The sequence below is a fragment of the Pseudocitrobacter sp. RIT415 genome, assembly GCF_003057695.2.
GTDB lineage: Bacteria > Pseudomonadota > Gammaproteobacteria > Enterobacterales > Enterobacteriaceae > Pseudocitrobacter > Pseudocitrobacter faecalis.
On the sequence record NZ_QBJC02000005.1, the window covers coordinates 115,343 to 173,013 of the forward strand.

General features: G+C 56.0%; 25 protein-coding genes (2 of these 25 running past the window's edge). 13 read left to right on the forward strand and 12 right to left on the reverse strand.

The features are described 5' to 3' along the window. From tauA to DBY68_RS07485, 10 genes are all read right to left on the reverse strand, one after another. Positions 1 to 218, reverse strand: partial view of a taurine ABC transporter substrate-binding protein gene (gene tauA / locus DBY68_RS07435; RefSeq protein WP_108474770.1) — the beginning only. It extends 745 nt beyond the left edge of the window; only the first 218 of its 963 coding nucleotides appear in the window; the start codon lies at positions 216 to 218; the stop codon falls past the left edge of the window. Between the two features lie 236 nt (positions 219 to 454). Next, entirely contained in the window at positions 455 to 1,393 is a 939-nt protein-coding gene (gene mmuM / locus DBY68_RS07440) for a homocysteine S-methyltransferase (RefSeq protein ID WP_108474769.1), read from the reverse strand. Beyond that, positions 1,380 to 2,786 carry an S-methylmethionine permease gene (gene mmuP / locus DBY68_RS07445; RefSeq protein WP_108474768.1) on the reverse strand — a complete coding sequence of 469 codons (1,407 nt, stop codon included), beginning with the start codon at positions 2,784 to 2,786 and terminating at the stop codon, positions 1,380 to 1,382. Before mmuP ends, mmuM begins: the two co-directional genes overlap by 14 nt. 406 nt (positions 2,787 to 3,192) lie before the next feature. Beyond that, positions 3,193 to 4,314 carry a cupin domain-containing protein gene (locus DBY68_RS07455; RefSeq protein ID WP_108474766.1) on the reverse strand — a complete coding sequence of 374 codons (1,122 nt, stop codon included), beginning with the start codon at positions 4,312 to 4,314 and terminating at the stop codon, positions 3,193 to 3,195. Positions 4,315 to 4,445: 131 nt separating this feature from the next. Then, positions 4,446 to 5,660: a serine hydrolase domain-containing protein gene (locus DBY68_RS07460; protein ID WP_233503881.1), complete on the reverse strand. Its 1,215-nt coding sequence runs from the start codon at positions 5,658 to 5,660 to the stop codon at positions 4,446 to 4,448. Between the two features lie 183 nt (positions 5,661 to 5,843). Further along, complete coding sequence (gene ompC, locus DBY68_RS07465; protein WP_108474765.1) at positions 5,844 to 6,935, reverse strand: porin OmpC; 1,092 nt, start codon at positions 6,933 to 6,935, stop codon at positions 5,844 to 5,846. Between the two features lie 447 nt (positions 6,936 to 7,382). After that, complete coding sequence (locus tag DBY68_RS07470) at positions 7,383 to 8,558, reverse strand: HlyD family efflux transporter periplasmic adaptor subunit (RefSeq protein ID WP_108474764.1); 1,176 nt, start codon at positions 8,556 to 8,558, stop codon at positions 7,383 to 7,385. Continuing rightward, a complete protein-coding gene (locus tag DBY68_RS07475; protein WP_108474763.1) occupies positions 8,555 to 10,747 on the reverse strand; it encodes a type I secretion system permease/ATPase in 2,193 nt (730 codons plus the stop codon). Before DBY68_RS07475 ends, DBY68_RS07470 begins: the two co-directional genes overlap by 4 nt. Positions 10,748 to 10,921: 174 nt before the next feature. Then, positions 10,922 to 36,199 (reverse strand): Ig-like domain-containing protein, encoded by a 25,278-nt coding sequence (locus DBY68_RS07480; protein ID WP_158529107.1) that lies wholly within the window; start codon positions 36,197 to 36,199, stop codon positions 10,922 to 10,924. Positions 36,200 to 36,315: 116 nt separating this feature from the next. Beyond that, the gene (locus tag DBY68_RS07485) at positions 36,316 to 37,608 is read right to left on the reverse strand and encodes a TolC family outer membrane protein (RefSeq protein ID WP_229837730.1); all 1,293 of its coding nucleotides are present in this window, start codon (positions 37,606 to 37,608) and stop codon (positions 36,316 to 36,318) included. Positions 37,609 to 38,455: 847 nt separating this feature from the next. Between DBY68_RS07485 and DBY68_RS07490 the strand changes: the two genes are divergently transcribed. Next, complete coding sequence (locus DBY68_RS07490) at positions 38,456 to 39,331, forward strand: LysR family transcriptional regulator (RefSeq protein WP_108474760.1); 876 nt, start codon at positions 38,456 to 38,458, stop codon at positions 39,329 to 39,331. Here the strand turns inward: DBY68_RS07490 and DBY68_RS07495 are convergent. Together DBY68_RS07495 and DBY68_RS07500 are read right to left on the reverse strand one after the other, a co-directional pair. Beyond that, positions 39,325 to 40,686 (reverse strand): MFS transporter, encoded by a 1,362-nt coding sequence (locus tag DBY68_RS07495; RefSeq protein ID WP_108474759.1) that lies wholly within the window; start codon positions 40,684 to 40,686, stop codon positions 39,325 to 39,327. The genes DBY68_RS07490 and DBY68_RS07495 overlap by 7 nt on opposite strands. Before the next feature lie 135 nt (positions 40,687 to 40,821). After that, positions 40,822 to 41,517 carry a PilZ domain-containing protein gene (locus DBY68_RS07500; RefSeq protein WP_108474758.1) on the reverse strand — a complete coding sequence of 232 codons (696 nt, stop codon included), beginning with the start codon at positions 41,515 to 41,517 and terminating at the stop codon, positions 40,822 to 40,824. A 653-nt stretch (positions 41,518 to 42,170) separates the two neighbouring features. On the opposite strand from DBY68_RS07500, the gene DBY68_RS07505 reads away from it, so the two are divergent. The 12 genes from DBY68_RS07505 to DBY68_RS07570 all read left to right on the forward strand — a co-directional run. Next, positions 42,171 to 42,698, forward strand: coding sequence for a fimbrial protein (locus tag DBY68_RS07505; RefSeq protein ID WP_108474757.1), 528 nt, complete (start codon positions 42,171 to 42,173; stop codon positions 42,696 to 42,698). Positions 42,699 to 42,755: 57 nt separating this feature from the next. Next, entirely contained in the window at positions 42,756 to 43,442 is a 687-nt protein-coding gene (locus DBY68_RS07510; protein WP_053275383.1) for a molecular chaperone, read from the forward strand. Positions 43,443 to 43,529: 87 nt separating this feature from the next. Next, the gene (locus DBY68_RS07515) at positions 43,530 to 46,061 is read left to right on the forward strand and encodes a fimbria/pilus outer membrane usher protein (RefSeq protein ID WP_108474756.1); all 2,532 of its coding nucleotides are present in this window, start codon (positions 43,530 to 43,532) and stop codon (positions 46,059 to 46,061) included. 12 nt (positions 46,062 to 46,073) lie between these two features. Continuing rightward, a complete protein-coding gene (locus tag DBY68_RS07520; RefSeq protein WP_108474755.1) occupies positions 46,074 to 47,114 on the forward strand; it encodes a fimbrial protein in 1,041 nt (346 codons plus the stop codon). 20 nt (positions 47,115 to 47,134) lie between these two features. Beyond that, on the forward strand, positions 47,135 to 47,869 hold the full coding sequence (locus DBY68_RS07525) for an EAL domain-containing protein (RefSeq protein WP_108474754.1): 735 nt from the start codon (positions 47,135 to 47,137) through the stop codon (positions 47,867 to 47,869). Positions 47,870 to 48,354: 485 nt separating this feature from the next. After that, entirely contained in the window at positions 48,355 to 49,782 is a 1,428-nt protein-coding gene (locus DBY68_RS07535; RefSeq protein ID WP_108474752.1) for a glucose/sorbosone family PQQ-dependent dehydrogenase, read from the forward strand. A 109-nt stretch (positions 49,783 to 49,891) separates the two neighbouring features. Further along, the gene (gene pqqU / locus DBY68_RS07540; protein WP_349254579.1) at positions 49,892 to 51,994 is read left to right on the forward strand and encodes a TonB-dependent receptor PqqU; all 2,103 of its coding nucleotides are present in this window, start codon (positions 49,892 to 49,894) and stop codon (positions 51,992 to 51,994) included. Positions 51,995 to 52,887: 893 nt separating this feature from the next. After that, positions 52,888 to 53,067, forward strand: coding sequence for a hemin uptake protein HemP (hemP, locus tag DBY68_RS07550; protein ID WP_108474749.1), 180 nt, complete (start codon positions 52,888 to 52,890; stop codon positions 53,065 to 53,067). Positions 53,068 to 53,142: 75 nt separating this feature from the next. Then, positions 53,143 to 55,125, forward strand: coding sequence for a TonB-dependent hemoglobin/transferrin/lactoferrin family receptor (locus tag DBY68_RS07555; RefSeq protein ID WP_108474748.1), 1,983 nt, complete (start codon positions 53,143 to 53,145; stop codon positions 55,123 to 55,125). A 45-nt stretch (positions 55,126 to 55,170) separates the two neighbouring features. Continuing rightward, positions 55,171 to 56,199 carry a hematinate-forming heme oxygenase ChuS gene (gene chuS / locus DBY68_RS07560; RefSeq protein WP_108474747.1) on the forward strand — a complete coding sequence of 343 codons (1,029 nt, stop codon included), beginning with the start codon at positions 55,171 to 55,173 and terminating at the stop codon, positions 56,197 to 56,199. After that, positions 56,196 to 57,017, forward strand: coding sequence for a hemin ABC transporter substrate-binding protein (locus DBY68_RS07565; RefSeq protein WP_108474746.1), 822 nt, complete (start codon positions 56,196 to 56,198; stop codon positions 57,015 to 57,017). Before chuS ends, DBY68_RS07565 begins: the two co-directional genes overlap by 4 nt. Continuing rightward, positions 57,017 to 57,671, forward strand: the 5' portion of a protein-coding gene (locus tag DBY68_RS07570; RefSeq protein ID WP_108474745.1) for an iron ABC transporter permease. It continues 338 nt past the right edge of the window; 655 of the gene's 993 nt are visible here — the first part of the coding sequence; its start codon is at positions 57,017 to 57,019; the stop codon falls past the right edge of the window. The genes DBY68_RS07565 and DBY68_RS07570 overlap by 1 nt, the downstream gene beginning before the upstream one ends.

Here is a 57,671-nt window from a genome sequence, read left to right on the forward strand (position 1 = left end):
ACGTCGCCCGAGGCCAGTGCCCGAACGATACTCGCGCCACTGTCGAACTTGCGCCAGTCCGGCTTTGCACCGCTCAGTTTGCTGAAAGTGTCATCCGCCTGCGCGACTTTCGCCGGTTCGGCGGAAGTCTGGTATGCGATAGTAACGTCCACGGCCTGTGCCTGAAATGCGATCAGTGCGGCGGCGGCGAATAGTGAAATACGCGATGAAATAGCCATTGTCTGCTCCCTCTGTGTCTTGTTATGGGTGCAGTATTTCCGGGCGTTGAATTTTGATAAAGGAATTAAAAGGTCTTGTTAATGCCTTTTCGTTTTTAGAAAAAAAGTGGGATTAGATAGATGGAAAATGGGGAAAGCGGTGGATTATCCCCTCACCCCAGCCCTCTCCCACAGGGAGAGGGAGAAAATCAGCGGGCACCATCGGCCCCTCTCCCTTGAGGGTGAGGGGGAATGCATCAGTGCCCACGAACTGCCGCTAATGCCGCAATATCCGCAGGCGTCGTCCGACAGCAACCGCCAATCAGCCTCGCCCCCGCCTCCAGCCATTGCGGTAAATGGTGCGCTAAGGTATCGCACGCTTCACCGTGATGGTGCCAGGTTTTACTTACCGCATCGTAGTGCTCGCCGGAATTGGGATACACCACCAGCGGAAGCGGTGTCAGGCTATGCAGATGGCCGAGTGCGTCGTTGGTGTTTTCCAGCGCGATACAGTTAATGCCTAGCGCAATAATTTGCGGATAGCGGGAAAGCGCCGCCACCACATCCTGCAATGGCGTGCCATCGCTCAGATGCTGCGCATCGCGCAGCGTGAAAGAGAACCAGGCACGGGCTTCGGGATATTCCGCCAGCAATGCCGCCAGCGCCGAGATTTCCGCAAACGACGGCAGCGTTTCGCAGGCCAGCAGATCGGCCCCAGCCTCCAGCAAGGCGTCTACGCGAGGGCGATGAAATGCCTGAAATTCTTCCGCGCTACGTTGATAATCACCGCGATACTCCGAACCATCGGCCAGATACGCGCCATATGGCCCAACCGAGCCAGCAATCAACAACGTTCCCGCCTGCGGATTTTCCGTTAGATACCGCTCTCGCGCTTCTTGCGCCAGTGCAACGCTACGGGCAATTAATGCGCGAGACTGTGCTTCATCCAGCCCACGCGCTGCAAAACCCGCGGGTGTCGCCTGATAGCTGGCGGTTATCGCCACCCGCGCCCCGGCACGGAAATAGTCGAGATGCACATCGCGAATCAGCGTCGGATTTTCCATCAACACTTTCGCCGACCACAGGCTATCGCCCAGGTTACAACCGCGCCCTTCCAGTTCGGTGGCCATTGCGCCATCCAGCAATACGAACGGTTCAGCGTCGAGAATGGCGGTTAACGGATTACTCTGCGGCATGTTGGATCTCCTGAACAGGCTGACGGGAACGCGTCAGATAATAAGCGCCATAGCACAGCGCGACAAACGGCAACCCACAATAAAGCGCGATGCGCTGGCTCGGGTCAAACGCCAGGCCCACACAGGCGACCAGACAAAGGATAAAGCCCAACACCGGCACCAGCGGGTACCACGGCGCGCGGTACTGCAATTCGCTCAGCGCCCGGCCCTGTTGCAAATGGCGACGACGGAAGACCAAGTGCGAGGCGCAAATGCTAAGCCACACCGCGACAACGGCAAACCCGGAAATGGCCGACAGCGCAACAAACACCGTATCCGGCGCAATGATGCTGGAAAAGAGCGCCAGCACGCCACCCAGCATACTCACCGATAACGCCACCAGCGGCACGCCGTTTTTCGTCACGCGAGAAAAACAGTGCGGTAACGTGCGTTCATTAGAAAGCGACCACAGCATGCGCCCGGAGGCATAAAGCCCCGAGTTCGCGGCCGACAGAATCGCCGTCAGAATGACAAAGTTAAAGATATCCGCCGCATACGGAATCCCGACTTTTTCGAAGACCAGCACAAACGGACTTTTCTCTACGCCAGCCTGCTGCATGGGGATCAGCGCCGCCAGCACAAAAACGGTGCCAATAAAGAAGATAATCAAACGGGCAATGGTGGTGCGAATGGCAACAGGAATAACCTTGTGCGGATTTTCCGTTTCCCCGGCGGCAATGCCAATGAGTTCAGTACCTGAGAAGGCGAAGTTCACCGCCACCATGGTCATCAGGATTGGCAAGCCACCGTGGGGGAACCAGCCTTCAGCGGTAATGTTATGCAACCCTGGCGCCGGTGAACCGTCCTGCATCGGGATAAAACCAAAGATGGCTGCACCGCCGAGAATAATGAAAGCAATAATGGTGATCACTTTGATCAGCGAGAACCAGAATTCACCTTCGGCAAAGAAGCGCGTAGAGATAACGTTTAATCCGAAGATCAGCACGCAGAACAGTAAACACCACACCCAAATGGGAACCTGCGGAAACCAGTATTGCATACAGAAGCCAGCGGCGGTAAAGCTGGAACCGAGCGCGACTGTCCAGGTAAGCCAGTAAAGCCAGGCGACAGCATACCCGGTTGCCGGGCCGAGATAGCGGGAGGCGTAAACATGAAATGCCCCGGTTTCCGGCATTGCAACGGAGAGTTCGCCGAGGCACTGCATCACCAGCCAGACGACCAGCGCACCAATCAGATAGGCCAGTAATGTTCCCGCCGCGCCGGTGGTCGAGATGATATAGCCGGTGTTGAAAAATAGCCCTGTGCCAATGACGCCACCCAGCGACAGCATTATCAGGTGACGCGTTTTCATGGTGCGCTTGAGTTGCCCACCTTGTTGTTGTGTTGTTTGCATTATGACCTTCTAAACGTATGGACATCTAAACATCCAGATGAAGGTGTTGTTATACCGCGTATGGTGGGGAAATGCAAAATGGGGGGAGTGTGCGCGCTGATGCCCTCACCCCGGCCCTCTCCCACAGGGAGAGGGAGAAAACCGGCGCAGCACTTAGCAATGTGCACAATCGGTCCCCTCTCCCACAGAGAGAGGGAGAAAACCGGCGCAGGACTCAACACCGTGCACAATCAATCCCCTCTCCCTTGAGGGAGAGGGTTAGGGTGAGGGGAAATGTGCGCACCGATGCCCTCACCCCGGCCCTCTCCCGCAGGGAGAGGGAGGAAACCGGCGCAGGACTCAACACCGTGCACAATCAATCCCCTCTCCCTTGAGGGAGAGGGTTAGGGTGAGGGGGAAAAGCGCACTACTCGTCGAAGAACCAATATCCCTGATTAATCAACGCCGTCAGCTCATCAGCGAACACCGGGTTAGTTAACGCCTCGCCCAGCTCAGCTTTACCAAGCGTCGTATAACGGGAGAGCGCATCAGCCGCCGCCGCGTCACTGACATCCAGCGGCTCACTGTTAACGAAAACGCTGCCGTTCACGCTCAGCACACGCAGTCCGTTCAAACGCACCAGCGTTTCTCCGTCCATCAGCGCGTCTACCACTTCCTGTGGCGCGTAAGGCGGCTCTGCCGGGGCGATATCCAGCTCATGGCGCGGCGTGGTGACAAAGCTTCCGAACCACTGCTTAAAATCGTCCGGCTTGCTGATCATCTCGATCATCATTCCGCGCAGGCGCTCAAGTTCATACTCTTCAATGCGCCCTGCGTGATCGCGCACGGTCAGATCCGGATCGCTGTAGTGTTCGCTGCCGAGATCGTTTTCCAGCGCGTAATCAGCAAAGCTGCTGATCAGATCGCGTCCGTTAGGCCCACGGAAGCCAACGGAATAGTTCAGCGCCGTTTCGTGGGTGAAACCGTCGTGCGGGAATCCCGGCGGAATATAAAGGATATCGCCCGGCTCCAGATCTTCATCGATGATCGGTTCAAACGGATCGACATGCAGCAAAGCCGGATGCGGACAGAACTGGCGCATCGGCAGTTTGTCACCCACGCGCCAGCGGCGGCTGCCCATGCCCTGAATAATAAACACATCATACTGATCGATATGCGGGCCCACGCCGCCGCCCGGCACGGAGAAGGAGATCATTAAATCATCCAGACGCCAGTCCGGCAGGACACGGAACGGGCGCACCAGCTCCGCCGACGGTTCGTGCCAGTGGTTTACCGCCTGCGCCAGCAGCGACCAGCCCGTCTCACCTAAGCCATCGAAATGCTCAAACGGGCCATTGCTCGCCTGCCATTTTCCGTTGGCATGGCTTACCAGTCGACTGTCGACTTCGGGTTCCATCGCCAGGCCAGCCAGTTCATCCGGGGTGATCGGATCAACAAAGTCAGCGAACGCTTTCTTCAGTACAACAGGTTTTTTCTGCCAGTATTTCTCAAGAAACTCCGGCCAGTTAAGGTTAAGTTGATAAGCCATTTTTCATACCATCAGTGAGCAAACAGGCCTGATTATACGGAGCAGAGGAACAGCGCCGCCTTGTCATGGGTCAATCGCGCGCGATATGACCATTTCGCGACACACGTAGCGGCAACAAGCGGGCTCGCGGGTTACTGCGCCGCGCAGATCCGGGGATGATCGCTGGCGACCGCCATGCGCAACAACAGGCGATGACCAATATCGTTCTGCCAGTTAAAACTGTTTTGCAGTACCACGATGGCGTTGCCGTGGCGTTTATCCAGGCCGATATAACTGCTGTACCCCCCAATAAAACCGGATTGGTAAAGCAGCGTTTGACCATAGGCGGAATAGCCGAGCCAGCCCAGGGCCGCGGCATTGTCATCACTCTGGAAGCGGCGAAGTGTCATGGCATCGGCAAATGCGTGATCCAGTTGGGTGTCACCGGAGCCGGAGAGATGCGCCTGCAAATAACCCAGCAGATCGTTTCCTGTTGACCATAGCGACGCGGCGCCGACCATATCATGGCTGAAGCGCCACTCCGGTACCACTTCACCACGGGCAATAAACTTAGGCTGGTCGCCCGCCTGACCACGCGCACGCAGAATATAACCGGGGAGTGTTTCCGGCACGTAGCCCGTGTGCAACATTTTTAGCGGGGTGAATATATCCTGCTGTGCCATTTCGGGAATCGTTCGCGAGGCACTTTGCTCAAGCGCACTGTCTAAAATGGCGTAACCCAGATTGGAATAATTCACCTGAACGTTATCCGGCGCGCGGAAGGTGCTGAGATAATCCTGATACTCACCGCGATCCAGGTCATCGTAAAACTGTTCACCGGTAAAAACATAGCGCACCAGTTTACCCAGCATCGGTAAATCAAAAGCCTGTCTTGGCAAACCCGCCGTATGGCTGGCAAGTTGCTCGACGGTAATCTTTTGCGCGTCCGGACTCAGCTCTTTCGCAGAAGGAAATAATTCGTGGAGCGTCGAATGCCACGTCAGCTTATTTCTCTGCACCTGTAGGGCGGCAATTTCGGCGGTCACGCCTTTAGTCACCGACCCTAAAGCGAAAAGCGTATCGCCGGTAACCGGCACGCGTCTATCGGAATCCGTAAAACCATAGCTGAAGAGTTGTGGCGGCTGATTATGTGAAATCACGCCGATCACCAGCGCGGTGGAACGCTGGCGAGCAAAATGATTGCGGGAAAGTTGCGCTATTTGGCGGTCGAGGGGGGCGTCGCAGAGCGTGTGTAGTGAAGTATTGGTATCCAGCGTGTCAACGGGATTGCTGGAAAGCGAGGAGTGACAGCCTGTCAGGAACATGCCCATCAGAAGGGTTAACGGTAATGGGATGGTCTTCAGCAAAATCTCACTCTTTCCTGCGCTGCGCACTTTTTCGACGCGCAATAATAAAGGAATGACAGAGATAAGGACAGCAGGAAAAAGGCTAAAAATTATTTGCCGAATAACATAATGTCATCCGGCAAATAACAGGCATTGAGGGTTGTAAAGCTTACGCCAGCGTCAATGCTGGCGTATTCAGGCTAATCAGAACTGGTAAACAGCGCCGATACCGACCTGGTTATCTGTATTCAGACCCTGACGCTGAACATTGGCATTATCGCTGTCGAGCAGGTTGATTTTATAATCTGCATAGACGGCCATGTTTTTATTGAAGTAGTAGTTCGCGCCAACTTCGATATATTTCACGATATCCATATCGCCGGAGCCATTATGGTCGCCGCGAGACTGCAAATAGGCGATGGATGGACGTAGACCGAAATCAAACTGATACTGGGCTACCAGTTCGATGTTTTTGGTTTTATCGAACGCGATGGTATTGGAATCATACGAACCACCGGTCATGTTACGGGTTTCCGCGTAGGTTGCCGCCAGGTACAGGTTGTTCGCGTCATATTTCAGACCACCCGCCCAGGCTTCTGCGTTTTCTGCGGTGTTTTGAGTACGTGTCTGCTGCTGGTCGGTACGCTTAGAACCGGAGTACGCCGCGGAAGCCGCGAAGCCTTCAGCAAATTCGTAGGATACGGAACCGCCCCAACCTTCGCCGTTCTGCTTCAGCACGTTATCGCGACCATTGTTGGTTTCACCGCTGCCACCGTTCTTGCCCTGGTACTGGATAGCAAAGTTCAGGCCATCAACCAGGCCGAAGAAGCCGGTGTTACGGTAGGTCGCGAGGCCGTTCGCACGACCGGTCATGAAGCCGTCGGTCTGGGTGTAGGAGTCCCCGCCGAACACCGGCAGCATATCGGTCCAGGCTTCTACGTCGTAGATAACGCCGTAGTTACGACCATAGTCGAAGCTGCCGTATTCGCCTGCGTTCAGGCCGGCAAACGCCAGACGGGTTGCGGTGTCCGCACCGTCTTCGGTTTTGTTACCCTGAATGTTGTATTCCCACTGGCCGTAACCGGTCAGTTGGTCATTGATCTGCGTTTCCCCTTTGAAACCGAAACGAACATAGGTGTTATCGCCATCGGCACCTTTGTCGTCAGAGAAAATATGGCGAGCATCAACCTTGCCATATAAATCGAGTTTATTTCCGTCTTTGTTATAGATTTCTGCTGCGTGTGCTGCGCCTGCGGCCAGAATGGCAGGAATAACGACTGCGAGAATTTTTTTCATATTAAGCCACCATCATTATATTTAGTTTTAAGAGTATGAACGGTGCAAATTGACTATTCATACGTGCTTCTTTGTGAAGCGATTCATACGTTATTGAAATATTCAGAAATGGACAGCGGGTACATGTAACAAAATGTAAAAACAGGATCAAGTTGGCTTATTTGATGTATGAATTCGAAATTAGACAATCCTGATAAAACATTTTATTAACGTAAAATGATCATGCACTAAAATAGTACACAAACGGTAAACATGAATATTTATAGAATATAATTTCGGGTGGTATTATCAGGTGGAAAATAAAAAACAGGGGAATTAGTGGGAAATTGGGAGGGGAGTGGGTTTGTGAGCTTTCCCCCCTCACCCCGGCCCTCTCCCTCAGGGAGAGGGAGAAAACCGCGCTAATTTAACCATTGGCACACGCTCAGGGAGAGGGTTAGGGTACCATCACCGCTCGCGTAACGCTTCCTGCACTTTATTAAACGGTTTAATCAAATAATCGAGTACCGTTTTACTGCCGGTGCGGATATCCACCGTCGCAATCATGCCCGGAAAAATGGGGGATTTATGGCCATTTTTATTCTCAACAAAGTTGTGGTCAGTGCGAATATAAACGCGGTAATAGTAAACATCGCGCTTCACATCATCCTGAATCGTATCGGGCGATATCATGACAACTTCACCACTCAGCCCTCCATAAATGGAATAATCATAAGCGGTAATTTTTACCAACGCTTCCTGGCCGGGATGGATAAATGCGACATCTCGCGGTGAAATATGCGCTTCAATCAGCATCTGATCGTCAAGCGGTACCATACTCATTAATTTGCCATTCGGTGGGATGACGCCGCCCACGGTGGTCACTTCGATATCTTTTACAATACCAGTGACCGGCGCAGTAAATTCCAGACGATCGAGAGAATCGGTACGTCCACGAATGACGGATCGCTGAGCCGCAATTTCCTCCTCCGTTTTCGATAATTCCTCACGCGCCCGAACATAATATTGCGTGTTCATTTCGGTGATACGGCTGTTAAGATCGTTTTTTTGCCGTTGCAGACGCAGCACTTCCACATCACTGGCCGCCCCTTTGCGCACTAACGGTTGGGTCATCGCCAGTTCGCGATCGACCAGCACGATGCCCTCACGCAGCCCCTTAATGCCTTCCGTTAAACTGCTGCGACGTGATTCATACAGACGCGTTTCCTGCGCGATCAACGAAGAATAATGCTGCAACTCTTCCGGGAAGGTCAGAGGGGTATCGTTGACTTCCGCATTCAACCGCGCGGCGCGCGCCAGCGCAGCGTTGTAGCGAGAAATACTCTCCTGCACGCCGGACTCCGTTTTGGTACGGTCGAGCTGTGCCAGCACCTGCCCACGTTCAACGATATCGCCCTCTTTCACACTCAGGCGCGTTAAAATGCCGCCTTCCAGCGACTGAATAATCTGTTCGCGGGAGGAAGGCACCACGGTTCCGCTACCGGTCGTCACCTCGTCGAGTTCAAAAAACCAGGCCCAGACCACAAAAAGCGCCAGCAGCAGGGCCAGCGCCCAGGCGACAATCGTCGCGCGCGGCAAGGGAGGCTCATTGAAGTGTCCATCATAGAGATCTTCGCGTCTCATACCGTCTCCTCCTTGCTGCTGTCCGCCGCCGAGCGATTCAATGTGGCACGCCGAACGGTCTGTGCCGGTTTTGCCGCCTCAGCGGGACGTTGCTGCTTAAGAATGATATCGCGCGGGCCATCCATAACCACTTTGCCCTTATCCAGCACGATAATGCGATCGACCAGATGGAGGATCGCCAGGCGATGGGTGGCAATCACCAGCGTGCGACGGCCAATCCATTGCTCAAGATGCCCAATCAAACGCTGTTCGCTAATTTCATCCAGCCAGGCCGTTGGCTCATCCATCAGCACAATATTCGGTTGCGTAATCAGCATGCGCGCCAGCAGCAGCGCCTGACGTTGTCCACCCGAGAGGCCAAATCCCCCTTCCAGAATTTGATAGTTGAGGCCATTTTTCTGCTGACGTACAAACTCCAGCGCCCCGCTCATGGCCAGCGCGCGTTGGATATCGTCATCAGAGGCCAGCGGCCTGCCCATGGTGATGTTTTCGCGCACCGAGCCGAAAAAGAGACGCGCATTCTGGCTGAGAAACGCCATGTCACGCCGCACATCGGCAACATCCAGCAACGGCAGGCTGATATCATCAAGTTGAACCGTGCCTGTCTGCGGATCCTGCATCCCGGCTAAGAGTTGCAGCAGCGTACTTTTACCCGAGCCGTTGCGCCCAAGAATCGCCACTTTCTCACCGGCTTTAATCTCGAGCTTCGGTATCGTCAGGACGTTAACTTTTTCCTCTTCATCGTAGTAAAAACCCACATTTTCAAGCAGGTAGTTACCGTTCAGATTGGTACGATGCACGCGCTCGCGCGGCTCCGGCTGATCCACCGGGCGCTTCATCAGTTCATCAAGGCTTTTGCGCGCCACTTTCGCTGCCTGCCAGCGCGATAAGACACCAGAGATCTGCGCCAGCGGCGCGATAGTGCGCGAGGCCAGAATCGACGTTCCCACCAGCGCACCGGTGGTCATATCGCCGTTCATCACCAGATAGCAGCCCACCAGCAGCACCACTGCATAAACAATCGACTGCACCTCCTGCGTCCAGGTCATCAATAACCCCGTGAGCCAGCGCTGCTTCATGCTGATAGACGCGGCAACATCGTTACTGTTGTTCCACTGATTCTGGAAGCGGCGTTCGGCGCGCAGCAGTTTAATATCTTCAATGCCCTGCACCGCCTCCACCAGCGTGGCGTTGCGGATTGCGCTTTCTCGCATGCCGTCATTAGCCAGCTTCGACAGGGGTTTTTGAATCAGCATGCCGGGGATTAACAGCAGCGGGATTGCCAGCAGCACCACGAAGACCAGCGGGCCGCCAATCATCCACAAAATGAAGACAAACAACAGGAAGAATGGGATATCACTGACCGTACTGATGGTGGTAGAGGTGATCAGTTCTCGCACCGATTCCAGTTCACGCAACTGGGAAATAAACGTCCCGGTCGATTTGGAACGGGCGTTATTTTTCAGGCGCAAAGCGCGCGCAAAGACGCGATCCGAGATGCGCAAGTCAGCTCTTTTCCCAACGATATCGGAAATATGAACTCGAATCATACGCATGGTGAATTCAAAGGTAATCGCCAGCATCACGCCGCCAAACAGTACCCACAAGGTTGCTTCTGACTGAGAGGGCACCACGCGGTCATACACCTGCATCGAAAAAATCATGCCGCTCAGCGCCAGTACGTTAGCCACCAGCGCAGCCAGCATAATATCGCTATAACGACGCCAGTCTTTCAGCGCCAGCTGCCAGAACCAGTTTTTCTTATAGGGTTTGATGTACTCATCGACGCGCACGTCAGGAATGGTATCCTGCGGCCTCGCCACGGCCAGCGACGTCAGGCGGGAAGCCAGCTCGTCGCGGTTGACCACCGTTTGCTGCTCGCCGTCGCCGCTCATCAGCAGGATAAAATTGCCTTCGCCGTCCATGCGCGAGATCACCGCAACGGCGTCATTGTCGAGCACGGCAATCAGCGGCAGTCGCCAGGGGTCGATAAGCGTCAGGTCGGGCGGCGTGTAACGTAGCCCCAGCCCCAACTGGCGCGCGATATCTTCCTGTATTTCGCGCGCTGAATGATTGTGGCCCTGATTCACCGCAACGCGAACGTTCTCTTCGGAAAAATCGAGGCGATAGTGGCGGGCGACGCTGAGCAGCGCCAACAGCCAGGGTTCATGTTGTGTTCGTGTTCTCATTATTATCACTTCCTGTGGCAGCCTGGCAGGATAAGCCAGTGGTTTGTCCGGTTAAACCGTTCACCATTATCCCGGCCACGCGGTAAAGATTTGAAAACGGCTGACAGGATTTCTCCATTGCCGCTAAAGAACTGCAAAGACCCGCCGCACACGGCGGACGGGTCTGTTAAGGGTTTAGCCTACGATTAACTGATGGTTTGCCAGTAATGTCGCGAGGTCGGTTTGAACACCGTTCAGCGTCACCAGGGTGGTGAAATCGCCGCCCTGCCCGCTCAGGTCAACCTGAATCAACGTGTTGCTGCCTTCCGTGGTGACCTTCAGGTAGCTCAACAATTCGCTGTTCGGATCGTCCATCTGCGCAATGCCGTTGATGTAGTGCGCGCTTTCATTGGCGGTGTAGCCGCTGCCCTGAAGCAGATCGCTGAGATCGATACGATCCGAGTCTGCCGTCCCTTCCCAGGTGCCGAGGGTGAAGCCTTTCACCACATCGCTGCCGTTGCCGCCGGTCGCATCAGCCCCGTTGAGCAGTTTGTAGAGCAGCGTATCCTGACCGCCATTGCCGATGTTAAAGGTGTCGTTACCGCCGCGGCCTTCGAAGATGTTGTCGCCGGTGCTACCGGTAAACACATCGTTGCCGCCGCCGCCCGCCACGCCTTCAATATTGACGAAGGTCGCTTTGCCAAAGCCCGTTTCCTGCGCGTTGGCATTACTCAGATCAATCTTCAGCGCCGTATCGCCCGCCAGTTTGTAGTCCACGATGTCCATGCCGCCCGTCGAACTCCAGACGTTTTCATCGGAGACCACCACACTGCCGCCCGCACCGTTGTATACGTGCGTGCCCGCCGTGGCATACAGGGTGTCGTTATAGCCCGTCCCCATAATGCCCGTGGTGTTACTGCCATCACTGGCAGCCAGCGCGCTATCGGCGGCTTTATCTCCGCTTTCAGCCGTCAGGACGTAAGCGTGGTTTTTCTCCACCGCTTTCAGGCCAGACCACGTACTGTTGACATTTGCAACCGTTGTCAGCGCGCCGGAGTCATCAAAGGCAAAATTCTCGACACCGCCGTAGTGCTGGCCGTTCGCCAACAACACCGCGCTGTACGACTTGCTGGCATCCAGCCCGTAGAAGTAGACCAGCGCCGTCGAGTCGTTCATGTTGACGCCACCCTGCGGGTTGATGATTTGCGAGCTGACCACTTTGCCTGTGGCTTCATCAATCAACAGCACCGTGTTGCCGTAGAAGATGTTGATGCCGTTGGCGTCGGTGAGACGCAGAATCATGCTGGTGCCGTCTTTGATGACGCTCTTGTTTTCGACGTAGGCGGTTGCGCCACCCTGCGCCCTGAATACCACCAGGTCGCGGTCGCCGTCATAGTCGAGGTCAATCGCCAGGCCGCCGGTGCTCACGTAGGTTCCGCTCAGGTTGGCGTTCTGCAGCAGCGTCTGCGGCATACTCCAGTTTACCTGTCCGGTGTTCACGTTCGTTCCCTGGTTAGTCCATAGCGCAACGATGTTGTTCGCATTCCCCAGACTGGTATTGCCCCTTTCTCCGGCAATTTCGATGACATCCATCTTGCCGTCGCCGTTCCAGTCCACGGCGATAGAGGTCATGCTGCTGATCTCATCGCCGAAGTTTTGCACGCTGTAACCCGCCCCAACACCATTGGAGGCAAGGGTTAAGTTTCCTTTACCATCGTTGTAGTAGATTGCGCTGTTGGCACCATAGCTTCCACCTTGTCCACCCAGTCCGCCAATGAACAGATCCATAAAACCATCACCGTTCAAATCTGCCCACATCATGGTGGTAAAGCGGTTAGCCGTCGTGCCGGTATTACCATAGAACACATCGGTAACGACCTGCGTATTCGTCAGCGTCATATTGCCGGCATCATTCACGCCGTTGCTGACAATCACCAAACGTTTGTCCGACGAGCTCGAACCACCTTTCGATGTAACGTTGCTGCCGCCCGTACCGTGATATGCCAGATCCACATACCCATCGTTGTTCAGGTCAACACCCGACAGTTCACGGCTAGGCTGAGCGTTGTTGTTGTTGGTCGAGGCGACGCCGTCCTGGGTCGTCGGTGAGTAAACATAAGCCCCCGTCTTATCGAACCCAAGAATGGTTCCGTCGGTGTTCATGACCAACTGAGAGTCATAACCCCCCCGAGCTTCGGAGTCATTAGGCGTTCCATCACCATAGGCAACATCAACGAAGCCATCGCCATCAAAGTCGATACCCACAATGCCTGCCCACCATGAGTAGGTGTTGGCGTTACCGTCGTTGGTTTGTCCGTTAACCCCGTAAGATCCCACCTGGAACGTGGTGTACGTGCCGTCGCTGTTGTACTTAAACGACTGTTGCCCGTTAGCGTATTCCGTATCCGATCCTAACAAGTCCATCAGGCCGTCGCGGTCAAAGTCGATAAACGACGACGATTGCTGGCGGTCGGTTCCGTTGAGCGACACGGAGTTAAACGATCCCAGCGTCGAAGACGTGGTGCCATTCTGCGTAAAGATGGTGGAGTTGCTCAGAATGCGCCAGGTTCCGTCCTCACCAATGGTCATCGCTGTACCGCTGTCACTGCTGGTGGCCGCCGTAGAACTAAAGCTGATCACCGGTGCCGCCGAAACGGTCAGTTCACTGCCGGTTTTATCCCGGCTGATCTCCTGACCATCTTTGTTGAACAGCACGGCGGTGACGTCATAGGTGTCGACATTCAGCGCATGCGAATCCTGCAACTGCACATACCAACTGTTTTTGTTCGGTTCAATAACCACATCGCCCGTGCGTGAGCTATAGGTTGTACCGGCAATCGTCACTTCCAGATACTCATCCGCATAGCGGTTAAAGTTCAACGTACCGCTGATAATCGGCGTCGAATCCAGCGTATCCTGGGTGTTGATGGTGATTGGCAGCTCAACCGTAAAGTTCATCACGTCAGAGAGCGTGCCCTCGTTACCTGCGGCGTCAACAACCGCTGCCTGATAACCGTAGGTCTGACCATCGCGCAGCGGTTCCGTCAGCGCAAACATCCACTCCGTACCGGTCACGCTGGCGCGGCCCAGATAGTCGCCGTTGCTGTCATAAACCCGGACAAACTCGCCCGTTTTCAGCGCTTCAAGTAGCGTGCCGCGCAGTACCGGTAAGCGTTCATCGGTGACGGTATTGGCGCCGAAGTTTCCGGTATCCGACCCGGTATTATCGGTGTAGCCCACCACTTTGGTGACGCCGCCCGGTGCATTGGTATCCACCGTGACAATCTGCTGTGTCGTCTGCCCAACGTTTCCGGCGTTATCGACAACGCGCAGCTGATACAGGTTTTCACCGTCATCCAGCAAGCGTGTGTCGATATAGCGCCAGTTCGTGCCGTTGACCACCACATCAATCCAGGTTTTGCCACCGTCGAGGCTTATCTGGGCGCGTTCATCTGCGCTCAGTTCCGCCCCCAGCGTACCGTACAGGGTGATAGAGGTGTCATTGGTCAGGAAGTCACTATCGCTGTACCCGGTATCATCCGAAATGCTGTCCACCGTAATGGTTTTCGCATCGTCCGGCTTGACCGTGTCGATGGTGACCGTCGCGCTGTCCGTCGCCCCGACGTTGCCCGCCGCATCGACCACGCGCACCCAATACTCGTGGTTGCCATCGTCCAGAACCTGGGTGTCGTTGTAGTACCAGGAGGTGCCGATAGTGACGGTATTCACCCAGGTCACGCCGCCGTCCATGCTGATCTGTACGTATTCACCCGGCTGGAGCGTGCTCACCAGCGAACCGTGGATCGTCAGCGTTTTATCGTTAGTGATAAAGTCGCTGTCGCTCAGACCGCTGTCTTCCGAGATATGCGTGATGGTGACCAGGTTCGTCATATCCGGGCGTACCGTGTCGACCGTGACGGTTTTGCTGGCGGTCTGGCCGACGTTGCCCGCATCGTCAATCACACGGAGCTGGTAGGCGTACGTACCATCATTCAGCTTCGCGTCGTTGGCGTAGATCCAGTCGGTGCCATTCACTTCAAGCTCGATCCACGCGCCGCCGTTGACACGAATTTGCAGATGTTCGCCCGCCTTCAGCCCTGCGCCCAGTCGTCCTTCCAGCGAGTAGGTCTGGCTGGACGTAATAAAGTCATCGTCAGCAATCCCTGTATCGCTTGAAATGCGGTCGATAATGATGCTCTGGCTGGCGTCAGGCGCGACGCGATCAAGTACCACGTTCTGGCTGTCGGTAGCACCGACGTTGCCCGCCTGATCGACAACGCGCACCTGATAGTTATGCGTACCGTCTTCAAGCGTGCGGCCATCGGCATAACTCCACTGGGTGCCATTGACGACCAGATCAATCCAGCTTACGCCGCCATCAAGGCTGATTTGCGCTTTATCACCGAGGCCCAGTGCCGCGCCGAGTTTACCGTTCAGCACCACATTGCCAACGTTGGTAATAAAGTCGTTGCCGACTAACCCGCTGTCGCTGGTCAGGCTATCAATCGAGATAGCCATCTGCGGTGGCGTCAGATCAACGCTGATGCCGTGGACGCTTTCCCCGCTGTTGCCAATGGTGTTAGTGACGCTGGCTTTGATCTCATAGGCATTGCCGTCGGTCAGCGCCATCAGTGCCACTGTACCCACCAGCACCGACCAGATCCCGCCCGCCTGCACGGTGGTTTCATAGGTGACGTTATTGAGCGTCACTACCACCTTCTGTCCTTGTGGTGCCGTGGTGGTGCCGGAAATGGTCAGGCTCTGCCCTCTTTCGGCGGCGTTGATCACGTCATCCTTCGCGACGGTATTGATGGCGATAACCGGTTTCTCGCCGCTCAGGGTCACTTCATGGGTGCCACTTCCGGTGTTGCCTGCGGCATCTTTCACGGTCGCGGTAATGGTGTACTTGCCATCCACCAGGCCGACGAAGTCGAGCGCCGGTACGGTGACTTCCCAGCTTTCATCCGCCGCCACTTTCGCTGTATAGGTGCGTCCAGCGAGTTCCACGGTGATGGTCTGACCGGCAGCGCCTTCCGCTTTACCGCTCACTTTCTGCGCCACGAGCTGTTCCGGCTGGTTCACCAGGTCGTCCCCGGCGACAACGTTAATCGTCACCACGGGCGCCACGGTATCGACAACGAAGGTCTCGCTGTTGCTACCCAGGTTGCCTGACGCGTCGCTGACCATCGCATCCACCTGAATCGTACCGTTGCCCATAAGGGCCACATCCGCTTTCGGGATCGTGGTTTGCCAACTGCCATCGCTGTTTACCGTCGCGGTATAGCTCTTGCCATTGACGGTGAGTGTCAACGTCCGCCCGGCTTCCGCCGTCGTAGAGCCGTTAATCACCAGCGCCTGCCCCTGCTCGAGCGCGTTGAGCAATCCGTCGCCCGATACCGGGGCGATGATGATTTCCGGCGGCGTAGTGTCAACCAGCAGAGATTGCCCCGCCTGGCCGATATTGCCCGCGCTGTCTTCCGCACTCACCGAAATGGTGTAACGCTGGCCGTCCGTCAGCAAGGCCAGATCGGCTTTCGGGATAGTCGTTGTCCAGCGATCGCCCGTTACCGTTGCCGTATAGTTCTTACCGTTCAGGGTGATCGTCACTTCGCTGCCTTCCGCCAGGCCGCTGCTCGACCCGGTCAGCGTCAATGTTTTCCCCTGCTCGCTGGCGTTCAGCACGCCATCGACTGCCGGAGTATCCATCGTCAACAGAATATTGGAGGTGTTCACCGTAACCACTTTGCCCTGGGTGGTGGCGTTGCCCGCACTGTCGGTGACGGTTGCGCTGATATTGACCGTGCCGTTGTTAAGCGCGGAAACAATCTGCGCCGGAACACCAATGCTCCATTTGCCATTGGCATCCACCACCGTGCTGACGGTGTAATCGCCCACGGTGACGGTGACCTGATTGCCGGCGACAGTGCCGCTCGTCGTCCCGCTGACCACCAGAGCCTGACCATGCTCTACCAGGTTAATGATGTCGTCGCCCGCCGTGATATCGAAACTCACCGTTGGCGCCATGATATCGACCGAAACCGTCTGGCTGAGGGTGGCCGGGTTACCCGCCGCATCAGCGATAGTGACCGTGCAGGTATATTGCCCGGTAGCCAGCGTTGCCAGCGCGTCTGGGGACAGATCAACCTGCCAGGTGCCGTCAGCCAGTACGCTGCCGCTGTAGTCCACACCATTCAGCGTCAGGGTAACCGTTGTCCCCACCGGGGCGTTGGTGGTGCCCGTGACCACCACACCGGCTTCGGCTTCAGCGATATTAATCACGTTATCCGCTGTTATCGGGTTCAGCGTGATGTGCGGCGGCGTGGTATCCACCTGATATTCATGGCTGGTGCTCGCCGGGTTACCGACTTTGTTGGTGACCTCAACCGACAGTTGCGCCGTGCCATCACGCAGGGCCGAAAGCGCTGCCGCTGGAATAGTGTGACTCCATGCGCCATCAGCACCAACCGTGGTGGTGTAGACCTTGCCGCCAAAGGTCAGGGTGACGGTTTGCCCCTGTTCAACGCCGGTGGTGTTGCCACTGAGCGTAAGAGGCTGCTTCATCTCCAGCGCGTTAAGGACGTTGTCATCGGTAACGTCATTCACCGAGACGGAGACAGGCGCGAGATCAACGGTGACTTCATGACTAATCTCAACCTTATTTCCCGCCGCGCTGCTGGCGCTGACGGTCATTTCCAGTTTGCCTTCATTCCACTGCTTCACGTCCGCCGCATCAATACCGACAGACCAGCTACCGTCTGCGGCCACCACGCCGCTGTAGCTTTTCGCGCCGATAACCAGCGTGACTTTCGCGCCAACCGGCAGATCCTCACTGCTGCCTTTCACCACCAGCGACTGGTTATGTTCGCTGAGGTTAATCACATCGTCGCCCGCCACGATATCGAAACGGATCCCCGGTTCGTTGTAGTCCACCATAAAGTCATGCTGGGCAGTGCCGAGGTTGCCGTGGCCGTTGGTGACACTGGCGGTGATCGTCAGTGCGCCATCGCCAATCGCGGAGAGTTCGTTCGCCGGGATTGTCGCTTGCCAGTTCAGGCTGGCGTCAACGGTCGCTTCATAGGTTTTCCCTGCCAGCAGAACGTACACAATGTCGTTTTCTGCCGCGCCGGAGACCTTGCCGCTCACCACGACCTCTTGCGCAGATTCATCCTTGTTAAGAGTGTTATCGTCGGTGATGGCGTTGATGGTAACGGTTGGCGCGCGGGTATCCACAACCAGTTGTGCGGAGCCCGACGCCGGGTTACCCGCTTCGCTGCTGGCGTTTGCCGTTACGGTGTACGTGCCGTCGCTAATCTGCGCCAGATCCGCAGGCGTCACTTCCAGCGACCAGTTACCGCTGGCATCAATTTGCGTGCGGTACGCTTTGCTGTTCAGCGTGACCGTCACCCACGTATCCGCCGCCAGACCATCACTGGTACCGTTAAGGGTCAGGTTAACGCCCTGTTCAACGGCGTTCAGTACGTTATCAACGGCAATCGCTTCAAACTTGAGCCAGGGTTGACCATTATCCACCACGATCGGGCGTGACTCGGTGCCGGTGTTACCCGCACTATCGGTAATCGAGACATTTACGTGCTGCTGACCCGCCCCCAGCGCCTGCATATCGGCAGCCGGAATGCCCACGCTCCAGTGCCCCTGTGCATCCAGTTGAGTGGTGTAATATTTGCCGTCCACCTCCACGCTCACGCGATCGCCCGCCATGCCGCCGACGCTGCTTCCGGTGACGACCAGCGCCTGGTTCTGCTCTGCGGCGTTGATGATGTCATCGCCGGAAATCAGGTCGATGGTCACCGTCGGCGCAACGGTATCAACGGTCAGTTGCTGCGTCGCGGTGCTGCTGTTACCGGCTTTATCGGTCACGCTAACGGTCACGCTGGCGCTACCCTGCGGCAAGCTTGCGAGTGCATTACTGGCAAGTGTCAGGCTCCAGCTGCCATCGCTGTTCACCGTCACCGGGTCGCCATAAGACTGGCCGTTAATAAGCACGATGACGCTCTGCCCTGCTTCAGCGCTGGTGGTGCCGCTGAGGGTGACCGCGCCTTCGACTTCGGCTTTATTCAGGACGTTATCCGCCGTCACCGCCGCAATCGTCAGCGTTGGCGCGGAAGCATCGACGCTGAATGCCCACTCGGCGCTGGCACTGTTGCCATGCTGATTGGTGACGCTGGCGGTGGCATTTGCCGTGCCATCGCGCAGTGCGTTCAGTGAACCTGTCGGCACGGTAAACTGCCAGCTTCCGTCATCCTGCACCTGTGCGGTCCAGGCTTTGCCCGCCAGCATCACGGTGACGGTCTGTCCGCTTTCCACGTTGCGGGTTGAGCCGCTCACCGTCAGCGCTTCGCCGCGCTCAATCGCGTTCAGCACGTTATCGGCGGTAAAGGTATCGATGGTTATTGCCACCGGCGCGATATCTACCGTGATTTGGTGATCCATTGCGGTTGTCGTCCCGGCGCTGTTCTGCGCTGTAGCGCTCAGTTGCACCGCGCCCGCACTCCAGCCTGCGACCACATTTTGTGGCACAGAGACGGCCCAGCTACCGTCAGCGTTGACACTTCCGGTCCAGCTTTCACCCTGACCGTCGGACAGGGTAACGATGGCATTTTCGGCCAGCCCGCTACTGGTTCCCGTCACCGCCAGAGCATGGCCCTGCTCAATGCTGTTAATCACATCATCACCGGCAACCGTATCAAAACGGATCCCCGGCGTACCGGTATTGACCGCGATATCACGGCTGTCCGAACCGGTATTACCGTGCGCATTCTGCACGCTGGCATCGATAGTCAGCGGGCCGTCACCAAAACCGGCAACGTCGGTGCTCTCGACGGTGACCGACCAGAGACCATTCGCCTCAACGGTGGTGTTGTGCGTTTTGCCCGCAACAATTACCTGCACGCTATCGCCTGGCGCAGCGCCACTCACCGAACCGGAGATCGTCAGATTTTGGCCCACTTCGCTCGCGTTAATCACATCATCGCCCGCGACCAGATCGATATGTACCACCGGCAGGCGGGTATCGACCTGCAACTGTGTGCTGCCGGAAACCGGGTTACCGTTGGCACTGCTGGCGCTGGCGCTAACCGTATAGCCCGCATCACCCAGCAAGGCCAGATCGGACGGCGCAACCGACAGTGACCAGTTGCCGCCGTTATCGGTTTGCGCGGTATATTCGCGCCCGCCGAGTTCGACGGTCACTGTTGCCCTCTCTGCCAGACCGCTGCTCTTACCGCTGATAACCAGGTCGCTTCCACGCTCGATGGCGTTAAGCACATTGTCATCGGCAATATCATCAAAAGTCAGCGTCGGCACACCCAGATCGACCTGATAGTCTTTCGTGATAGACGAACTGTTCCCGGCGCTGTCGGTAATGGTGACCGTCAGTTCGCCGCTGCCGTTCGGCAGGGTCGCCATATCTTCTGCGGTGACGCCAATGCGCCATGTGCCGCTGGCATCCACCTGTGTGGTATACGGTTTGTTATTAAACTCAACCACCACCATATCGCCCACTTTCGCATCAACGGTCGTACCACTGATCACCAGCGCCTGGCCTTTTTCCGCCGCGTTGATGATGTTATCGGCGGTCAGATCGTTTACCGCCACTGTCGGAGCCTGGGTATCCACCAGGAAGGTGTGGTTGCCGGATGCCGGGTTACCCGCCTTATCGCTCACGCTGACGTTAACCGTGGTTAACCCCTGCGCCAGATGACTGAGCGCATCGGCGGCAAAGAGCGCAGTCCAGACGCCGCCTGCCGTCACCAGAGCGGTTTGCTCAACGCCGCCAATATTGACCGTGACCGTCTGGCCCACTTCCGCCGTGGTGGTGCCCGACACCGCCACTTCACCGCGCGCTTCCGTACCGTTCAGCACGTTATCTGCGGTAACCGCATCGATGAAGATCGTCGGCGCGGTGGTATCAATAACAAAGTTCAGGCTGTTGCTGGCGCTGTTGCCGCTGGCATTAGACACGCTCACCTGCACGACGGCATCACCGTCGCGAAGCCCGTTCAGCGCCCCCGCATCCAGCGTGACGCTCCAGGCGTTATCCTGCACCGTGCCGGTGAATTGCTTGCCGTTCACGGTCACCATCACGGTACGCCCGTTGTCGATGTTAGTGGTGTCGCCCGTCAGGACGATTTCGCCTGATTTTTCCGCACCGTTCACCACGTTATCTGCCGTCACCGGATTGATAGAAACGGAGGTTTCACGCAGATCCATCGCCACGGATTCGTTAATTTCAGCGCGATTGCCGCTGCCTTTCTCTACGCTCGCCGTAACGGTGATCGACGCCCCGCTCCAGTTTTCCATCTGGTCTGGCGTGAGTTTCAGCAGCCATGAACCATCAGCCAGCGTCGATGCTGTGCCTACCGCTTCACCATTCACGAGGACAGAAACCGTACTGCCGACCGGAATATCCGTGGTCGTGCCGCTGATGAGCAGATCGCTTGCCCTTTCAGCAAGGTTCAGGGTGTTATCTGCGGTGACGCTATCGATACGAATGCCCGGTTCGGTGCTATCAAGCGTGATACCGTGCTGACCGGAGCCGATATTGCCATGCCCATTGGTAACGCTCGCAGTAATGGTCAGCGGCCCGCTGCCCAGTGCAGAGAGTTCGCCTGCACCTAACTCGACCGTCCAGGTGCCGTCACTCTTCACGTTTGTGGTATGCGATTGCCCGGCGATAATCACCGTCACCACATCATTTTCAGCCGCGCCACTTACCGTACCGTTAATCGTCACGACACCGTTCATTTCGGTCATACCGATAATGTCATCGTCGGACACCGGCAGAATGGTGATCGTCGGTGCGCGGGTATCCACCAGCAGCGACGTGGTATCCGTCACGCTGTTTCCGCTGCTGCCTGCGGCACTAGCGGTCAGCGTATAATCCGCCTCCCCCAGTTTCGCCAGCGCTTCCGCCGGAACGGAAACCGACCACCCGCCGCCTGCCTCAGTCTGCGTCTGATAATTCACGCCGTTGAGCGTGACGGTCACCACCGTACCCTCGGCCAGTGAACTGATGCCTGATACCGCCAGAGGCTGCATTTGTTCAATGGCGTTAAGCACCCCGTCGGTGGACAGCGTATCAAAGCGCAGTGTCGGAATGCCGGTATCCACGTCAATGGTGTGTTCCAGCGACTGGCTATTGCCCGCGCTATCGGTCACGGTCACATTGATTTCATAACCGATACTTTCCAGCACGGCCATATCCGCCGCCGGCACGCCAACGCTCCAGTTACCGTTCGCATCCAGTTGCGTGGTGTACGTTTTACCGTTCAGCACCACACTCACTTTATCGCCCGTCGTGCCGTTCGTGGTGCCGCCGCTGATGACCAGCGCCTGGCCCAGTTCAGTGATGTTGATCTTGTCATCACCCGCCACCGTGTTGATGGTTGGCGTTGGCGCAACCGTATCAACCAGCACGGAATGGGTCGTTTCGGTGCGGTTGTTCGCTGCATCTGTAATGACCAGTTTGATGTCGTTCAGCCCGTCGTTCAGGTCGACCAGATCCGCTGCGCTCACATTCAATGACCAGCGACCATCACTCCCCACGACGGCGTCGTGCGTTTTGCCGTTCAGCGTCAGTGAGAGCGTCTGCCCGATAGCATCGCTGGTGCCGGTTAAGGTCAGCGTCTGGCTAAGTTCGGTACTGTTCAGAATGTTGTCAGCCGTCACCGGGTCGATGGCCAGCACCGGTGCGTGCGTGTCAACGTCGAAGGTGTGGCTGTTGGTTGCTTTGTTACCGCTGACTGTGCTGACGCTCAACTGCACAGTCACTTCGCCGTCGCGCAGCGCGGCGAGAGAACCGGCGGGAACGGTCGTGCTCCACGTGTTGTTATTCACCGTGGCGGTAAACTGTTTATTGCCCACGGTGAGGGTCACAACTTGCCCGTCTTCAATGCCGCTGGTTGTGCCGCTCAGCACCACCTCGCCTGCTTTTTCTGCGGCGTTAAGGACGTTATCGGCGGTGATCACATCCATCGCCACCGATACCGGTGCGTTGTCAATCTGCACATCCTGGCGGATGACAGCGACATTACCTGCGCTGTTCTCAACGGACGCCTCAACGGTAATTTCCCCCGTCCAGCCGCCAGCCACACTCTGTGGAACGCTGAATGCCCAACTGCCGTCCGGGTTAACGGTCGTTTGCCTTATATCACTACCGATAGTGACGGTGACCGTCGCCCCCGGCTCCACGCCGTAAGTCATCCCGGTGACCCACACATCCAGCGCCAGTTCCGCGATGTTCAGCACGTTATCGCCGGTCAGGGCATCGATACGGATCCCCGGTACACCCGTGTCGAGGGTGAAATCACGGCTGCCAGAGCCCACGTTGCCGTGGGCGTTGGTGATAGCCACGTCTGCCGTCAACGGCCCGTCGCCCAGCATCGCCATGTCTGCTGGCGTCAGGGAGACACTCCAGTTACCTGCGGCATCCACCGTTGCGGTTTTCGCAGCCAGGCCACTGAGGGTGACCACGACGCGATCGCCTGATACCGCGCCCGTTACGCTACCGCCGATAAGCACAGCCCCCTGCGCTTCCGTACTGTTAATGATGTCGTCGGCGGCGATGATAGAGACGGTCACCACCGGCGCTTGGGTATCGACCAGCAACGGTTCCGTGGTGGTCACGTTGTTACCATCACCCGCCACGGCGCTGGCGCTTACGGTGTAGTTTGCTTCGCCAAGCGTTGCCAGATCGGCTGCGCTCACCTCAACGCTCCATTTACCGGTGGCATCGGTCTTCGCGATGTAGCTCAGCCCTGCCAGCGTCACCAGCACCTCGGTGTCGGCGGGCAGATCGCTGGTTCCGCTAATGGTCAGCGGCTGGCCTTTTTCGGTTGCGTTGAGAACGCCATCTTCGGCAAGAGTATCGATGTCCAGTTGCGGCTTGCCGGTGTTGACGGTGAAGTCATGGATGACGGTCTGTTCGTTCCCGGCCCGGTCAGCAATCACGACCGTGAAGTTGTTGTCGCCTTCGCTAAGTTTGGCCATTTCGCTGGCCGGAATGCCAACGCGCCACTCACCGTTGCTGTCGACGACGGTGTGATATTCCACATTGTTCACGGTCACGATAACCGTGTCGCCCGGTGCGCTGTCTGTGCTGCCGCCGTCAATCACCAGTGCCTGGCCCTTTTCGGTGGCGTTGATGATGTTATCGCCGGTCAGTGGGTTCACGGTGACCTGTGGGATAACGGTGTCGACGTTCACCACGCTGTTCTGCGTCGTGCTGTTTCCGGCGACATCGCTGACGCTGACGGCAAACGATACGCTACCGTTGCTAATGCCGTCGAACACGCTGGCTGGCACATCCACCTGCCAGGTACCCTCGGCGTTGACGTCGGCCAGCAAGGTTTCATTCCCCACTTTCACCGTGACAGTCTGCCCTTCACCCGCGTTGGTATAACCGCTCAGGATCTGTGTCACCTGCGCTTCGCTGGCGTTGACAACGTTATCATCGGTCAATGGGTTTACCGAAAGCGTCGGCGGCGTAGTATCGAGAACGAACGTCCCGCTGGCGCTGGCGCTATTTCCCTGCGAGTTCGTCACGCTGGCTTCAACGGCAACGCTGCCGTCTTTAATGGCGGCAAACATCGCGTCGGTGACCGTCACTTCCCAGGTGCCGTCCGCTTTAATGGTGGTATCCAGTCGCTGGCCACCGACATACACCACCACCGGGTTACCTGCGGCAGTACCCACGCTGGTGCCGGTAAGCACCTGTTCCGTCGCCGCTTCGCTGGCGTTAATAATGTTATCGTTGCTGAACGCGTCAATCGCGATAGCCGGCCCGGCGGTCACTACATCCACATCGTGGCTGACAGAAATGGTGTTGCCCGAAATATTCGCGCCGCTAGCTGTCAGGGTGACCGTGCCGTCATTCATTGAACCGACGTATTCGGCTGGAATTTCGATGATCCACCGTCCGTCATTGCCGATCATGACGTCATCAGACGAGAAAATTTCGATATTGCCATCCATCAACGTCAGCGTGAACTTCGTCCCTTTCGCAATATGCTCACTGGTTCCGCTCACCCACAGAGACTGATTCAGCTCGGCGGCGTTAATGATGTCGTCACCTGCAACCGTGTTGAAACGGATCCCCGGCAGGCTGGCGTCGATAGTCATTTCGCGCTCGGCGCTGCCCTGGTTGTTATATTCATCCGTCGCGGTGACGTTGACCGTCAGTGCGCCATCGCCCAACCCGGAAAGGGTGTCAGCGTCGAGCGCCAACGACCAACGCGTACCGTCGTCCGTCAGCACCACCTGATCGCCTGTGAACGTCTGCCCGCCAATGGTGACGGTCACGCTACTCACCGCCACATCGGTGGAGCCGGTGATGACGATCCCCGCCGCCGCTTCAACATTATTCACCACATCATCAGCAGTGATGGCATCAATGGTCACGCGCGGCAGGCTGGTCTGAATATCCAGCGGACGGCTGGCGCTTCCGGTATTCCCGGCGGCATCCGTCGCGCTCACGCTGACGTCGTATTGATGGTTGTCCACCAGCGCCGGAAGATCTTCTTTCGGCACAATCGCCGACCAGTTACCGTTCGCTTCCGTTACGCCGTAGTAGGTCTTGCCGTTCAGACGAACGGTCACCTGTACGCCTGCGGTCAGAATATCTGACGTACCGGTCACGGTGAGATCCGTACCGCGCTCGTCGCTGCTCAGGAGATCGTTTCCGGCGATCTCGGCGATAGTCAGAACCGGTGCCGTCGTGTCAACGGCAAATGGGAAGGCGTCCGTCCCGACGTTGCCTGCGGCATCGGTGATCGTCACCTCAATCACATGCTCGCCATCATCGAGCGCCGCCAGATCGCTGGCTTTCACCCCGACGCTCCAGCGCCCGCTGCCATCCACGATGGTCGAATAGGTGTGATCCCCCAGCGTTACCACCACTTTGTCTCCGGCGGCCGCCCCTGTGCTGCTGCCGCTGATCACCTGCGCCTGACCCGCTTCGGTCGCGTTCAGCACGTTATCAGCCGTCAGGCTATCGAGAGTGATGGTTGGTACTATCGTGTCGATCAGAACACTGTGCTCCAGCGAGGTGCTGTTCCCGGCTTTATCCGTCACCGCGATGGTCAGATCGTGTGACCCCTGCGCCAGCGTGCTGGCATCAACGACCATGCTCCAGATCCCGCCCGCAAGTACCAGCGCCGTTCCCAGCGTCTGGTTGCCAACGGATACGGTGACCGTCTGGCCAACTTCCGCATTCGTTGTGCCGCTGAGGGTAACCCCTGCAGTGGCTTCCACGCTGTTGATAATATTGTCGCCCGCGACCGTGTTGAGGGTCAGCATCGGGGATTCGGTATCGACCACGAACTGGCGTTCCGCACTGGCGGTATTGCCGTGGGCGTTAGAGACAGAAACCTGAACCGTTGTCTGACCGTCGCGCAGCGCGCCCAGGTCTGAACCACTCAACGTCAGGCTCCAGGCCCCGTTATTCACCGTCGCCGTGTACTGTTTACCGTTCAGGGTGATGATGACATCGCGACCATTTTCGACGCCGCGCGTCTCGCCGGTCAGCGTTTGTTCAGCGCCTTGCTCCGCCGCGTTCAGGCGATCGTCGCCAAACAGAGTATTCACCGACACCGCGACGGCTTGCGTATCGACCTCAACCGTGTGCGCAATGTTTTGCACGTTGCCCGAGGCGTTGGTGCCGCTAACCGCAATCACCAGAGGGCCCTCCGGCCAGGTTTGCATCGTCTGCGGCGAGAAGAGAAGCTGCCAGTTCCCCTGGGTATCCAGCGCGGCATCGTAGTTCACGCCATTGATGACGATCGTCAGCCCTTTCAGGTTATCCAGCCCGGTTGATGTGCCGGAAAGCACCAGAGAATTGCCCAGTTCAATGGCGTTGATCACGTCATCGCCTGCCACCGTATCGACACGAATCGACGGATAGGAGACATCAAGCAGGATCTCACGGCTGGCGTCGCCCCGGTTACCGTTCTGGTTCTCAACCCAGGCTTTCACCGTCAGGTCGCCATAGCCAATACTCTGCAACGCCTCCGCGCTGACGTTCACCGACCAGGTACCATTCGCCTGCACAATGGCTTCAAGCGGCTCGCTGAGCCCGATATCGATATAGACTTTTTGCCCGGCTTCCGCGTTTACCACGCGACCGCTAATGGTCTGCTCGGTTTTGATTTCGTCATCGTTAATGACGTTATCACCGGCAATGGTGTCGATGGTCAGCAGCGGCAGCGTCGTATCCACCAGCACATCGTGGCTGACGGTTTTGTGGTTGCCCAGCGTATCGGTCACGCTGGCGGTCACGGTGTAACTGGCTTCACCCAGTCCCGATAATGCTGACGGCGGCACAGTGACAGACCAGTCGCCATCGACGTTTGCCACAGTGGTGTACAGCACGCCGTTCAGCGTGACGGTAATGGTCTGATTCGGCTGGTTGCTGGTGCCGGTGATCGCCAGATCCTGACCTTTTTCGTTCAGGTTGATGATGTCATCGCTGGCAATCGCGTTGATGGTGATTTCTGGCTGTGCGGTATTCACCGTGAAGGTGCTTTCCAGGCGGCCTGCGTTACCCGCCTTGTCCGAAACCGTCACCACCAGCGGGTTGCTTCCTTCGTTCAATGCGGAAACCGCAGAAGCCGGTAAGCCAATGCTCCATTTATTGTCGCTGTTCAGCGCGGTGGTGTAGTTTTTCCCGCCGATAGAAACCGTAATAATCGCCCCGGCTTCCGCATCACTGCACGTACCGCTAATGATTTGCGCCTGACCGTGCTCGGAAGCATTCAGGATATTGTCGCCGGCAATATTATCCACGGTAATCACCGGCGGCAGGGTATCCACATTGACGTCGGTCGTGATACGGGTTTCATTGCCCGCCAGATCGCTGACTTTCAGATTCAGTTCAAAACTGCCCTGCGGCAGTGCGCTCTGTGCTGCTGGCAGCGTGATGCTCCATGCACCGTTGTCAGCCACCGTGCCGCTAAACCACTCCCCGTTCCATTCAACCTGTACCGTTTGCCCCTGCTCTGCGCCGCTGAAGCCGCTGACCACAAAGCCGCCTTGCGCTTCGGCCAGGTTAATGACGTTATCTCCCGCGACGCTGGAAACGCTTAATGCAGGCGGAGTAACGTCAACCTCATACTGACGCCCCGCATCGGCCTGATTACCGTTAACGCTGCTGACGCTCACCTGCACGCTGGCGGAACCGTCACGTAGCGACGCTAAATCCTCCGTTGAAAGATCGACGTGCCAGCTTCCGTCATCTTCCACCCGAGCCTGATACTCATGCCCGGCAAAAGTCACCGTCACGCTCTGTCCGACTTCAATACCGGAGGTGCTGCCGGTCAACGTAATTCCGTTTGCACGTTCTTCAGCGTTGATCACGTTATCCGTTGTGACAGGATCGATACTCACCGCCACCGCGTTCAAATCAACCTGCGCCAGATGGCCGAAACTGCTGCCTGCGTTACCTGACATGTTCTGTGCGCTGGCGACGATACTCAGTTCGCCGTTTTGCCAGCGGCTGACATCCGTCTCCGGTACGATCACCGACCAGCGACCGTCGCCATTCACCTGCGTGGTATAGGTGGTGGTTTCCACCACGCCATCTCGCATTCCGGTAATGGTGACCGTGACATCATGCCCTTTCGCCACGCCCGTACTGGTGCCGCTGATGGTGATATCGCCCTGGGCTTCCAGGATGTTAATAACGTCATCACCCGCCACGGTATCAATACGCAGACCCGGTACACCAGTATCCACGCTCAATTCATAGACTGCGCTGCCGCTGTTGCCACGACCGTTAGTGACCGTCGCGGTCGCCGTTAACGGGCCGTCGCCAAAGGCGCTGAAGGTATCTTTCGGAATAGTGACCGTCCAGACGCCGCCGGTTTCAACCGTCGTCTCGAAAGTTTGTCCGCCCAACGTCACCACGACGTTACTGCCCACTTCGGCATTTTTCGCGGTACCGCTAATAAACTGATCCTGCCCGCTCTCTTCAAGGTTAATCACATCATCATCCGCCAGCCGCGTAATGGTGACCTGCGGTGAAGCGGTATCCACGGTGATCGGACGGCTGGTACTCTGATGGTTGCCCGTTTCGTCAGTGACGCTGGCGGTGATCGTATAGTTCGCTTCGCCCAGCGCGGCTAAATCCGCCGGAGGAACGGTGACCTGCCAGTTGCCATCGCCATCAGCTTTGACAGTGTAATCGCGCCCGTTCAGGGTCACGAGAATGTCGCGATCCGACTGATTGCTCGTACCCGTGATGGTGATACCTGCGGCTTTCTCTGCATCGTTAACCACATCGTCAGCCGCCACCTGATTAATGGCGATTAACGGCAGATCCAGCACCACTTCCACACTGCTGGTCAGCGTGTCGAAGTTGCCCGCGCTGTCGGTGACCGTAACCTCCAGCGGATATTCACCAGCAATCAGATTGCCTGCTGGCGGCACGCCCAACTGCCAGTTGCCGTTGTCGTCCAGCACCGTGGTGTAGCTTTTGTTATTGAAGGTGACGGTAACGAGGGAGCCCGGTTCCGCATTCAGGCAGGAGCCCGAAATAATCTGCGCCTGTTTCAGTTCAGTGGCGTTCAGTTTGTTGTCGCCGGTTACCGGCGTCAGCGTCAGTTCCGGTACCTGTGTGTCAACATTGACACTGTGCGTCTGGCTGCTGGTGTTGCCCGCCTTATCCTGCACGCTGACAGCCACGGTTTGCATCCCCTGCGCCAGCGTCGTGACGTCCTGCACACCATCGATGTGTACGCGCCAGGTACCGTCACTCGTGACGTCGGCGGTATAGGTGTCATCCAGCCATTTAACAATAACCTTCTGGCCCGCTTCGGCGTTGGTGGTACCGCTAATGTCAAAACCGGCCTCCGCTTCCAGCGCGTTGACCTGGTTATCCGCTTCAACCGTGTTGATGCTGATGGTCGGCGGCGTGGCGTCGATCACAAACTGACGTTCCGCCGATGCGCTATTGCCGTTGATATTGCTGGTGCTGACGCGGATGCTGGCCTCGCCCTCTTTCAGGCTGCCCATATCCACCGCGGCAACCTCAAGCGTCCAGCGACCGCCAGCCACTTCAACATCATAGCGATGGCCCGCGAAGGTAACCGTCACATACTGACCGTCTTCAATGCCCACCACCGCGCCGCCCAGAGTCAACGGCTCGCCGCGCTCGGTCAAATTGAGAACGTCATCCGCGGTGATAGGATCGATGGTGATCGCAGCCGCACTGAGATCCAGTTCAACTTTATGCTCAATGGCGCTTTGGTTGCCGTTGATGTTGGCAACGCTTGCGCCAATCACGACTTCGCTGCCGCTCCAGCCCGCCACTTCCTGCGAACCTATGTTGACAGACCAGCTTCCATCGGCATGCAGCGTGGTGGTGTGCGAAACGCCATTGATCGTCACAATCACATCCGCGCCCGCTTCCGCGCCCTGCGCCGTACCGCTGATCAGTAAATCCTGTTGGTGTTCGAGGATGTTGATAACGTCATCGCCCGACACGGTATCGATACGAATGCCCGGTTTGTCGATATCGATGGTGAACTGATACTGGCTTTGCGTACTGTTGCCATGTTCGTTAGTGACAGAGGCGGTCGCCGTCAGGCGACCATCGCCTAAGGCCTCCAGCATCGCCTTCGGAAGTTCCAGTTCCCAGGTACCGTTAGCCTCAACCCGCGCCTCATAATCCTGACCGCCGATGGTGATGGTCACCGTTTTTCCAGCTTCAACATTCTGGGTAGAACCCGTCAGCGTCTGCGCTGTGGCCAGTTCATCAATGTTGATGACATCATCACTATTGTTTTGCAGGCCGTCGATTTGCAGCACCGGGGATGCGGTATCCACCAGGATGGCCTGGCTTGCGCTGGCGCTGTTGCCCGCGGCATCAGTGACGCTGGCAACCAGCGTATAACCGGCCTCGCCTAACAGCGCCAAATCGGCAGGCGATAACGCGACCTGCCAGACGCCGCTGTCAGCATCGGTGGTGGCCGTGTAATTTTTGCCGTTGAGGGTCAGGGTTACCTCAACACCCTTCTGGTTGCTGGTGCCGGTAAGCGTAATGCCTTCGCCACGCATCTGCGCGTTGATAACACCGTTATTGTCTACCGCATCGATAGCGATTTCCGGCGCGGCCAGGGCGACATTGAAGTCATGGCTGCCCGTGCCAATGTTTCCGGCGCTGTCTTTGACGGTCACCAGAATAGTTTGCTTGCCTTCCTTGAGATCGAGGACGGAATCCGCAGGCATCCCAACGCTCCAGCGCCCGGCGGCGTCCAGCACGGTGGTGATGCTCCAGCTTCCTACCGCAACGGTGACAATATCGCCCGCCGCTGCGTCCGTCACGCTGCCGCTGATAATTTGCGACTGGCGATGTTCGGTGCTGTTCAGCGTGTTGTCGCTGCCGCCGACCTTATCAATGGTGACAACAGGCGCCTGGGTATCCACCAGCAGCGTTTGCGTGGTTGTCGTGCTGTTTCCGGCTTTATCCGTCAGAGTGACCACGACCTGCTGCGGGCCTTGCGGTACCTGCGCCGCATCCGCCGCATCGATCTGCGCGCTCCAGCTACCATCGGCCTGAACAACGACCTCGTACGCTTTTCCATTCCAGGTCACCTGACCTTTCTGGCCCATCTCCGCGTTGCTCTGGCCCTGAATGGTAAACCCGGCCGTGGCTTCTGCCGCGTTAATCACGTTATCACCGGTGACCGCATCGAGCACAATCGTCGGTGCACTGAGATCAACCTCGTAACCCTGTGCGCTGTGCGCCTGATTGCCGTTCTGGTTACTGACGCTTACCTGCACCGTCGCGTCACCTTCGCGCAGCGAAGCCAGGTCAGATGGCGACAGGGTGTAACTCCAGCCGTTATTTTCATCAACGGTGGTGGTGTACTGATGACCCCCAAACAGAATGGTCACAGTCTGGCCCGCTTCCACACCGGAGGTCGTCCCCTTCAGTACCAGCGGCTGCCCCTGCTCGGTGGCGTTAATCACGTTATCTGCGGTGACGTTCTCAATTGAGATAGCCACGGTATCGAGATCCACATCGATCGTATGCTGCCAGGAGCCGGTATTTCCGGCGTGGTCATCGACACTGGCATCAATCTTCAGCGCGTCGTTCGGCCAGCGTGCAACATCGGTCGCCGGAACGGTCACCGACCAGGTACCGTCCGCGTGCAGCGTGGTACTGTAATCCTTGCCATTCACGGAGACCAGGACAGCCGCCCCGGTATTCGCACCGCTTACCGTACCGCTGATCACTACCGGCGCGCCCTGTTCAATCAGGTTAACCACGTCATCACCTGCCACGGTGTCGATGCGGATCCCCGGAAGAGTGGCGTCAATTTCGGACTGATATTCGCCTGTGCCACGGTTGCCGTGGACGTTGGTGACTTCCGCCGTAAAGTTCAGTTCACCATCGCCCAGCGCGGTGAGTTCATCTTTGGTTAATTCGATGTTCCATTCGCCAGCACCGTTCACGATGGCGTCTTTGCTAATGCCGCCCACGGTCACCGTGACAGTGCTGCCCGCTTCCGCGTTGACCACGTAGCCCGTCAGGATCTGCCCGGTGTTGACTTCATCGAGGCTGATGACGCTGTCGTTGCCATCAAGCCCGGTGATCACCACCTGCGGCGCGGCGGTATCCACTACCACGTTATGGCTGGTTGAGGCGCTGTTGCCCGCGCTATCGGTCACGCTTGCGCTGAGGGCGTATTGCGCTTCGCCCAGCGCCGCGAGGTCTGCCGGGGTGATCGTGACAGACCAGTCACCCTGCGCGTCGGCGGTTGTCTGGTATTCACGCCCGTTGAGGGTCAGCGTTATCTGACGGCCCGGCTGGTTGCTGCTACCGCTCACCTCCAGGCTCTGGCCTTTTTCGATGGCGTTGATCACATCGTCGCTTGCCACACCGTGATTAATGGCGATTTCTGGCGCGGCAAGGCTCACGGTAAAGACATTTTCACTCTCACCGGTGTTACCGGCTTTGTCGGTAATGCTGGCGGTAATTTTCGCCTCACCTGCGGCAAGGGCCTGAATCTTGTCAGCCGCGACGCCGATGCTCCAGCGGCCAGCGGCATCCAGTACGGTGGTGAAGGTTTCTGTCTGTGCGTCACTGCCAGTGCCGTAGTACAGCGTGACGGTCACGCTATCACCCGCGATGCCCCCGGTGCTGGAGCCGGAAATCACCTGCGCCAGTTGATGCTCTCCCTGGTTTATCACGTTGTCGGCGGTGAATGTGTCGATAATCACCGTCGGTGCGAGCGTATCGACCAGGATGTCCTGCGATGAGGTGCTACTGTTGCCCGCGCGATCCTGTACGGTCACCGTGACGCTTTGCGCGCCCTGACCCAGCGCGGTTAAATCTGCTTTCGGAACGGTCAGGCGCCAGGTGCCATCATCTGCTACTTCAGCGGGGTAGGATTTACCATTTAGGCGAACGGTAACAGTCTGCCCCGGCTCTGCCGAGGTGATGCCGCTCAGGATTTGCCCGGCGGTGTGCGTCGCTTCTGCCGCGTTAAGAATGTTGTCATCGGTCAGGGAGTCAATGCTGACAGACGGAGGTTGTGTATCGACAGTGACCTGACGACCGCTACTGGCACTATTGCCGCTGGTATTGGTGACGCTGACCTGAATATCCGCCGCGCCATCGGCAAGATTCGACAGCACGCTTGCCGGCACGTCACAGTGCCAGCTACCGTCGGGCTCTACGGTGGCAGTGAGCGTTGCGCCGCCAATGCGGATCACCACGGTCTGACCCGCTTCCACAGTCTGTGTCAGACCTTCCAGCGTGATCCCCGCCCCTTTTTCGGCGGCATTGATCATGTCATCGCCCGTCACCGGGTTGATGGAGACAGCGACCGGGTTGAGATCGACGGTCACACCATGACTGCCGGTTGCCTCGTTGAAGCCGTCATTAGCAGAGACGGTGATGGTCAGGCTGTCCTGCCCCTCAACCAGCGTTTTCAGTTGATCGCTGCTGATGCCCGTCTGCCAGCGCCCGCCAGGGCCAATCTGCGCGGTAAACGCTTGACCATTGATCTCCAGTTGTACGGTCGTGCCCGCCTGAATATGGCTGCTGGTACCGCTGATGGTCAGGGATTGATTCAGTTCGATGGCGTTAATGATGTCATCACCGGAGACGATGTCCACGCCGAGACCCGGCAGGTTAGCGCTGATCACGAATGCCCCGTGAGTCGTGGCGCTGTTGCCGCTGAAGTTGGTCACGGTGGCGGTGATATTCACTTCGGTGTCGCCCAGCGCCTGCAACTGCGCGGAGGTCACTTCCCTCTCCCAGCTCAGATCGCTTTTAACGACAGCGTTGCCCAGCAAAATGCCGTTCAACGAAACAGCGACGGTATCGCCCGGTTTCGCATAGCTGACAGAACCGGTGATGTACTGGCTTTGCGCCACGTCGTCCACGCCCAGCAGGTTATCGCCAGCGACGGTATTCAGCGTCACCACTGGCGATAAAGTATCCACTACCAGCTTGCCGCTGTTTTCAACCGCGTTACCAATCGCGTTGGCCCCCGCGACGGTCACCGAGTAGGTGGTGTTATCCAGTGACACCAGGTCTTCCACCGGGACAATGACTGACCAGCAGTTGCCCCCGCCCTGCGCGCTTTCAACGGTAGACTGATAAACCTGGCCGTTCAGAGTAACGGTTAATTCAGTGCCCACCGCAAGGTTAGTGGTACCGGAAATGGTCAACGGCTGGCTGACACTATCCGCATTCAGCGTGTGCGCACCATTGATCTCATCAATCTGGATTACCGGCGCTTCCGCCGCCATCGTGAAGGTGTGCTCACCGCTGCTGACGTTGCCCGCCGCATCGGTGATGGTAATCTGGGCCGTGTGCTGCCCCTGCTCAAGCTGGCTAATCAGCGCAGGGGTTAACGGCGCGCTCCACTTCCCGTCGCTGGAGATCGCGCCGATTATCGTGGTGCCATTGATGGTCACTTCCACTTTGCTACCCGGCGCGGCATCGGTGGTACCGCTGAGGATCTGCACTTCCGACTGCTCCTGAGCATTCAATACGTTATCAGCAGTCAGGCTATCCACCGTGAGGGCTGGCCCGACGCTGCTTATTGTCACGCTGCCCGTCGTGGTGGTTTCGTTACCCGCCTTGTCGCTGACCGTGACGGTAATGGCATTCGGCCCCTGAGGGAGCGTTGCAAGCGCGTCGGCATCGATGGAAATCTGCCATTTCCCGCCAGCCTGGACGGTGGTCGTCCAGCTCTTGCCGCCAATGTTTACGGTGACCGTCTGCCCTTCTTCGGCGTCGGTTGTGCCACTCAGGCTTTGCGCTGTCGCCAGCTCACCGCTGTTAAGAACGTTGTCATCAGTCAGCTTATTGATTGTCGTATTTGGTGCCTGGGTATCCACCATCAGGGTTTGTTCACCCGTGATGATATTGCCGGTGCTATCCGTACCCGTGACCTTGACCTGATGCGTACCCTGTGCCAGCTTGCCGATATCGGCGGCAGGCACCGAAACCTGCCAGCTTCCGTTTGCGCCCACTTCTGCGGTGTACGTTTTGCCGTTTAGCGTCACAGTGAGCGTGGTGCCCGCCGCGAGCTCTTTTGACTGTCCGCTGACGATAACGGCGCTGGCCGCTTCTGTTGCGTTGACGACGTTATCGCCGCTCACGGTATCAGCGGTAATACTGGCCTTCGCCGTCACCACTTCCAGGGTGATTTTGCCGCCATCGGTAGTTTTGCTACCGTCGATCTGCACCACGCTCCAGGTATGCGAGCCTGCGTTCTGGGTCGGTAACGTCACTTTCCAGGTGCCGTCGCTGCTGACCATCGCGCTGGCGACGGTGTTGCCGCTGGCATCTTTGATTTGAATCGTGCTACCCGGCTGCCCGGTGCCGGAGAACGTTGGGGTGGTGTCATCGGTCAGCGCATTGCTGCTCAATACGCCCTGCTTGTCACCCTGATCGTCAGAGACAACAAACGACGGCTTTGCCGTCTCAACCGGCCTGGTATTATCGATGACAGTGGTATGGCTCCCCCCACCATCATCATTTGCCAGCAGAGCGCCGATGCCGCCGCCCACCAGCACGCCGCCTGCAATCCAGCCCCACGGCAGGTTATCCAGCGCGCTCTGTTCGATAAAAGGTTCAATACTGGCAATCGGCGTCGCCTGCGGCGTCAGCGCAACCTGGCCCATGCCCAGGCTTTCGCCCGTTTCGGCAAAAGTGATATGGGTCAGTTGCTGGTTGTCATCCATAAACACCAATTCTGACTGTTTACCGTCCTCTTCGCCAAAGGCTGAAAAATAGTTGCTGCAGCGGATGACCGAGCCATCTTTCATGTAGATGAGCAGGTCTTTTCCCTGACGAACATATCGCTCGACGTTTGCCGGCGCCCCCTGAATCTGCACTACGCTCGGTTCGGTCAGTAAAATGGAGAGATTCCCCTCACTGTTGAGGACTGTTTTACTGGCGGTTTTACGGGCGATGATATTGATTGTTTTAGACACAGGAGGCTCCTTGTAAGTATCTGCGGAACTGCGTTTTTCCTGAGATGGCGAATAAGGGATCCCCTGAGAAATCAATCCCATTTTTCACAATCTGGCTCGCATTTATTTTTTGCGGGCTATTTCAGTTCCGGTAGTGTCGAGGTTATGTGTTTTTGAATTCCTACTAACGGCAATAAATTGTCTGTTGCGGCGGCATAGTTCACCGCCGCAGTCCAGCCATCGAAATCAGCAAGGGTTTGCGAGTAAGCAGCCTGATACACATCCTGCTCAACGCTGAGCAAATCATTGAGGCTGCGTTTGCCCAATTTGTACTCATCCCTGTAAACGTCACGGGTGCGAATCGCATTGCGATGCTGCAACGCTCCCGCGGCTTCGCGCCCCTGTGCACCACGCCAGTCGGCGGCGGCAACGGAGGCTTTTTGCAGCACGTCGAATTTGGCTTGCTCTACGCGCGAAGAGGCCATTTTGCGCGCTTCCTGCGCCTGAGCGATACGCGCTGAAACGGCGCCGCCCTGATAAATCGGCGCATCGACCACCACCTGGATTTGATCATCCCAGTAGTTACGGTTGCTGGACTCATAGCGCGTGCGCCCTCCGCGAACACTGACCGACGGCCAGTGTTCGGATTTTGCGCCTTCGACGTTGTAACGTGATGCCTGCTCGTTAGCTTCGGCGGCCATCACCGCCGGAATATGGGAGTATTCAATTTCGGAGAGCGGTTTTTGCTCAAGGGCTAAAGCCTCAGGCAAAGGGCGATAGGTTTTGGCGGTGATCCCGGTCAGCACGCCGAATCGAGCCGTCGCGCTCTCAAGCCCGGCGCGATACTGCTCAAGCGTCGCCTGCATGCCGGCCATCCGGGTTTCGGTTTGTAACACTTCGGAACGGGAGTTGAGCCCCGCGTTTGCCCGGTACTCAGACAACTGACGGACGTTATCCAGCGCCTTCCAGCCCTCTTCAGAGACACGAATCAACGCCTGATAACGCAAAATATCGATGTAGGAAAGCGCCGTTTCCTCCGCAACGCTCGTGAAGGTGCTCATTAACTGGAAACGGTAGCTATCCCGTTGTGATGACTGTTTATCGATCGCGCTATTGGTACGACCAAAATCGTAGACCAGCTGGGTAATGCTCATTCCCCACTGGGCGGAATTGTTCATCGAACCGCTGGAATCCGTCGTCCGGCTATGTCCGGTACTGCCAGACAGCGCAACCTGCGGAAACCATGCGCTGCGCGCTTCATCCACCATGCCCTCTCCTATTCCAAGCTGGGCGGCCTGCTCGTTAACGGAGGGATCGCGATTAAGCGCAAACAGAACGCTTTCTTTCAAATCCACCACCGCTGCCTGCGCAATATCCGGGCGAGACGCCCAGGCCGGAGCGGGGGCGGCGATCGCCGGGGGGATCTGCATCACTATTGCCATAACAATAATCGGAAATAAGACTGATATTTTCAGAGGAGCCATCCTTTTCACTCACGCTGCTTTCCATGACCAGGTTCCAATTATTATTCCTGAGGCAAAATAAGCACCTCACTACGAATTAATACATCAAAATCATTAACGATACTGATCAATAGCCTGTTCACTGACCTTGCAACCACAAAGTTCACCCGATCACTCAGCAGTAAAATTGAAAAATTTTTCTTTTGAGAATTTTCATTAAGAAAAATCTAACACAACCTAAACACCATATCCACACTAACAATGTAAGATTTTTGTTAATAAGATCGCATATCATTAAATCATACAAACAACCCCCTACCGCAAGGAGGGTTAAAGTAAAAAAAGATCTGTTTCAACACGTTAGAAAAGCACACCTTAAGCACAAAACGTCACTTTGATAAAATCACCCCGCTAAACACTCGCTTGTAGAAACATCTTCGTAGCACTAAAAAAACAAATAAATTAATCAATCACCGTTATTTATAGTTAGGTTTCCCTTTTCTTTTATTAGCAATACTTCTTAATTCAAGATGAATACCCCTCTAAAGAATAGTTCAGGGAAATCGATTAATATACGTAATTATCGTGAGCAATCGGACACCGCAAAAACGTATTTTCGACGGCAAAGAAAAGAGAGCAACCCAGATAAAACCAGGCGTTTAAAGGATTCCACAAAGAATGTCCAGAGGGGGGTAAAGCGTTCAGTGAGGTCAACTGTTCTTAGGGATCTCTCGCTGAAAAAAATGGACTACAGTGAATCATCACCATTAAGAAAAGATAAACACTCATAAAACCCTTTACCGCAGGAGAATGCATGGAACTGCGCCATTTGCGCTACTACCAGGAAGTGTGCCGCACGCTGAGTTTTTCGCGGGCGGCGGAAAACCTTCACATCGCGCAGCCGCCGTTGAGTCGGCAAATCCAGCAACTGGAATCACAACTGAACGTCACACTCATCACACGTACTCGCCCGCTGGCGCTAACCGAAGCCGGTACTTATCTTTATCAGCAAATCGAACCGCTCTTTAACCGACTGGAAGAGATCGCGCACCAAACCCGGCAGATTGCCCATGCCTCACGCGCACGTTTGAGCATCGGGTTTGCGCCTTCCATGCTTTATGGAGCGCTGCCCTCGCTTATCCGGCGGCTTCACGATGAGAATGATATTGCTGTTGAGATGCAGGAGATGGTCACGCTGCGGCAAATCGACGCGCTGAAGAAAGGACGGATTGACGTTGGCTTTGGCCGTATTTATCTGCATGACAGCGAGATTGAGCAGTTAACGATCCGTGAGGAGCCACTGGTGGCCGCGCTACCGGGCAACCACGCGCGAAATGGCGACCCGATAAGCCTGGCCGAACTGAGTCAGCAGCCGTTTATTCTCTACCCTGCACAACCGCGTCCGGGCTACGCGGATCACACGCTGCGCATATTTGAGCAACATCATCTGAGTATCGACCAGCGTCAGCAGGCGAATGATATGCAAACAGCACTCGCGCTGGTTGCCGCAGGTTTAGGCGTCGCACTGGTACCTGAATCAGCAAAGCAAATTCACCATGAGGGCGTGCGTTATGTCTGCGTAAAGGAGCCTCATGTCACCTCGCCCATCATCCTGAGCTATCGTAAACATGAGGCCAATCCGCTGGTTGAACGTTGCAAAAATCTACTGCGTCCCGCGAGTGGTCAGTGAACCGCAATCCCATCCTGCGCCGCCTGCTGCTGCACGTAACGGCGGCGCAGCAGCAACAGGCTGGCAAAGGAGATGACCAGCGGCACAATCAGCACCAGGAAGAAGCCGCCCGTGCCCGCGCTGCTCAGCACAAGCCCGCCGATGGCTGAGCCCACAATCGCCCCCATGCGTCCCATGCCAATCGCCCACCCCATCGCAGTGGCGCGGACAGCCGCTGGATAAGTGGCGACCACCAGATAATTTAACGCCAGTTGCTGTCCACCGACGCCAAATCCGGCGAGGGCGATAAGCAGAAATACGCTCAGCCAAAGCTGTTGAGGTATCGCAACGCTCAATGCCAGCGCAACGGCGATACCGACGGCAAACATCAGATAGAGGATCTTCAGCGTGTTGATACGCGGCAGGAACCACGACAAAGGCAGCGCAAAAGCAATAAACGCGGCATTGACCGTTACCGAGGCGTAGGGCGCATCGGCGGGCGCGAGGCCAGCCTGCTTGAGCAGCGTGGGAAGCCACGACAGCAGCATAAACCACGCCACCCAGTTGAAGAAGTAGACGCTCCAGATGCCCGCGGTGGTCAGACGCAGAGAGCCGCTGAACAGATGGCTGAGACGGGAAACAGGTTGGGCGGTAACGGCGGCATCCTGAGCGGAAGTCTCCGGCAGAACCACTTCTCGTCCGGCGATGCGGCTCAGAATCGCGTTAGCTTTTTTCAGCGACCGAGCGCTGCGGCGAGCGTAAAGGGATTCCAGCGAATCGGGAAGCAGGAAGAGAATCACGCCCAGCAACAGCAACGGCGCGGCGCCGCCAACCAGATAAATACTTTGCCATCCCCAACGCGGTAACAGTTCTGCGGCCAGCAGGCCGCCAGACATAGCGCCTGCAGGGAGCGCCAGCAGCACGCCGGTGGTCACAAGCCCACGGTGGCGATGCGGTGAATACTCCGCCGCCAGCGACAGTAACACCGGCGTGGCGCCGCCCATGCCAAACCCGGCAATGACGCGCAGTACAAAAATGGAATCAAGATGGGTGCTCCATGCGGTTAACAGCGTGGCAACGGAGAAAATCAGCACGCAGACCATCAAGGTAATGCGTCGGCCCACTCTGTCGCCCAGCATGCCCAGTAGCATCGCGCCCACGGTCATGCCCACAATCCCCGCCGTCAGTACCGGTGCCAGATTTTTAATCTCCACACCAAAAGCCTCGATCATCGCGGGCCCGGTAAAAGCCACCGCCTGCGTATCAAAACCGTCAAACAGCGCCACCAAAAAGCAGATGGCAACAACCCGCCACTGCACTGCCGAGAAGCGGATATCAATCACGCTTTTGATCAGTTCATCGCCTGCTTTATGCATTTGCTCTTCCCCATCTGTGGTTCTTTTTAGCAGAGGGAGAATCTATAAGTTATTTTTATATTGAAAACCAATACCTTATGAAGAAAGGAAGGATACCTTTTAGGTATAAAGCCGACCACCTGAAAAGGCATGTTGCTACAGACGATGCAAGCGCTTCTCTTCCAGCAGCAGTTTGATCACTATGCTGTCGAGATTCCGCCGCATCGGTTCACTGATACGTTTAAACTGACAAGAGAGATGCCAGGCGGGGGCCCCATCGTCATCAGGCGCTGCCATTTTTTCACTGCTTAACACAAACAGATCTGCGGCAAGCGTTCCGTGGCTGCCGAAATCTAACTCAATATTGCGTAGCGTCGTTCTGACCAGCGCCTGAGCGCGTTCGCTATCATGCGTAATCAGCGCACAGCCTCCCGGCGACAGATCTTTAATGCGAAACTGGTAATAGAGGCCATCGTTAAATTTACCCTGCGCGGTGTAAACACGACGATCGCTAAACGTTAAACGGGGATGCTTACGGCGTTGCGTCACATTGATCGCATTGGGATAGTGAATATACAGCCAGTTTTCGCCCTCGCGGGATTGAAGCGCTGAAGCCACAGCATGGAATTCGAATTTCCCGGTATCGGCAAAAATTTCAACCGCGAGATTTTCTTCAACGTCCGGCGCATCGCCCTCCCACGGAACGTAAAAACCAGACGCATCCAGTTTTTGAATTTTGCAAAGCACATCGGTGTTTTTGCTATGAATATCAACCAGACACCCTTTTTTCAGAGCCTCGCGAATAATCGCCACACTCTCAAACAAACCCTGCTTCACGTATGATTCGTCCATAATTCTCTGACCAGAGGAAACTGCACTCAACCGCCCTGACAGGGTTAATGCGAGTTCACCAATAAGCTAACTGCGAATAAGCCGATATCACTCAAACCTGAAAGTGGCTGAGTTCCATAAATATGCCGAGTTTTTGCAATAATGCCAGGCGAGTTCAATACAGAATAGATTTATCTGTATTCAATATGTGAATTAGCTGTTAAGTCGTAAAATTATTGTTTAAAAACACATATGCCGGAGCAAACGCTATATGCCTCTTTTTGCTAAAAAAGAGAACCGCGTCTTTCATTTATATGGCGGATGATCTTATCAGAATTGCTAACCTGTTCTTATTGCTTTTATCTATCAATGTATTCGGTTTAATTGATTGATGCCAATATATAATCAATTCTCATTTAGGAAATGACTTAGCCTAACTTACGAATATTCCAGGTTTTTTCCGATAAAACATAAATATGAGTTCTAATCAACTGTTTCTACCTATCAATAACAACCCATTAAAATATTAAAACAATCCTTGTAATCAAACTGTTGCTGTAAATTTCATCGCACTCAACTTGCCTGCACTGGCTGGTTGCATGCCTGGCTGCACTGCATTCACTTTCAGTGCTGACTACTTATGTCGTTTTTCAAAAAAAATACATGGAGTTAAAATGAATAAGAAATTGCTGCCGATTGCGGCTCTCATTATTTCCGCATCAGCAATGAATGCTTATGCAACAAATGGCAAAGTCAATTTTACCGGTGAAATTATCGAATCCACCTGTACTGTGACCTCTGGTGACCAGAATAAAGACGTTTTCATTGGTAAATATCCTACCAGTGCATTTGCCAATAAAGGCGATGTCACCGCCTCCAAAGCCTTCACCATCAACCTGGAAAAATGCGAAGCGGGCGATTACTCCCTGCGCTTCGATGGCCCGTCAGTTGCGGGTAACCCGAACCTGCTCTCCGTTGACCAGGCAGGCGGCGTCGGTATTGAAATTCTGACTAACGACGAAAAAATCATCCCGATTAACCAGGATGCCGATGCCAGCTCCCCATGGGTAAATGTTGCCACCACTGGCGATGCCAGCGGTACCGCGACCTTTAACCTGAAAGCACGTTACAAATCATTCCTGGACAAAGTGACTGCCGGTACTGCAAACGCCAGCGCGACCTTCACCATCGAATACAAATAATTACGGATAACGGATGTTAGCCACGGATGGCTAATAAAATATAACTGGAACAGGTAAATGAAAAAAATAGTAGCAGCCTTATTACTGCTGGCGTCATTAGAGGCATCTGCGGGTATCCAGGTCGATCAAACGCGTGTGATTTATAACGGCAATGAAAAATCCGCCGCGCTGTCCATTCATAACGATACGGATGAAACATGGATGGTTCAGACCTGGCTGGATACCGGAGATTCATCCGCTACGCCTAAGAATTTACCGATGCAGGCAATTCCACCGATTTTAAAACTGGCGGGCAATAAAGACGCTATTTTGCGTTTCATCTACTCTGGCGCAGGCTTACCGACCGATCGAGAAACCGTCTACTGGATTAACGTTCAGGAAATTCCCCCTGCATCAAAACAAGAGAACGTTCTGCAAATTGCCATACGCACTCGCGTGAAACTTTTTTATCGTCCAACCACGCTGAAAACCACCCTGCAAAAAGAAGTGGAAGCATTGAGCTGGCGTAAACAAGGTAATCAGCTGGTGGTCACCAATAACGGCCCGCTGCACATCACTTTTGGTACGTTGACCCTGAAAAATGGCACCAGCAAAACCTGGAAAGTGAATGCCGATATGGTTAATCCGATGGATTCACTGCGCATCAACTTACCGGCCGGCGCATCTATCGCCGATCAGCTCTCTTTCACCTTTATTAATGATTTTGGCGGACACACGGAAATTAAAGACATCCGCCTGGAATAAGGGATAAGTACAATGGCCAGCCATAAGATAAGGACTACACCGGGACGTCTGGCGCAACGAATTCGTTGCGCCGTTTACGTATCAACAATGCCATTGTTGGCGACGCCGTTTGTTAACGCGGAAGAACAGTTCAATACCTCTTTTATCCACGGGGCTGACAATGCCTCGCTTGTGCAAAGCTTATCCAACAGCGATGATATCCTGCCGGGTCACTATCCCTTTGATATTTATCTGAATAAAGTTCGCGTCGATCACCGCGACGTTGAATTTAAAAAAGATGGCCCCAATACCCCAGGCTATTTTTGTTTAGATGCAGAGAGCTTCCGTCAATATGGCGTTCTGGTGCCAGAAACGGCAGGAAGCAGCGCGTGTTACGATCTGGTCAAAGGGATCCCCGGCAGCAGCGTTAGCTGGAATGCGGCATTGCAGGAGCTGGATATTTCCGTTCCACAAACCGAGCTTGAACCGCGCCCGCAGGGAATGATTTCACCACAAGTGTATGACGACGGGATCAACGCCGCATACTCTAACTATGCCTACAGCGGTAGCCATTCCCGTTACACCAGCAACGGGGCAAAGCACGATAGCGACTACTCCTTCCTGACGCTGAATAACGGTATCAATATTGGTGCCTGGCGCTTTCGCAACAACGCAACCGTCTCGAAAGAGAGCGGACGAAACGCGCAGTGGAACTCGGTGTCCAGTTGGGCGGAAACGGACATTGTGCCGTGGCGCAGCCGCGTCTTAATTGGTCAGAGCAACACCAATAACAACGTTTTCGATAGCTTCCAGTTCCGTGGCGCACAACTTTCCAGCGTGCCGGAAATGCTGCCGGACAGTCGCCGCGGCTACGCGCCGGTGGTGCGCGGCGTCGCTAACAGTAACGCCCGCGTGGAAGTGCGCCAGAACGGCTATACGGTTTACAGCACCGTCGTACCGCCAGGGCCGTTTGCCCTGAATGATATTCACCCCAGTACCCTGAGCGGTGACCTGGACGTCACGGTGATTGAAGCCGATGGTACGCGCCATAACTTCACGCTTCCCTACTCCTCCGTGCCGAATATGCTGCGTGAAGGGATTTGGGAATATCAGGTGACCGCCGGGAAATATCACGATGGCACCACCGATTACGAACCAAACTTTATTCAGGGTACGGTTTCTCACGGCGCGGGCTGGGACATCACCCCGTACGGCGGGATAATCGTGGCTGAAAACTACCGCTCCGGCGTGCTGGGTATCGGTAAGAATATGGGCGACTACGGCGCGGCGTCCGTCGATGCGTCCTGGTCCGACACCGATCTGGCTTCCGGCGACAGTAAACGCGGCGCCAGCGTCCGTTTCCTGTATTCGAAATCGCTAAACGCGCTGGGCACCGAACTACAAATTGCGGGTTATCGTTACTCCACTTCCGGCTTCTATGATTTCTCAGATGCGGTGACCGAACGCTCCAACTGGAAAAACGGTTTCTACCAGACGGAATATTACGATCAGGAAGGCGATAACAGCGGCGCGCCGTCATGGGCAACCCAGAGCCAGCGCCGTCGTTATTACGAATCAATGCGTTATAACAACAAACGCCAGCGTGTCGAACTGACCGTCAACCAGCACGTGGCCGGGGCGTCGTTGTATGCCACCTTTACCCGCCAGAACTACTGGAACACCTCATCGTATGACCGCACCATCCAGACCGGGATCAACACCAGCTTCCATTCAGTGAACTACAGCCTGTTCTATCAAAGCAGCCGCAGTAACTATGGCTACAGCGACAACAGCGTCAACGTCAGCGTGTCGATTCCGTTCAACATCTTCAGCCCGGATAACCAAACCGTCGCGTCCTTTAACGCCTCGCACAGTAAACAGAGCGGCGATGGCTACAGTGCGGGCCTGAGCGGCACGCTGCTGGATGACCACCGCATGAACTACTTCGTCCAGAGTGGTCATTCCCAGTATGGCGGCGATACCAGCGTAGCAAACCTGGGTTATATGGGCAGCATGGGTAACGTGGCCCTGGGCTACAACTACAACAACAACTATCAACAGACGTCCCTCAACGTCTCTGGTGGCGTAGTGGCACACTCTGGCGGCGTAACGCTGTCGCAGCCACTGCAAAACACCTTTGTGCTGGTGAAAGCGCCGGGCGCGCAAGGCGTGCGTCTGGAAAACCAGCCAGGGGTGGCAATCGACCGGTTTGGCTATGCGGTGTTGACCTCTGCAATGCCGTATCGCCATAACCGCGTCGCACTGCGTACTTCAGATATTGGTAACGGAATGGAAATTCCGCTGGCAGCCAAAGATATCGTCCCGACACAGCGTGCTATTGGCCGCGTCGAGTTTGAAACGCATCTTGGCCACAGCCTGTTGATCCACGCCAAACTGGCGGACGGTTCTGCGCCAATGATTGGCGCCAATATCTTTAACCAGCAGGGCGTTAACGTCGGCGTGGTCGGCACGCGCGGCGAAGCCTATGTGGCGGGTATCGAAAGCGGCGAGCGTCTGCGGGTGAAATGGGGCGATGACGACAGCGCGTCCTGCACCCTGCCGATACCTGAACTGCCTCCTGTCGATCGCGATCAACCCGGTGGTTACCAGGTTGTGTCTATCACCTGTAACCGGAACTAAAGGATATTTACCATGCGGATTTTTAATCCACTGCCGCGCACCGGGCTGCTTCTGCTGATTTTGTCCGGCGCGCTATTCTCCACCAGCAGCTATGCGCTGACCTGTAAACGCGCCAGCGACGGTAGCGTCGAGCAGATCATCCCGCTGGATCATCAGATCAACGTTTCTACCGCCAATCTGACGGCAGGCACCGTGTTGTGGCGCTCACAAACTTTTACCTCGACCTTTAAATGCACGGATACGAATAATCACCCGCAGGGGGAAGATGCCTACCTGTGGTGGGATCCGGACGTTAAGATGTCGGCTATCCACAATTCGCTGGAAGTCGGTGTGACTTTCCTTGGAACAGATATTGATCCAACCAAAATCAAAAGTACCGACATTGGCCCTGGTACAGTATGCCAACGGACGGCGGGTGGACGGTGCAGGCCCCCTGCGCTTCCGCAGACCATCACGGCATCCTACGCTATTTATATCAAAGCAACCGGCAACCCACCGCCTTCCAACGGTGTGATTAACGATCAGAGCAAATATGCCGCCTTCCAGGTCGATGGTGAAGGCGGCTTAAACAACCAGCCAAACAGCAACTTCCGCGCTTATGTTTCCGGGCTTGGCAATATCAGGTTCATCTCCTGTAGCCCGAAAATCACCGTCTCAGCCAACAACGGCGAAACGGTAAACTTTGGCGCGATCCCGGCGCGTAATGCCGTGGTCGGGAAGATTGAGAAACAAGTGCCGTTCAGCATTCGCGCCGACCTGACCGGTCAGGGCCAGGATTGTGAAAAACAGACCCTGATGGCGAACTTCAGTACCACCTACCCGACGCAGGATAACCAGGTCATTCTGCCGGAACAGAACAGCGGTTTCGGGATTTTGCTTTCCCGCGCCGATTCGCCGAACACCTGGATTAACATGAACACGCCAACGGAGCTGGGCTATGTGAACGGGAGCGTCGTGGAGAGTAATTTTCTCGCCAGCCTGAAATGGCTTAGCGCAACGCCGAAAGTAGGCAAATTCAACGCGTCAGCTAATATTGACGTGACCTTTAAATAAAACGAGGACACTCCCGGAAAATGTCGCTGACCTCCGCCGAGCCAACCGGACTGCGCTATGTTTTTCAGCCAATGTTCGACCGCGCAGGCAAAATGATTGCCGTTGAGTGTTTAACCCGGTTCACGCAGGTTCCGGGAAGCACGGCCATCACCGTAGAGCAGTTCTTTAGCGAGGCGTCTGAGGAGCTTCGCGCCCGCATTTTGCAGGAGCAAATTGCGCTGGTGAAGAGCTATCAGTGGTGGTTTCAACAAAATGACGTGATGGTCACTATTAATGTTGACGAAGCCACGCTGCACTTGCTGAACGATGACTTTATTGCCGATTGTGTAAAAACGATCGGCTGCCTGCATTTCGAGGTGAGCGAGTTTTCCAGCACCCTGGTAAAACGCAACCCTGCCATCGATGCGCTGGGCGATAAATATTCGTTCTGGCTGGATGATTTTGGCGCGGGCTATGCCGGGTTTGGCGCACTGGCGATGCAGTCGTTCCGTTTTATCAAAATGGATAAAAATCTGCTGTGGAACCTGTGTGAAAAGAAAAACGGACAGCAGTTGATGGCCTCGCTGCTGCACTACTTCAGCGCCAACCACTACCAGGTGATCGTTGAAGGAATTGAAACGCAGGAGCATTTGACCTGGCTTGATAACATGCCGTGGTTTGCGTTACAGGGATTGCTGTGGCAAGAACAGAGTATTGAAGCCCTGACTGCCGGACACTCCAACGCCAATTATCTCCCCCGTCAGACCCATCACTAATTCCATACGTTTTCATTGTTCTATATTCCCATGCGCTAAAGCATCTTGCTTTATCGCATGGTTTTACAAATAATCAAAAACTACTTAACAACAATATAATGCATCAGTTATCATACCTATTAAATAGGCGACAACTTTTCTTCAGAGAATTCCCTTTCAACCTAGAAAACATGAATAAAAATTTTTTATAACTCAGTCAAAAAATTTAAATATCATGTCATTAATATTTTTTTTCACGCCATGACAATAGTTATCCTCAATCAATAGCATCATCTTATTAAAATATTCCACGTTGACTTGTAAAATTCCTAATCCATAAAGAGGAGACGTTGACGCCTTATTCTTTTTTGTAATTACATTTACAGCAATCATAACCTTTCACATAACTTGTCACAATTTGACAAACTGTGACGCACAGACAATAGTTATTCCATCCCGATAGCTTCAGATAAATCTGAAGCTATTTCTATGATATGGAGCCAGCAATGTTAAATAATAAAACCAAACGAATCAGCCAGGCGGTGGCGTTGTCACTCGCCCTGTGTGGCGTTAGCTATGCCGCAACCACAAGTCATGCTTCATCGGCAAAGCACCCGGAAGTCCAGGCCAATGAGCCCTTTTCCGCGCACGTCCTGACCAGCGGCCTGGATGCGCCGTGGGATATGGTGTGGGGCCCGGATGGATATTTATGGGTTACCGAACGTAAAGCCGCTTCTATCGATCGCATCGACCCAAAAACCGGCGAGAAAAAAGTCGCGATTACGCTGAGCGGCGTCCATACCGGCCCGCAACACGAAGGTGTCTTAGGTCTGGCTTTATCGCCCAACTTTATGAAAGCGGGTGGCGATAATTATGTGTATACCGCTTATACCTATATGAACGGTAATGAAGAACACGCCAAAATTGTTCGTCTGGAATATGACGAAAAAACTCAAAAACTGGGTAACGAAAAAGAGATCCTGGCAGGTTTTCCGGCGGGGAATGACCACAACGGTGGGCGTTTGCGCTTTGGGCCGGATGGTAAACTTTATTACACTATCGGTGAGCAAGGGCATAACCAGGGCGCGAATTTCTGCAAACCTATCGATGCACAGCGAATTCCAACTGAAGATGAGCTGAAAAATAAAAATTACGCCGCTTATGCCGGTAAAGTGCTGCGTTTGAATACCGATGGTTCTATTCCGGAAGATAACCCGACTATTCACGGCATTAAAAGCCACCTGTTCACTTACGGTCACCGTAACCCGCAGGGGCTGGTCTTTGTTGGCGATACCCTTTACGCCTCTGAACAGGGCCCATCTTCTGACGATGAACTCAACATTCTGGAAGCGGGTGGAAACTATGGTTGGCCGCACGTAGCGGGCTTCCAGGACGATCAGGCTTACGTTTACGCAAACTACTCGAAAGCTGAAAACTGCCCGTCGCTGAAATGGGATCCGAACCATATTCCGGCTGGCGTACCGGTGCAAAAAGAGAGTGAATGGAAAGCCGCTGACTTTAAAGCGCCAATCAAAACCTTCTTCACCGTCAAAGAGGGCTACACCTATAACGACGCCAGCTGCAGCGCGGATTCTGCGTACATTTGTTGGCCGACTATTGCACCGTCAAGCGTAGCGTACTACCCCGCAGATGGCGTGATCAAAAGCTGGCGTAACTCCATCATCATCAGCTCGATGAAAAACGGCGCGCTTTATCGCGTTCTGCTGAACGCCGATAAGAAAAACGTGCAGGGCGACGTGGCGAAATACTTCCACACCGCCAACCGCTACCGCATGGTGGTGGTCAGCCCGGATACGCGTAAAATTTTCGTTGCCACCGATAACTTCGGTAACGTGATGGATGAGTCTAACCATCCGACGCACAACCTGAGCAACCCGGGTTCGATTATCGTCTTCGAATACACCGGTAAATAATGCGCTTGCAGGCGGGCCCATTGGCCCGCCTGAATTCTTTCCCTTTCCTATAAAAAACACACAGATGAAATTAACTCTGCCCCTCTCCGGTCTGGCGGCCTCGTTTGCGCTGGCACCGGTTTCATGCGTTTACGCGCAGGATGCCTCATCCGTCGCCGCTGCGACTGACGGTGAACAAACCATGATTGTGAGCGCGGCGGCCAGTTCCGGGCTTTCCGCATTAGACACGCCAGCCGCGGTCTCGGTGAATTACGGCGAGGATATTCGTCACGCCGCGCCGCGCATCAACCTCTCTGAAGGGTTGGCCGATGTGCCGGGCCTGCAAATTCAGAACCGACAGAACTTCGCCCAGGATTTACAGATGTCGATTCGCGGTTTCGGCGCGCGCTCGACCTTTGGTATTCGCGGACTCCGGCTTTACGTGGACGGTATTCCGGCAACCATGCCGGACGGTCAGGGGCAACTCTCCAATATCGATATTGGTTCAATTGAGCGTATCGACGTGCTGCGCGGGCCGTTCTCCGCACTCTATGGCAACGCCTCCGGCGGCGTGGTGAACGTGGAAACGGAAACCGGAAGGCAGCCAACGACAATCGAAAGCAGCAACTATTACGGCAGTTTCGGCACCTGGCGCACCGGGTTAAAAGCCACGGGGGCGGTGGGTGATGGCACGCAGAAAGGCGATGTGAACTACACCGTTTCCAGCAGCCGGTTCTCTACGCACGGTTTTCGCGATAACAGTGCCGCACACAAAAATCTGCTCAATGCCAAACTGGGCGTGAAGGTTAATGACACCGGCAGCCTGACATTACAGCTCAACAGCGTAGATATCACCGCCGACGATCCGGGCGGTTTAACCCGTAAAGAGTGGAAAGATAACCCGGCGCAAGCGCCGCGCGGCGAACAGTACCGCACGCGCAAGACCGTCAAACAGACGCAGGCTGGATTGCGTTATCAGCAAGGATTAGGTGAACACGATGATTTGAGCGTGATGACCTGGGCCGGTATCCGTGAAACCGTGCAGTACCAGTCTATTCCGTACTTTGTGCAGCAGCGCAGCGAAACGCATCCGGGTGGCGTGATCGATTTAACGCGTCGCTACCAGGGCATTGATACCCGCTGGACACACCACGAAGAGAGCGGCTTCCTGCCGTATTCCATCACCACGGGCCTCGACTACGAGACGATGACCGAACAGCGCAAAGGGTATGAAAACTTTGTCTATCAGAACGGCCATTACGATCTGGGGACGAAGGGCGACATGCGTCGCAATGAACGTAACCTGATGTGGAACCTCGACCCGTACATTCAGACCAACTGGCAGCTCACCTCTGCCCTGAGTCTCGATGCGGGAGTACGTTACAGCTCAGTATGGTTTGATTCCAATGACCATTATGTGGTGGGTAAAAATGGCGACGACAGCGGCGAAGCGAGCTACCACAAATGGCTCCCGGCGGCCGCACTGAAATACGCCGTGACGCCGGGCTGGAACGTTTATCTCTCCGCCGGGCGTGGTTTCGAAACACCGACGATTAATGAACTGTCGTACCGCCCTGATGGGCAGTCCGGGCTGAACTTTGGCTTACAGCCTGCGACGAATACTACCGTTGAAGCAGGCAGCAAGTGGCAGGTTGGCACCGGCCTTGCCAGCCTTTCCGTCTTTAACACCGATACAAAGGATGAGATTGTGGTGGCCGCCAGCGATAACGGGCGTACCTCCTATCAAAATGCCGGAAAAACACGCCGTCGCGGCGTAGAGCTGGCGTGGGATCAGCAGTTTGCCACCGCATGGCGCGCCAAACTCGCCTGGACGTGGCTGGATGCAACCTATCGCGAAGACGCCAGCAGTACGATCCAAAGTGGGAACCGCATTCCAGGCATTGCCCGCAACAGCGCTTACGCCTCACTGGGCTGGGTACCGGAAGAAGGCTGGTATGCAGGCGCGGAAATGCGTTACATGAGCGATATTCAGACTAATGATGCGAATACTGAGCAGGCTCCCGCGTACACGGTCACGGCACTGAACAGCGGCTATAAGTTCGTGGCGGATAACTGGGTAGTGGATGTTTATACCCGCGTCGATAACCTGTTTGATAAGGAGTATGTGGGCTCGGTTATCGTCAACGAAAGCAACGGGCGTTATTACGAACCGGCACCGGGACGCAATTACGGCGTGGGGCTGTCGGTGAGTTATTTGTTTGATGCGATGTGAGTTGGTAGGGGGAGTGCGGCCTGTTCCCCCTCACCCTAACCCTCTCCCTCAAGGGAGAGGGGATTGATTGTGCACGGTGTTGAGTCCTGCGCTGGTTTTCTCCCTCTCCCTGTGGGAGAGGGCCGGGGTGAGGGCATCAGCGCGCACATTCCCCCCTCACCCTAACCCTCTCCCTCAAGGGAGAGGGGACTGATTGTGCACGTTGCTAAGTGCTGCGCCGGTTTTCTCCCTCTCCCTGTGGGAGAGGGCCGGGGTGAGGGCATCGGTGCGCACATTCCCCCCTCACCCTAACCCTCTCCCTCAAGGGAGAGGGGACTGATTGTGCACGGTGTTGAGTTCTGCGCCGGTTTTCTCCCTCTCCCTGTGGGAGAGGGCCGGGGTGAGGGCATCAGCGCGCACATTCCCCCCTCACCCTAACCCTCTCCCTTAAGGGAGAGGGGATTGATTGTGCACGGTGTTGAGTTCTGCGCCGGTTTTCTCCCTCTCCCTGTGGGAGAGGGCCGGGGTGAGGGCATCAGCGCGCACATTCCCCCCTCACCCTAACCCTCTCCCTCAAGGGAGAGGGGATCGATTGTGCACGGTGTTGAGTTCTGCGCTGGTTTTCTCCCTCTCCCTGTGGGAGAGGGCCGGGGTGAGGTCATCGGTGCGCACATTTCCCCCTCACCCTAACCCTCTCCCTCAAGGGAGAGGGGACTGATTGTGCACGGTGTTGAGTACTGCGCTGGTTTTCTCCCTCTCCCTGTGGGAGAGGGCCGGGGTGAGGGCATCTATGCGCACATTCCCCCTCCCAATATCTCTTTTCCGTAAAAAAAAGCTTGATACAAATCAATACATATTGATAATGCTTCTCGTTATCGACTTAGTTATCATTTTCATAACGGAGCGTGCCTGGTATGAATAACACAGCAGAAGGTCGGACAAAGCCCAGCGCTTCGCCCTATCCTTCGCACGGGAAACGCCTTATTAACAGTAAAGCGTTGCTCGGCGACGAGGGGTCGGTATTGATAGAGCACAATGGCCAACACTATCAGCTTCGCCAGACACAATCCGGCAAATTGATCCTGACTAAATAAATCATCCCTTTCGCCAGCCACCCAGGTGACTCCCAGGCAGCCAGCAATTTTTCATTTTCCTCATGGAGAGTTGTTATGCTACGCCTGCAATCTGCCCCGCAGCGTCCGACGCTGTTGGCCCTGACCATCGCCGGTATTCTGCCCGTCACCGCCTTTGCCGCTGATACCATGACCGTGACCGCCACCGGTAACGTCCGCAGCGCATTTGAAGCGCCGATGATGGTTAGCGTCATCGATACCGCTGAACCTGAAAATCAAACCGCCAGTTCCGCCGCTGACCTGCTGCGCACCGTGCCGGGCATTACGCTCGACGGCACAGGCCGTACCAACGGTCAGGACGTCAATATGCGCGGCTACGATCGCCGCGGCGTGCTGATTCTGGTGGATGGCGTGCGCCAGGGCACCGATACGGGTCACCTCAATAGCACCTTTCTTGACCCGGCGTTGATCAAGCGTATTGAAGTCGTACGCGGCCCGTCAGCGCTGCTGTACGGCAGCGGCGCGCTGGGCGGAGTGATCTCCTACGACACGGTAGATGCGAAAGATCTGCTGCCTGATGGCCAGAGCAGCGGATACCGCGTCTTTGGCACCGGGGCGACGGGCGATCACAGCATCGGCATGGGCGCAAGCGCCTTTGGCCGCACGGATACGCTTGACGGCATCGTGTCGTGGTCGAGCCGCGATCGTGGCGATCTGCGTCAGGGCGATGGATCAACGGCGCCAAACGATGAGTCGATCAATAACATGCTGGCGAAAGGAAGCTGGAAAATTGACGATGCTCAGACGTTGGGCGGCGCATTCCGCTACTACAACAATAAGGCACAGGAACCTAAAAACCCACAGACCATCGAAGCCTCCACCAGCAGCAACCCGATGGTTGATCGCTCAACCATTCAGCGCGATGCACAACTCACCTATAAACTCGCGCCGCAGGGCAATGACTGGCTGAACGCCGACGCCAGAATCTACTGGTCGGAAGCACGTATCAACGCGCAAAACATCGATAACACCGGCGAATTCCGCAAGCAGACCACCAAAGGCGGAAAAGTGGAAAACCGCAGCCGTCTGTTTAGCGATGCCTTCGCCTCTCACCTGCTGACCTACGGCGGTGAATACTATCGCCAGGAGCAGGAACCCGGCGGCGTCACCACTGGCTTCCCGGAAGCGAAAATCGATTTCAGCTCTGGCTGGATTCAGGACGAAATCACCCTTCGCGACTTGCCCATAACCCTGCTTGGCGGCACGCGTTACGACAACTATCGCGGTAGCAGCGACGGTTACGACGATGTGGATGCCGATAAATGGTCTTCCCGCGCAGGCATGACCGTCAACCCGACCGACTGGCTGATGCTGTTCGGCTCCTACGCGCAGGCCTTCCGCGCGCCAACGATGGGCGAGATGTACAACGACTCGAAGCACTTCTCCATCGGTAGCTTCTACACTAACTACTGGGTACCGAACCCGAATCTGCGCCCGGAAACGAACGAAACGCAGGAATACGGATTTGGTTTGCGCTTCGACGACCTGATGCTGGCCAACGATTCCCTCGAATTCAAAGCCAGCTACTTTGATACCAAAGCGAAGGATTACATCTCCACCGCAGTCGATTTCGCCGCGGCAACGACCATGTCCTATAACGTGCCAAACGCCAAAATCTGGGGCTGGGACGTGATGACCAAATATAGCGCGGATCTGTTCAGCCTCGACGTGGCCTACAACCGCACGCGCGGGAAAGACACCGACACCGGGGAGTATATCTCCAGCATTAACCCGGATACCGTCACCAGTAAGCTGAATATTCCGGTGGCGCACAGTGGCTTCTCGGTCGGCTGGATTGGGACGTTCGCGGATCGCTCCACCCACGTCAGCAGCAGCTACAGCAAGCAGCCAGGCTACGCGGTTAACGACTTCTACGTCAGCTATGAAGGCCAGCAAGAACTGAAAGGCGTCACCACCACGCTGGTGCTGGGCAACGCCTTCGATAAAGAGTACTGGTCACCGCAGGGCATTCCGCAGGACGGGCGCAACGGGAAAATTTTCGTAAGTTATCAGTGGTAACGGCATCGCCCCGCGTCGCCGGGGCTTCATCGGAAGGAAGAGACAATGAATCACTACACACGCTGGCTTGAGCTAAAAGAACAAAATCCGGGTAAGTACGCGCGTGACATCGCAGCATTAATGAATATCAGCGAGGCAGAGTTAACCTTTGCCCGCGTGGGCCATGACGCGGAGCGTCTTGCCAGCGACATGCGCGACATTCTTGCCGCACTGGAAGCTGTTGGCGAAACCAAGTGCATCTGCCGTAACGAATATGCGGTACACGAGCAGGTTGGCGAATTTATCAACCAACACCTGAGCGGCCATGCGGGGCTGATCCTCAACCCGCGCGCCCTTGACCTGCGCCTGTTCCTGCACCAGTGGGCCAGCGTTTTCCACATCAAAGAGATGACCGCGCGCGGCGAACGTCAGAGCATTCAGTTCTTTGACCATCAGGGCGATGCGCTGCTGAAAGTCTACGCCACCGAGCGCACCGACATGACCGCGTGGGCCGATGTACTGGCGCGCTTTATCATTAGCGACAATGCAACCCTGGGGCTGAAACCCGCAGAAGAGGCCGCCAGCGAAAACCACGCCGACGCCGCAACCGTTGATAGCGAATGGCGTGCGATGACCGATGTGCATCAATTCTTCACTTTGCTGAAGCGCCACAACCTGACGCGTCAGCAAGCATTTTCGCTGGTCGGTGACGACCTCGCCTGCAAAGTGCCTAACAGCGCACTGGCGCAAATTCTGGATAACGCGCGTCAGGACGCTAATGAAATCATGGTCTTCGTCGGCAACCGTGGCTGCGTGCAGATCTTCACCGGCGTGGTGGAAAAAGTGGTGCCAATGAAAGGCTGGCTAAACATTTTCAACCCGGCATTCACGCTGCATCTGCTGGAAGATCATATTGCCGAAAGCTGGGTCACCCGCAAACCGACCGCTGACGGTCACGTGACCAGCCTGGAAATTTTCGCCCACGACGGCACGCAAATCGCCCAGCTTTACGGTCAGCGCACCGAAGGCCAGCCGGAACAGGCACAGTGGCGCAAACAGATTGATGCACTCACGGCGGAAGGGCTGGCAGCATGAAAAAATGGCTCGCCCTGCTGTTCGCCTTGCCCGTAGCGGCACTGGCGGCTGTGCAGGAGAAGACGGTCGCCCTGGGCGGCGACGTGACCGAGGTTGTTTACGCGCTCGGGGCGCAGTCTTCGCTCGTCGCGCGTGACAGCACCAGCCAGTGGCCGCCGGAGGCGGCCAAACTGCCGGATGTGGGTTATCTTCGCCAGCTCAATGCCGAAGGCATTCTGGCGATGCGCCCAACGCAGGTGCTCGCCAGCCAGCAGGCGCAACCGTCGCTGGTGCTCAAACAGCTTGAGCAGAACAATGTGCAGGTGATTAGTGTGCCGAGCCGTAACGATCTCAGCGTGATTGCTGAGAAAGTGCAGGTCATCGCCAAAGCCACACACCGTGAAGCGGAAGGCGAAACGCTGCGCAACAGCGTGCGTCAGGCCATTGCCGCACTGCCGGACACGCCGCTCGACAAAAAAGTGCTGTTCATTCTCAACCACGGCGGCATGAACGCGATGGCCGCCGGACAGCAAACGGCGGCAGATGCGGCCATTCGCGCTGCCGGGTTGCAGAATGCGATGCAGGGTTTTGCCCGCTATCAGCCGCTGTCTCAGGAAGGCGTGATCGCAAGCCAGGCCGATCTGGTGGTGATCCCCGCCGACGGGTTAGCGGCGATTGGCGGCGAAGCGAATCTGTGGAAGTTACCAGGGCTTGCGCAAACGCCTGCCGGGAAGCACAAACAGGTTCTGGCGATAGATGATATGGCGCTGCTCGGATTTAGCGTGCGTACGCCACAGGCAATTCAGCAGTTGCGTACCAAAGCGGAGTCGCTGCCCTGATGTCACGGCGAATCACCCTCTCCCTCATTATGCTGGCGCTGATGCTGGCGGTGGGGACGCTGGCGGCAAGCGGTTTTGGCGCGTTGCGCCTGCCGCTTAGCCTGCTGTGGAATCACAGTGATGAAACGCTGCGGCAAATCTGGTTCACCATCCGCCTGCCGCGCGTATTGCTGGCGCTGGTTGTTGGCGGCTCGCTGGCGCTGGCCGGTTGCGTGATGCAGGGGTTGTTTCGCAATCCGCTGGCCGACCCCGGCCTGCTTGGGATCAGCAGCGGCGCGGCACTGGCGGTGGCATTATGGGTGGTATTACCGCTGACGCTGCCGCCGCTTATCATACTTTACGCACCGATGCTGGCTGCTTTCTTTGGCGCACTGGCAGCGACGGTGGTGATTTTTCTGCTGAGCCGCCAGCATGACAGTTCGCTTTCGCGACTGCTGTTAGTCGGTATCGCCATCAATGCCCTGTGCGGTGCTGCGGTGGGCGTTTTGTCGTGGGTGAGTAATGACGCTCAGCTACGTCAGCTCTCCCTGTGGGGCATGGGCAGTCTCGGTCAGGCGCAGTGGTCAACACTGCTGGCCGTCGCTTCGCTGATGGTACCCACCGTATTTGTTATCTGGCGTCTGTCTGCGGCACTGAATCTGCTCCAGCTCGGCG

What these genes read in the sequence shown, in the direction of transcription:
- hemP (WP_108474749.1), top strand. Translation starts at nt 52,888, where the DNA reads ATGAATAACACAGCAGAAGGTCGGACAAAGCCCAGCGCTTCGCCCTAT.
- DBY68_RS07515 (WP_108474756.1), top strand. Translation starts at nt 43,530, where the DNA reads ATGCCATTGTTGGCGACGCCGTTTGTTAACGCGGAAGAACAGTTCAAT.
- DBY68_RS07485 (WP_229837730.1), bottom strand. Translation starts at nt 37,608, where the DNA reads ATGCAGATCCCCCCGGCGATCGCCGCCCCCGCTCCGGCCTGGGCGTCT.
- DBY68_RS07455 (WP_108474766.1), bottom strand. Translation starts at nt 4,314, where the DNA reads ATGGCTTATCAACTTAACCTTAACTGGCCGGAGTTTCTTGAGAAATAC.
- DBY68_RS07495 (WP_108474759.1), bottom strand. Translation starts at nt 40,686, where the DNA reads ATGCATAAAGCAGGCGATGAACTGATCAAAAGCGTGATTGATATCCGC.
- DBY68_RS07500 (WP_108474758.1), bottom strand. Translation starts at nt 41,517, where the DNA reads ATGGACGAATCATACGTGAAGCAGGGTTTGTTTGAGAGTGTGGCGATT.
- DBY68_RS07470 (WP_108474764.1), bottom strand. Translation starts at nt 8,558, where the DNA reads ATGAGACGCGAAGATCTCTATGATGGACACTTCAATGAGCCTCCCTTG.
- DBY68_RS07535 (WP_108474752.1), top strand. Translation starts at nt 48,355, where the DNA reads ATGTTAAATAATAAAACCAAACGAATCAGCCAGGCGGTGGCGTTGTCA.
- chuS (WP_108474747.1), top strand. Translation starts at nt 55,171, where the DNA reads ATGAATCACTACACACGCTGGCTTGAGCTAAAAGAACAAAATCCGGGT.
- mmuM (WP_108474769.1), bottom strand. Translation starts at nt 1,393, where the DNA reads ATGCCGCAGAGTAATCCGTTAACCGCCATTCTCGACGCTGAACCGTTC.
- DBY68_RS07505 (WP_108474757.1), top strand. Translation starts at nt 42,171, where the DNA reads ATGAATAAGAAATTGCTGCCGATTGCGGCTCTCATTATTTCCGCATCA.
- DBY68_RS07525 (WP_108474754.1), top strand. Translation starts at nt 47,135, where the DNA reads ATGTCGCTGACCTCCGCCGAGCCAACCGGACTGCGCTATGTTTTTCAG.
- DBY68_RS07520 (WP_108474755.1), top strand. Translation starts at nt 46,074, where the DNA reads ATGCGGATTTTTAATCCACTGCCGCGCACCGGGCTGCTTCTGCTGATT.
- DBY68_RS07555 (WP_108474748.1), top strand. Translation starts at nt 53,143, where the DNA reads ATGCTACGCCTGCAATCTGCCCCGCAGCGTCCGACGCTGTTGGCCCTG.
- mmuP (WP_108474768.1), bottom strand. Translation starts at nt 2,786, where the DNA reads ATGCAAACAACACAACAACAAGGTGGGCAACTCAAGCGCACCATGAAA.
- DBY68_RS07510 (WP_053275383.1), top strand. Translation starts at nt 42,756, where the DNA reads ATGAAAAAAATAGTAGCAGCCTTATTACTGCTGGCGTCATTAGAGGCA.
- ompC (WP_108474765.1), bottom strand. Translation starts at nt 6,935, where the DNA reads ATGAAAAAAATTCTCGCAGTCGTTATTCCTGCCATTCTGGCCGCAGGC.
- DBY68_RS07490 (WP_108474760.1), top strand. Translation starts at nt 38,456, where the DNA reads ATGGAACTGCGCCATTTGCGCTACTACCAGGAAGTGTGCCGCACGCTG.
- DBY68_RS07565 (WP_108474746.1), top strand. Translation starts at nt 56,196, where the DNA reads ATGAAAAAATGGCTCGCCCTGCTGTTCGCCTTGCCCGTAGCGGCACTG.
- DBY68_RS07475 (WP_108474763.1), bottom strand. Translation starts at nt 10,747, where the DNA reads ATGAGAACACGAACACAACATGAACCCTGGCTGTTGGCGCTGCTCAGC.